Raw genomic sequence first — 57,671 nt, 5'->3', positions numbered from 1 at the left:
ACTTTTACACAAAAAAAGAACAACCAGCTCAAAGAACCGATGTTTCTTGGTCAACCTGTAAACGTGGCACGTTATGACCAACAAAAATATGAGATCTTCGAAAAATTAATCGAGAAACAGCTCTCTTTCTTCTGGCGTCCCGAAGAAGTCGATGTCTCGACAGATCGAATCAACTACAACAATCTGCCCGAGCATGAAAAGCATATTTTCATCTCTAATCTGAAATACCAGACGCTGCTCGATTCTATTCAGGGGCGCAGTCCAAACGTGGCACTGCTTCCTTTAGTGTCACTGCCTGAATTGGAGACATGGATTGAGACCTGGTCTTTCTCTGAAACCATTCACTCTCGGTCATACACACATATTATTCGTAATATCGTCAATGATCCTGCTACCGTTTTCGATGATATTGTTGAAAATGAACACATTATTAAACGGGCCGGTGATATTGCCCATTATTATGATGAATTGATCAAACTGACCAACGACTATCACCGTTATGGTGAAGGCAAGCATGAGATCAACCATCAGACTGTTGTTGTCAGCCTCCATGAGTTAAAGAAAAAGCTCTATTTGTGTCTGATGTCAGTCAACGCACTTGAAGCGATTCGTTTTTACGTCAGCTTTGCCTGCTCTTTTGCCTTTGCTGAGCGAGAGCTCATGGAAGGGAATGCCAAAATTATTAAGCTGATTGCTCGTGATGAAGCGCTGCACCTGACCGGCACACAACATATGTTGAATCTCCTGCGCAATGGTCAGGATGACTTTTCGTTCATTCAGATTGCAGAAGAGTGTAAGCAAGAATGTTTCGACTTGTTTAAGACTGCCGCTGAGCAAGAGAAAGAATGGGCGGAATATCTGTTCAAAGATGGCTCAATGATTGGTCTGAACAAAGATATCCTCTGTCAATATGTCGAGTATATAACCAATATTCGTATGCAAGCTGTCGGGCTGGACGTGGCTTATCCGGAAGCTGTCAATAACCCGATCCCTTGGATTAATGCTTGGTTATCTTCAGACAATGTTCAGGTTGCCCCTCAGGAAGCCGAAATCAGCTCATATCTGGTCGGCCAGATTGATAACCAAGTGAACCTTGATGACTTTGAAGGCTTTGAGCTGTAATAATGTCAACCATCAAAATCAATCAGACCCTTACCATTGAATCCAATGGCTCCGAGACATTACTCGAGGCCATGGAGAATGCAGGGCTGAATATTGAATATAATTGTAGAGACGGGCACTGTGGTGCCTGTCGATGTAAGCTATCTGCCGGGGAAGTTGAATATGTAGGGTTTGCGCTCGCATATACTCAGTCTGACGAGATCTTACCTTGTATTTGCCGGGCAAGTAGTCAATCGGTAGAACTTCAGGATGTTCATTACGAGCATAAAGTGAAGAGAGCCTAGCCGATTACCATCATTCATCTGATGTTTATCACACGGCTATGGCTAATTTTTAGTCGCTATAGCCGTGCCTCAGTCTTCCCTGCGTCAGCGAGCCGTTGTGCTTTTCCCAATAGCTGATCAGCAGTCAACATTGAAATTGCTTTATCAGCAATCTTACGTCCATCATCACCAAACAGTGAGATATAATAGCCCAAATCACCCATCAAATCGCTTTCTGTCGGTGTATCTAACCAAAGCGAAACCAGTCTGTCACTCATATCCTGATATGCTTCCCCCAAAACAACTTGTTGACTTGCAACTTTATACCAAACAAGAATCTTTGAATGACTTTGCATGATCAGCCTCCTGCCGTCTCCGTTTTACGAGATTTCAGTTTAGCGTGGATAGGACACTCTTGGGTATAACCATTTTTGAGGGAATAAGGAAACACTTAAGAAATCATCGGATTAAACATTAGACAATTTACGCATAAAGAATAATCAGATTTTCTTTGAAATTATAAGGTGGCAATTCAAAGTATTACCCCCTATCAAATGTGATGACTAATATGATTAGAGGGGGTATACACACCGGAGAAAAATGACACGCTTCAACCTAATGATTTGATTTATAAGGATGTTGCCGGAATATAAATCTGTTTTTCTGATAACGTTGATGAATACTTGCCAAAGACTGGTTTTGAAGATAAGTAACGCAATAACATATCTGCGGCAATCGTGCCGATCAAAATTTTTCGCTCATCGGCGCGATAATCTCGTTTGAATTTTAGCTGCTGTGCCCACTCCCCTTCAGAGGCCGATAACGCCAGTGTAAAACCATCCTCGCGAAACTCTCCTGTCACAAGCGCAATTTCCGTCTCACTTTTCTCTTTGGTCGCACTGGCGAGTGCCAATACGGCAGAAACCTGATCTTGAGCAGACATCTTCTCAGAGACTTGCGGACTCAACACCCAACTACTCCCACATTGTTCAAAGATCGTATCATCACTAAACAGCCAATCCACCAACCAGCCGCGTGTTGACTGTTCAGCAATCGCCAGCGTTTTCCCGCTGTCGTACATCACTTGTGAAAGCTGGGCAAGCATCGGCTGATCAATGCTGACGGTCCACTCGGACACATGGGTAAAAATTTCTTCCATTAAACGGTACATTTCATTGTCCTGCCCCGAAGGCCCGAACAATTTGACTTCAATAAAAGGAAGGTAAGCACGAAATCCCAGTAGATATTCATCTGGCAATTCAACCTGATGGAGTAAGTCTTCTAAAACAGACTCGGATGAACCCAGTGTGTATAAACGATGACAAACGAGATCAGAGGAATCAGAAAACTGTTGCTTTAAATCAGGCAACACTTGCTCACTGATCATTTTTTGAAACTCTGACGGGACACCCGGAGTGAAATAACAAAGGCAACCATGAATTTCCACTTTAAATCCACAAGCGGTGCCAATGGGGTTATCCAAAATCGTTGCATGTTCCGGCAACATCGCTTGCTTAATATTACTGTCAGACATGACCAAATTACGCTGAGCGAAACGAGCTTTCATTACGTCAAGCCAGTCTGGAAATAACACTAACTGCTGCTCAGCGGCTTCTGCTGCAACTTCAGCAGACAAATCGTCGCTGGTTGGTCCTAAACCACCATTGACGATCAAAATGTCTGAATTTAAAGCCAACATCAGTATTTCATCACGCAACATCTGACGGTTATCGCCAGCGGTTGAACGCTTCGTCAGTGGATAGCCTTGTTCAAAAAAGAGGCTGGACAACCATGTTGCATTCGTATCCTGAATATCACCATGGAGTACTTCTTCACCGGTACTAAGCATCGCAACTTTTAGCATAACTAAAACCTTTTATTCCATCCAAATCCCCTAGGTACGAAAGAGGTGCTTCCCTTATTCCCTAGCCCACAAACTTACTTCTTTACATCATACAATACACAATAGGAAAAAACTTTTTATTCTCTGCCCCATTTGCTTTGATTTCAAACTGATAGCCGTTCAACCACTCATTCTATCTCCCTCGCGCGAAAGATCCGATCTAATTAACAAAATTGTAAAACTTTCAGCTAACCACGTCGCCTCAGCCTAAGATAATAGTATCAGCCCGTAAACTTGGTAAGGAGAAACCGGATGAATCACCTATTTATTGTCAGCTTCATCGGTGATGCTGCACCAGCGGATATCCATCATCTCGCTGCAATTACCCATGAAAATGGAGGGCAATGGATAACAAGTAAAATCAACTACTTAGAAAACCGCGTCGCCGCATTGATCAAAATATCCGCTCCAGAAGAGACTGCTATGTATATCAAAGACGCTTTTCTGTCACAACCAAACTTGTCGACGATGATTACCGATTGCGAGCCGCACGATACTGAACGAAAAAAAGAATATAATTTGCGTATAGACGCGAATGATAGAGCAGGCATTGTGAATGAAATCACTCACCTACTTGATAGTCAGCGAATCAGAGTATTAGACATGAACTGCCAGCGTATATTTATTTCTGACAGTTGCGGTGTCAACTCCAGTTTATTTACGGCACATATCTCCCTTCGTTTACCCGAGACATTACTCATCGATGATGTTATTAGTGAGCTGGAATCACTGAGTGAAGATACCCAAGTTCTGATTGATAGTTCCTCAGTGCATTAATGTGTTGTAACGCTATAAACATATGAAAACACTTATCATTGTATTCCCAAAACAAAACCTAAGTCGCAAAAAACAATATTGTCAATTACATATTTCTATGATCTAATCAGCAAATTAACCGCTTATTATTGCGGACATAGTTGTATGGACCATTATAAAATATAATAGTGGGTAAGATTGTTGGAATAATAATACAAAAGTATCTATTGTGGGTGCTTCGAGGTAAACGTCATGTCAATGCTAAGAAATATGAAAGTCAGCCGAAAACTAGCCTGCCTGGTTTTAGTCGCTATTGTCGGTTTTGTTATATTACTCGTGATTGCCAATCAAACATTAGAAAGGAACTTACTCAATGAAAAAAAACAACGCCTTTCTGCTGTCATTGAGTCCGTCATTTCTCAAATAGCTTATCTTGATAAAACCCTTCCTAAAGAAGAAGCACAAAAACAAGCAAAAACATTACTGAACGCAACTCGCTTTGACGGGGATAATTATTTATTCACGTTAAATAAATCACGCTATATCATCTCCCACCCGATAAAACCAGAGTTGGATGGTAAGCAGATGGGACAAGCCAATAACCCAGAAGATAAACGCTGGTTCGACTTTGTCGAAGCGGGTCAGAAAAAAGGCGGTGATATGGTTCTTTACCGTTTTGAAGATCTCAATGGCAAGTTAACCGATAAGCTTTCCTATCTCAATAGTTATGAGCCTTGGGGTTGGATTATCGGCTCGGGAATGCTCGTTTCTGATATTGATCATGAAATGAATTCATTACTGATCAAAATGGGATTATCAACACTCCTTATTGTTGCTGGTATGGTTTTACTCGGTATCGTGATTTCTCGGGCCATTATCGTTCCGTTAGAGACAATTAAAAATACGATGTATCATATTGTTAATGGTGATATGACCGTTGAGATTCCCATCATTGGCAAAGATGAAATCGGTATTCTTGCCCAACGTATTAATGAGACCATCAGTTCGATTCGGACTGCCTTATATGAATCAGTCAAGTCAGCCAAACAGCTATCTGAAGCAGCGAATCGAATTGCCTCATCCGCTGAAGATACCAGTCAAGCCGTTAGCTCCCAGAAAGATCAATTGACCCAAATCGCAACAGCAATGAACGAGATGAGTGCAACCGTCGCAGATGTTGCCAACCACGCCGAATCAACCGCCAAGGACACCGCAGAAGCAAGTCAAGAAGCTGGAATGGGTGATCAGGACGTCTCATCGAGTGTTGAAAGTATCAAGTCCCTCTCTCAAGAACTGGAGGTGGCTTCTGATCGGGTCAATAAACTCAAAGAAGGCGTTATGGAAATCAGCGAAGTGACTTCTGTGATTAGCGGTATTTCCGAGCAAACGAACCTACTGGCATTGAATGCCGCGATAGAAGCAGCCCGAGCGGGAGAACAAGGACGTGGATTCGCAGTCGTTGCTGATGAAGTCCGTAATCTGGCCAGTCGTACCAATCAGTCTACAGAAGAAATTCAAAGCACCATTAATCGGCTGCAACAATTGGCGGTCAGTACTGCTGATGCCATGCAGAAGAGTCAAGAGCTGGCTTACAATAGTGTTCAGCGTGCAGAAGGTTCCGGTAGTGACTTAAAATTGATTGTCACGCATATTCAGCACATCAGTGATAAGTCAGCACAAATTGCAACGGCTGCTGAAGAACAAAGTGCTGTTGCAGAAGAGATGAACCGCAACATTTCTGGTATCAATGATTCGGCTCAGGAAATGTCAGAATCAGCAACAACGCTTGCCAAAGAAAGTGAGCGATTAGCCAATATGTCTCAGCAATTAGATGACAAACTGATGATGTTCAAACTGTAACCCCTTGCGATATGCCACAACAGGCAATCAAACCCAAAATCCCCCAATGATTGATATGCAACCATTGGGGGATTTTTTATGCCATCGAATATTTTATTCTTCTGGTTTATTTATTGCACTGACCACTGAGATAGTGAACGTTTAAAATCAGCGTAGTCAAATTCATTGAGTTTTTGAACTTCCCCATTGAGGCGTTCACAATAGACTGAAGGCATCCGCAACCCATTAAACCAGTTGAGCTTCACCATGGTATACCCGGCACTATCCATTAAATGGAGTTTCTGGCCAATCTCAAGCGGTTGATCGAATTTCGCGATACAAAATTGGTCGCCAGCCAAACATGAGCAAGACCCGATCACATATTCATGGTCGCCATTCGGGTTGCTCTCGTACACTGACGCAGGTTCATTGTAGATCAAGGTATCCAAGCGATGCGCTTCTGTTGCAGAGTCGACAATCGCTGTTTTAATCTCATTTTCAACAATATCTACCACGGACACGACCAGATCGGTTGTACGCGTGATAATCGCTTCTCCCGGCTCAAGATATAACTGGACACTGTGTTTCTCAGCAAATGCTTTTAAAGCCATTCCGAGTTTTTCAACATCATAGCCCGGCCAGGTAAAAAATACGCCGCCACCAAGGCTAACCCAATCGAGTTGATCCAGATGAGCACCGAACTGTGTTGAAATCGCATCTAAAAGACGGATGAATGCATCAACATCTTTATTCTCACAGTTCATGTGGAACATCACACCATCAATAGATTCAAACACGCTCGGATCAAGATGATCGGCCTGAACGCCTAACCGAGAGAACTGCCGAGCCGGATTCGCTAAATCCTGACCGGCATAACTCACACCGGGATTCAAACGCAGTCCTAACGATGCTTTTCCTTCAACCAGATGACGATACGCTGCTAATTGAGACTGCGAATTAAAAATCATTTTGTCGCAGATATCTGCGACTGCTTTGACATCATCTTCACTATAACCAACGCTATAAGCATGCGTCTCACCACCAAATGTTTCATGACCCAGCCTGACTTCATAAGGACCTGAGCTTGTCGTACCATCCAGATACGGTTTGATAATATCAAACACACCCCATGTGGAAAAACACTTGAGAGCAAGCACTAATTTCACACCGGAAATATCTTTAAGTTGTTTGGCAATTTCAAGATTGTGAATCAATTTAGATTCGTCAATCATAAAATAAGGTGTTTTTAATTCACTTTTTTGCATGACTCATTTACCGATTGATCATGTTTACCCTGCACATCTGTGGACGTTTATCTCTTATCATGGCTTCGTGGCATCAATAACACCACACAGCATTTCATTGAGACCCCATCCTGTGCGGGATAGGTTAAAAAACAGCCATAGCATCCCATGCTACGGCTGTTTCATATGTGTCATTATCGTCAGTTCGACGAACGACATATCAATTATTTCAGAATTTGGATGTCTGGCTGAGCAACATCGAGTTCCTGCATATCCCAATCCAAACCGATGCTTGGCATGGTTTCGAGGAACGGATCCGGATCCAACTGTTCCATATTGAAAACACCGGGCTCAGCCCATTGCTTACGGAAGAACTGAATCGCTGCTGTAATGGCAGGCACACCTGTCGTATAAGAAATCGCCTGATGCTCAACATCATGATAAGCGACTTCATGGTCCGCGATGTTATATAAGAAAACACTGCGCGCTTTCCCGTCTTTTTGCCCTTGAACCCAAGTCCCGATACAGGTTTTCCCGGTATACCCCGGAGCCAAAGAAGTCGGATCCGGTAATAATGCTTTGAGGACATGCAGAGGCTGAACTTCGCGGCCGTCAGGTAAAGTCACCGGATCAGGGCTTAATAAACCGATATCACGCATCACATTAAAGTAATTCAGATAACGATCACCAAATCCCATCCAAAATTCGATACGTTTTGCCGGAATGAATTCTTTCATGGAACGCACTTCATCGTGAGCCATTGAGTAAACTTTATGTTTACCGACTACCGGAAAATCGAACTCATGCATTCGCGTATGGCAACCGACCTGCTTCCACTCATTGTCATCCCAGTAAAATGAATCACCCTGAATTTCTAACATATTGGTTTCAGGATCAAAATTCGTCGCAAATTTCTTGCCGTGATCGCCTGCATTAACATCCATGACGTCAATACTATCAATGTCATCGAAAAGATGTTTCACGGCATAGGCTGCAAATATACTGACCACACCAGGGTCAAAACCAGCACCGAGAATACCGGTGATACCAGCTTCTTTGAACTTGTCACGGTATCCCCATTGCCAATCGTAGGCTTCTGGCACCTGCTGACCTTCAGAGCAGAGATCAACAGCAACCGACGTATCCAAATAGGACACTTTCGCCCGATAACAGGCTTCCATGATATGGATATTGACCCATGGAGGGCCAACATTGATCACTAAATCAGGCTGAACCTCATGAATCAACGCAACTAACGCGTCAATGTCGTCTGCGTTCACTTCACGAGCTTCTAACTTCTTTTGCGCGTTTTTCAGGTTTCCTTTACGACGTACCGACTCAATAATCTTTTCGCACTTTGCGATGGTCCGAGATGCAATCGTAATATCACCTAAAATATCGTTGTTCTGAGCTGCCTTATGCGCAACAACCCAACCAACACCTCCTGCTCCAATTTGTAAAATTGACATTGTCCTATTACCTTAATTATCCGACTAATTCATGAGTTAACTGTGTGATCTTCTCCATTAACGATTCGAAATCGTTGATGTCTAAACACGGGTTCAAAATGGTCAGTTTCAAAGCGGTTTGACCGTCCACTACCGTTTCACCAAGTACAGCGACACCGCGAGTTAACGCTTCAAGACGCACCTGCTGATTCAATGCATTGAGATCAGTGGCCGCAGGATGCACCGCACGGAATAAAACCGTAGATAATGATGGCTGAGATAGCAATTCACATCCCGGAGCATCATCAATCAATTGCGCGACTTGCTGTGTCTGCTGGATTAAATGGTCGTACATTTCTCCCAGCGCAACCGGTCCGACACTTTGCATAGTCATGTAGACTTTTAACGCATCAAAACGTCGAGTCGTTGACAATGATTTATCAACCAAATTCGGCAATGTGTCATGTTCTCTGTTCAGATAATCAGCATGGTGCAACAGATATTTAAAATCTGATTTATTATTGACTAAAAATGCACCACAACTAATTGTTTGATAAAATAATTTATGAAAATCAACCGTAATCGAACGGGCACGTTCAATACCATTTAAACGATCGGCATGACGACTCAGGATCAACGCACCGCCATAGGCACTATCAACGTGCATCCATAAGTCATGTTGCTCAGCGACATCTGCAATCATGCTTAAATCGTCAATGGCACCGTGATCCGTCGTTCCGGCCGTTCCAACCACTGCAAACGGAATCAAACCATCAGCCTTCGCTTGCTCAATTACACCCGCAAGTTTAGCAGCATCCATTGTCCCGTTTGGCAGAGAGTCAACCGTCAATACCGCTTTCTCACCCAATCCCATCCAAGAGGCTGCCTTTTGCACAGTGAAGTGCGCATTCGCAGAACAGACAATCCGTAATTTATCGGCATAATCAGGCAAACCCAGTTTCTGAATCGAGTGTCCGCTTAGCTTGTCCGCAATCCAATCACGTGCCAGTTGCAAGCCCATTTGATTACTTTGCGTACCACCACTGGTAAAGACACCGTCAGATGAATCGCCTAACCGGAACTTGGTACACAACCAATCTGTCACACACTGTTCAACATAAGTTGCCGCCGATGACTGATCCCAAGAGTCCATAGACTGATTCAATGCACCGATCATCGACTCTGCTGCAACAGAAGCTAACAACGGTGGTGTATGCAAATGTGCAATACAGTTCGGATGCTGAACAATGATTGAGTTAGCACCAACTCGTTTTGCTGTATCAGAAATCACATCCGTCAGCAGCGCATTTTTATGATCTAAGTCGACGGCATAAATCGCTTGCTCCAATTGAGCAGGATCCACACCAGAATAAGGTGCCTGAACCGCTTCAAAAATCGATTTCATTGCCGCTGTGGTATGATTCATGACCTTGGCAAATTGCTCACTTCCCTGAGCCCCAGTCTGAATAAAATGCTTTTTCCATTCAACCTGACTGGATGCTTCAGGTGACTTCTCACCACCACCGGCAACTAAGATCGCTTCTTCTAATACACGCAGTGCAAAATCAATTTGTTCGTAAGAAATAATAATCGGTGGCAAGAAACGGATCACCGCGCCTTCACGGCCGCCTTTTTCAACCATCAGGCCTCTTTCTAAAGCCGCACGTTGAATTCTGAGTGTCAGCTCACCATCGGCTTGTGGTTCACCGAATTTATTCAGGCCGCCTTGCGGATCCTTGATTTCGACGCCCAGCATCAATCCTTTACCACGAACATCTGCAATACAGTTCACACGGCTTTGAATTTTCTCCAGCCCCATCCGTAGATATTGGCCGGCAATATTGGCATGTTCGACTAAGTTATCTCGCTGAATAATTTCAAGCGCTTTCGCGCCGGAGACCATTGCCAACTGGTTACCACGGAATGTCCCGGTATGCTCACCGGCACGCCATGTGTCGACTTCTTTTTTAAAGACGAGCAGCGACATTGGCAAGCCACCGCCAATCGCTTTGGACAAACAGAGAATATCAGGAATAATACCGGCTTCTTCAAATGCAAAGTTGTAGCCGGTTTTACCGACACCACACTGCACTTCATCAAAAATCAGTAGGATACCGTGCTCATCACAAATACGACGAAGTTCACGAAGCCAGAATGCAGGCGCAGGAACGACACCCCCTTCCCCTTGAACGGGTTCGACAATGATTCCCGCCGGCTTCATGATGCCAGCTTCATCATCACCCAATAGACGCTCAATGTAACGAATACCGGCACGCGCACCCTCTTCGCCACCAAGACCAAACGGACAGCGGATGTGATAAGGAAACGGCATGAAATGGACATCAGACATCAAACCAGTCCGACGGGCTTTGGTATTCAAATTACCCATCATCCCCATCGTCCCGTTGGTCATACCATGGTACGCACCACGGAACGCAAACATGGTATTACGGCCTGTCGTTTGTTTGGCGAGCTTAATCGCAGCTTCTACGGCATCGGCACCGGAAGGGCCACAGAACTGAATCGCACAGTTTGCGCCAAGCTCTTCAGGGAGAAATGCCCGAACCTGCTTAATGAAATGATCTTTCGCTGGTGTGGTCATATCCAGCGTTTGATAAGGCAATCCGGTATCTAACTGCTCTTTTAATGCCTGATTGATTTCCGGATGATTATATCCAAGCACCAAAGTTCCGGCACCGGCAAGACAGTCGAGAAAAACCTGACCGCGCGTATCTTCAACCAGAAGACCATAAGCTTGTTTGATCGCAATGGGCAAACGCCGGGGATAGGAACGAACTTCAGATTCGTACTTCTCTTGATCTAAGAGGACCTGATCCGGTGTTAAATCATAAACGCCTTTTACGTCAGGTACTTGTGATGAAAAAATAGGTGAAATATTTTGATTGACTTCAAAGGCAGTACTCATCTGCGCCTCCTCAGGAAAAACGCCCATCGTTAAGGAATAAAAATATCAATAATAAGGATGGGTAATAGCAACCGGCCTCCTACATCATCTGGACAATTGGATATATACGACAGACGTGTTTAGAGACACAATAAATAAAGTGGAAAATCAGCGATTGCTGGGTATCAAGGTTCAGTAATGCTACTGTCCTGCTGGACAGGGCACTGAGGAAGAACAAAGCTGATTAATGAAGATAATATATATGGTTTCAATGTTGGGTTTCCCATTTTGATGCCGCTCCCACGACTAGAGTATCCCGTCTATCAACAAAAGGACTTGCTGATACCTACCCTACGTAATGACACAATCAGCCTGAATGTTCACTACGCGTATCCCCCAGAAAGTGCTATTCACTCCGAGATTGTCGCGAAATCTAACATAAATCGGACACGACTTGCAATTATTTTCTCTGAACAACTTCCCCAAAAAATACGAGGGCAAAGCCCTCGTATTTCATGATGATTCTTCACTTAATGTTCATCCGAAACGATGACTTTTTCAGTGTTCTTCTCTGGCAAGGCAAGCCGCAATAAAATATATCCGAGGATTGCAGCAACCGTTGACCCGAGTAAGATCCCTAACCTTGCATAAGTATCTAGTGATTCTGCAATTTCACCGAATGCCAGCGAAGAGATGAAGATCGACATGGTAAAACCGATACCACACAGCACAGACACTGCAAATATCTGTTTGAGTTGCACCCCGCGCGGCAGTTTGGCAACCCCCAATTTCAGCGCGCCATAACAGAAGCTAAACACGCCGAGCGGTTTACCGAGCAAGAGCCCTAGCGCAACGCCAACAGGCACAGGATTAGTCAATACTTCTTTGGAAATCGCATCCATCGGAATCCCTGCATTGGCAAACGCAAAGATAGGTAAAATAATGAAGGACACATATGGATGTAGCCAGTGCTCCAGTTGCTTTAACGGAGAGGAATGCGCATCTTTTCCTTTGAGCGGGATCGAGAAACCAAGCACAACACCAGCCAAAGTCGCATGAACACCTGACTTCAACACCGCAACCCAGAGAATTGCCCCGATGATCAGATAAGGAGCCAGATGGGTCACACGTTTATAGCTCATCAGAATCAGAATAGCCGTCATTGCCAAACCAACAGACAGTGCCAGCGCTGAAAGATCACTATTATAAAACAGTGCAATAATCACAATGACGCCTAAATCATCAATGATTGCCAGCGCTAACAGAAACACTTTTAAGCTGGCTGGTACCCGGTTGCCCAATAACGCCATAATACCCAAAGCAAATGCAATATCCGTCGCGGCGGGAATCGCCCAACCTTGAATCGCCAAGGCATCACCTTGGTTGAAAAATGCGTAAATTAAGGCAGGCGCAAGCATTCCGCCCACAGCACCAATCGCAGGAAACATCGCTGTTTCTTTTTTCTTCAATGCGCCGACAAACAGTTCGCGTTTAACTTCCAGTCCAATTAGCAGGAAAAACACCGCCATGAGTCCATCATTTATCCAGTGACGCAGTGATAGACCAACTAACTTAATATGTAAAACTTCCTCGTATAATCCTTGTAGCGACGAATTAGCAACCCACATTGCTAAGATAGAGGCGAATATCAGCATCACCCCACTGCTTGATTCCATGCTGAAGAATTTCCGGATCATTTGCGTCATTCGAAGGCTCCTGATTCAAACCATTTTTTGAAACATACATATAACGATTTTAACAATCAATTTGAATATATAAAAATCGATTCTAATGATAGTTTACTTCGGAAAAACCGAATAAAAACCGAAAAGAAGAAGATGATTACTTAAAGATTATAGAGAATCTCTGAAAGATTGAATCGGAGAACGCAAAGTTAATTTGACCACGGGGATAGCCCCGGCCATAACCAGTGCTGCAATCGACCACAGTGCCGTGGATAAATAACCGGAATACGTGAAATAGAGTTGTACAGACCAACCAAACGTCTGCCGAATGACCATATCCATCACCAACACGGACAAACTAATACCGAGTGGAATGGCAATCAACAGGGAAATAATGCCGAAAGTCGACAGTTGTAAACTCCCAATCATTATCAGCTCTTTACCGGAGACACCAAGATAACGCATCAATGTCAGATGCTTTCTTCTCGCCAGCTCACCGGAGAACGTGGCGAAGAAAATGCCGATCACAGCAATCAGCAAGGTAATTTTACTGAGCTTATCGGCAATGGAGAAAGTTCGGTCAAACGTACGCATGACGGCCTGATGAACGGTTCGATGATTAAAGACCCGCTCACTATCCAGATAAAACGTGTTCAGCAGTCGCTGCTTAAGACGATTCTCAGCATCAAGATCCGACGTTTTCGTCAAGACATTGAGGATAATATCCCCATGTGCGGCAAAGATTTTCTGCCAGGCAAATTCAGAAATAAGAACCTGATAGAAAGGATTACCATAGTCATAATAGATCCCTGCGACATACCAGCCTTTTCCCATTGGGGGCGGCAGTGATACTTGATCTCCGGGTTGAATATTCAGTTTCAACGCCATCGACTCACTAATCAATACACTCTTGCTTCGGTGCAAATACTCCCAGAAATCCGGTACCGCAACTTTCATCGTCGTGGCTCCCAGCTCAATATCCGTTACACCAGTACTCACCACTTGAATGAGACCTTGTTCTGACGGAATATCACGTTCCCAGCGTTTCCAGACAAAGTCCACCTCATCCTGCTGTCGTAACCAGCGCGTCATATCATCCTGAGACGATGGCGACGCGTAAATATACAAATCAGCAGCCAATTTTTCATTCAGCCAGTGTTCCATCGTGCCCCGGAAACTCCCGACTAAAGTTTCAATCCCGATATTGGCAGTTAACGCAATTAAGAATGCCATCGTCGCAATACCGCGATATCCCATGCTTGCGGCCGCATCAGCAAAAAACCAACGTCGTTTGACATCTTTGAGACGATAAGAAAGCCAGTCACACACTTTCCAGAACAGAAATGGCGTCATTAAGCCGACACTCATTAAAATCAATGCCGGTACCACAAACCCAACCCACGGCTGTTGTACAAACAGATAGAGCAGTATTGCGGTGCCAAATAATAAAACGGCAGCAATGGCCTGACAGGCAAACTCGATGCCGGCAAAACGCACCAGGGAGACTTTTGCTGTTAAACGGATGGAAGGCGATTTCAATAGCCGAATCAATGGCCATAAGCATGCCGACAAAGCGCCAAGCGTTGCCATAACGAAACTATATAAACCCCAATGCCAGTTCCAGTCGATGAAGAAACTTTCCGGTTCGCTCATCACGGTTGAATAGACGGATGGAATCAAACGATCTGCCAGCACTAATCCCAGAAAGTTACCAGAAACCCATGAGATCAGAATCAACAGACTGAGTTCGATCATTAATGCTTTCGTCAGTTCGAGCCCCGAGACACCAGCCTGACGCATCATACCCACCAGCGGTTGACGCTGAATAAAAGAAAGCGATATCGCCTGATAGAAAATAAAAAGTCCGACTAAAAATGCCAGCCCGCCAATGACATCCAAGTTCAGCAAAAAGGCTTTGGTCAGCGAGCCAATATCAGAACGGTACTGCCGATTAATCGACAACGTCGGTGGCAGCACCTGCTTTAATCGCTGTAACGTCTCATTCGGCATTTCCCGGCAGGCAATCACCGATAGAAAATTGGTCCCCGTCAAAGCACGGACCAATGACAGGTTGGTCATCACACGACGTCCATAAACCCAATCATGTTGATCGACAATCACCGGGCCGATATGACCTCCGGACGACAATGTAATCCAGTCGCCATTTTTAAGCCGTTCATGCTTGGCAAACTGACGACTGATGATCACCGAATGTGGTGCAATCAATAATGGCAGAAGCGGTTGTTGCCAGAGCGACTGCTTTGAGGAGACAACATTCGCCATACTGACGGGGTCGATCCCAATCACAGTCATTGTTTCGCCGTGCTGTGTTTCAGCTTTAAACCGGCTGAAAGGGACGCACTGGTGAAAACCGGCCTGCTGTAGGTGTTGATAAACTTGATATGGAATCTGATTTTCGAGGGAACGAGGACGAATGTGATACGGCAGTGGATTCGCAAACAGCTTTTCACCATGCGCATAACTTTTACGGGCATGTTCTGTAATCGCGGTCACACCGATCAGAATAGAGACGCCTAATGTCAGGCCCAACCAAACCAGTAAAATCTGTAATGGTGACCGACGATAGTGACCCAGCAGTGCTTTAACTACGGGACACAACATGCAACTGCCCTCCCTGTAGACGAACACACCGCTCCATATGACTCGCCACCTTTTCACTGTGGGTGACAAGCAACAATGTATATTCAAGTCTACGGGATAAAGATGTCAGTAACCGAAGGACCGCTTCTGCATTCTTTTCATCCAGACTTCCGGTGGGTTCATCAGCCAGCAACAGTTTCGGTTCCATATATAGCGCTCTGGCAATCGCAGCACGTTGCTGCTGACCACCGGACACTTCTTCCGGATAACGCCCGAGCAAAGGCATTAAATCAAGGGCGGATAAAATCTGACGCCACAGGCCTTGATCTTCGGGTAGCCGGCGCAATTGACGACAAAAACGAATATTATCGGCAATATTCAGTGTCGGAAGTAAATTAAACTGTTGGAAAACGTGACCGATATGATGGCGTCGATAAGCCGCACGATGGTGTTCCGAAGCGCTATGCATAGGGAAATTAGGAAACCAAATGTCTCCAGAGTCCACTTTGTCAATTCCTGCGATCAGGTTCAAAAGTGTACTCTTACCAGAGCCGCTTTCTCCCATCAATGCGACCTGCTCACCCGATGTCAGTTTCAGCTCTGCGCCTTGTAAAATAGGGTGAAATTCCTCCCCATCTAAATAGCCTTTACACAGGTCTGTCAGTTCTAACATCTTTGGATCCACCCTCACACATCTCGGTGTGTGAATCTACACTAAAAACCATAATGGAGAAAGTAGTTTGCGGTGTTAATTACACATCTGTTTCTATTAGGTTTCTCATCCATTTCTTACTCCGTATCCGTGGAATCGAGCCAATCCACTTAACACATTCCTCCGTCAGGAACGCGAAATAGACCCACTCCGGAGGCGCATGAAACACAACCGCCACGATGGCTGTCACCGGAATGCCAATCACCCACTGAGCACATACATCCTGATACAAACAGAATTTCACATCGCCACCAGCACGCAATACACCAACAATCGCAGACATCGGAAAAGAACGTAACACAATACCAATACTCAGAATTGTGATGAACTTTTCAGCCAACGCACGCGTTTCGGGCGTTAAAGCAGAAAAGGCATTAAGCACAGGCGTTTGCAGAAAATACAACAAGATAGCGATAACAATACTGGCAAAGACACACAGCATCGTCAATGCAATGGCCTGATCATAGGTTTTTTCATATTCTTTGGCACCCAATTGATTGCCGACCAGCACCGCTGCAGCACTGGAAATGCCGATCATAAAACTGAGCGAAATTGATTCAACCGGTGTCATCACCGATAGCGCAGCCAAGCCTTGCACCCCACTCATCCCCATGATGGCATGATAAGCAAACAAGCCGCCAGACCAGATCAAGAAGTTAAATGTCGTCGGCAATGAGAGCTGTAAAAAGCGCTTCACCTTCGGCACATTCATTGTTGCCACCAAATCAGGCCAGCGGAACGCCAATAAATGTTGTTTTCGATACAGATACCCATACAAGGTCACAATCTCGATCACACCACTGAGCACTGTTGCAATGGCAGCGCCTGCGATCCCCATCGCGGGTAACCCGAAATGACCGAAAATCAAAACCCAGTTCAACACCACATTCGAGCCAATCCCGATCGCACTAAAAAAGGTGCTCACCGCGGGCTTATGCATCGCACGCAAGCCGACCGCCATACTGCTGACCAGCGCCACCGCATACATACTGACCGACGTAATCTGGAGATATTCACTCCCCAAACGAATCACATCGGGCGAATCTGTCGCCAACGACATCACCGATTCGGAACAAAACATAAACAGTAATACGGTGAGAGTGGCAAAAAACATCGACACTAAACAGGTCAATGCGGTGCTTTCCCGGACACCCTGCCGATTCGCGGCCCCCCAATATTGAGCGGTAAGCAACGCCCCGCCGGTTGTCACACCCACCAGCATAATGGTCGAAACAAATGTCGCTCTGGCAGCAACGCCCACTGCGGCAATTTCCGCCTCACCGAGCTGCCCCAGCATGATGACATCGACCAGCCCCCGACTAGAGAACAAAATATTCTGCACCGCAATCGGGATAGCAATCGCAATCAACTGACGTACAAAACTGCCCCTGATCGAGGAAAAAATCGTGATAATCTTAGACAAAAACTTATAACTCCGGTGACAGGAACGAACCATCTGAGCCCGTCATGACTCAGGAAAATATAGATACTGAAAATATAGGAACCAAAAGACTGAAAAACCGCGTGAGTATAACACGGGCCAGTGACACCCTAAAAGGTATTCTGTATGCTAATCGCTATTCATATCAGTAGACTGAATCACTGTATTGGCATCACCCACGACTTATGGATTATTTATGAAAAATGTACTCGTCCTCGGCGCATCCGGTTACATCGGTTCACAACTTGTCCCCCAACTGCTGGCACAAGGTTACACCGTCACAGCTGCAACGCGTCATGTTGAGTCATTAAAAGCTCGTCTGGCGCCTCACCCTAACCTTGAGCTCGCGTACCTTGATTTAGCCGATGCCGCTGCGACACAAGCATTGATTCCTCATTTTGAACTGGTCTACTTCCTCGTGCATGGCATGGCTTACGGCGGTGACTTTTTTGACTACGAGTTACAGTTGGCAGAAAATTTCCGACAGGCAGCAGAACACAGTCACATTCAGCACATTATTTATCTCAGTGCCATTCAGCCGGATTCCGGCCACTCTGAGCACCTCAAAGCCAGAAAAATGACCGGAGAATGTCTGCGTCAGCTTTCAATCCCGATCACTGAACTTCGGGCAGGCGTGGTGATTGGTCCGGGATCCGCTGCTTTTGAAATTATGCGTGATTTTGTCTACAACTTACCGATCCTGATTACGCCCAAATGGGTTGATTCAAAAGCCAACCCTATCGCACTGGAAAATCTCAATTATTACTTATTACGCTTTGCAGAATCCTCCCCTACCGGACATCAGCTATTTGAGATCGGTGGCCCCGAGGTGCTCAGTTATCGCGAGCAGTTCAAAACAATTTGCCAGATGGCCAACCAGCCTTTCCGTCTCTGGTCAACACGTTTATTGACACCCCAAATTGCTTCCTACTGGCTCGGAATGATTACCTCGGTGCCGAGTAGTATCGGCAAAGCGTTGCTGGCAGGCCTGACTCATGACTATGTGGCTGATAATCGGGCAATCACCCAGCTTTACCCACAAAAGTTACTCAACTACAGTGACGCAGTACAACAGACCATTGCCCGCGAAGGACGGTTTGTCCGGAGCCAGGTCTGGGGATTCGACCCACACGCACTCAATCGCTGGCAACCCGGTTATGGCTATTATCCCAAACAGGCTGGCGCAACGTTTCAGACCACCGCGACAACCGAACAACTCTGGGCGGTGATTGAGCGGATTGGTCAACGACCAGAGGGATATTTTTTCGCCAACAGCTTATGGCGTACACGGGAATGGTTAGACTTCTTTTTCGGCGGCGGCAAACCCGTCAGAAGAAAACCGCAAGGCGACCATCTCAAGGTCGGTGATTATATCGATTCATGGAAAGTGATTCGCTGCGAGCCGGGCAAGTTTCTCTCCCTGCTATTTGGCATGAAAGCACCGGGACTGGGCCGGCTGGAATGCTCCATCACCGATGACGGCACCCACCGCACCTTAGACATCCGTGCGTGGTGGCATCCACAAGGATTTTATGGCCTGCTCTATTGGTTCGTGATGATGCCGGCGCACTTATTTATTTTTAAAGGCATGGTAAAACGAATTTGCCGAAAGGCGGAGCAAAAAACCATACCGAACGACTCATAATCGATTGGTCATGTGTTCAAGTCACATAGGGGCCACCAAATTCCGATAAGGCGTATGAAGAAATTCATGCGCCTTTATCTTTTCTAGTCCGGTCTATATCCGGTCCCTTTTCTCTAAACAATCACTACTTCCGGTAAGCGTCCATTAGCACCACTGAAACTCTCCACGTAGTCACCACAGAGTCACACTTCCCCTGTCAGAGTGATATCTACCATCAGAACCTTCTCTCGTCTGTACAACACGAATCAGAGCAGATACATACCACTCAACACCAGAACCGAACCCCAGAAAAACTTCGCGCTGGAACCAACAAAAATATAACCAACATTCTGTCCCATTAGGTCCAGTTATTAATATAAATATAATTTAGATACCTGAATGGGGTTCTAGCTGAGATTACGCAGGAGACTCAGCACCGAAGATTAGGACAAGATGAATGTTGAATCATGATGACCGATTACCCTCAGTGGTAATCGGTCTGTCTTTCTCTAATGTAATTTCGGGTAGTAATCAGCAACACTCAACCACGGCCCCAGAAACAGCGGCTAATCACAGGACTGGTATTCATACTCAGAACGGAATTACCAACGGCACACGGGATTACAGCGCGAATCTGGTATGAGTTAGGGCTAAGAGTTGGGTTAGTGGAATCAGATGGAACTACCGTCGACGACGACGGCAAACTGGACGGAAAACCTAAATAGGAAATTTACATTAGGGTTCGTGTCCAGCTCGGTATCTAGCCAAAATTACAGCTAAAGACCGGATAGAGACCGGACCGACGACGCCGTCGCCAAAGTTACTGGAACTACATCATGCTGGAAGTCAGGCAGAGTAAGACTTAGAGCGAGATTACAGGGCCAGTCTGGTGTGACCGACCCAGCGATCTAGGATTTTAGATTGGTAGGTTAATTACCCGTTACGCTTGAAATTCTTGTGCATATATCACTACTCGCTCAGTCGAAGCTTCCATTAGCGCACCAGAATATAGTTCATGAAGCTCATCTTGGGTCATGTAATCTGAACCAATCTTTCCTTTATTGAACAGAAATTCAAAGGCTTCATTGGAAAGTGCAACATCACGCATATTTTTATACTCAAGCAACTTTCCTCCTCTAGGCCCTGTACTGGAACATTCTTCAATTTTGCATATTGGAATATGCTCTCCCTTAGATAAAAATTTTTGGTCCGCTCTCTGAAGTTTATCTGTCGGCCTTAAAAATGCTGAGCAGCAAGGAAATCTATAGTTATTGGCGTTTGATTTAGATTCACAGACTTTTTTGCTACACATGAAGTTTTTCATTTTTTCAATTTGATCGAGCATTCTCTGATCGGAAAGGTATATTTTCTTGTCTTCCCATATTTTGTACTGAACAGCGACAATACTTACTTTGTCTTCTAATGGGGCATGTCTTTCATATATGATATCAGACCCAGTAATGTGCTCAGGGTTATCAGGATGTAATACACGAACACGAAGAATATTTGAATTAGGAAGTTCGAAATCTCTATAGCCTTGCCCTGACTCTAATGATTTTAATTCCCGCTGAACATTATATGCATCTCTGAAAATTAGTTGATTTTCGGAGTGAGATTTAGGCTCAAGCTCTTTTCTAGCTTTGTTTAACATTGCCAATCGTCGTTGCAGTTGATCTACTTTCTGTTTTTTATCTTTTTCCTGTTTGGCTATTTCTAGCAATTCCTCATGCTCTTCAATATCAGCTATAACTAGTTCAAGAGGCGTGACTGGTGAATGAGCTTTGATAGACTTTAGCCTAGCTTTTTGTCTGTACTCTTTAGTGATATCACTCTCACGCTCACTTTTCAGCAAACTTACTTCAGGACCTAACAATTCTGGATATAGTTCGCCACCTAAATCTAGCGCTGCATCATATGTGGATTTTTCCATATCACCATGTGATGCAATCTTAGTCATTCCCCTAAAAGCGTTGAGCGCGAGCCATTCGGCATCTAATTTTTTACTATCATCCATATGTCGACTCATTCTTCCAATTTCTAATACATGCTCAAGAATAATAATTTTATCCAACTTTACCACCTATGTTGCATAAAAATGGTGAGTAAAGACAAACATTCGACTAAGTTATTTTGAAATAAAGGTGTATTTCACGAACGTTTTTCAAAATATTATCTGTTTAGAACGCTAAAAAACATCCGAATCATCCATGAAATCAAAAACATATTAACTCTATGATACTGATAATCTTGGAGTTCAATATGATTAAGCTAACTAATCTTCAACAAATCTCAACCCTGCCAATCACCACCACCTTACAAGAACAAGTCAAGGCCATACTCACCGAACCATTTCACGATGAAGCAGAAACCCAGCAGACATGGGATGAACTGCAATGTGAGCTCTGGTTCCTAACCTCAATTTCTGAACTCTCTGCCGTCGTCGTCGACGATATCGAAATGCTAAAACGAGCACTGACCTACACCGAATTCGAAGACGAGCTGGACTATGGAGCAGTGCTGACCCTGAGCATTGTCGAGGACTCTGGTAAGGGTATCTACATACTGCTACCTAAGACGCTACTCACTGAATTACGCCAATACTTCTCCATAGAGAATGACTAAGGAGGCAGTGATGCAATCCCGAAAATTCAAATTCAATAAACGCCAACTAGACTCACTACCACCGACGCTGAATACAAGCAAAAGTAAGGAAACAGAATACACAGACGAACTCTGTTCTGGCCTCAAGATGATCGTTAACCGCCAAGGTCGGAAGCGTTTCTTGTTCAGGTACACACTCCACGGAACCAAGAAATCTATCCAGCTAGGTGAGTATCCTGCACTAGATATCGCAACTGCTCGCCAGATTGCCAATGATCATAAACGGGAAATTGCTCTCGGTAATGACCCTAAGGCCATTCGAGATGAGAAGCGCAATGTCCTTAGTTCTCTGAGCTGCACTACTTACCGTATGCAATGATGAACAAGCTCACCGCCAAAAGTGATGCGGGTAGTCTCAAGCTCCACTTCTATCCGAAATGGGGAAAGAAACCTCTTACTGATATCGGTCAGCAGGACATTCAGAAATTGTTGGACGGGTTACTAGAAGGTAGGAAGCCTGCAACGGTTAACCGTCTACGCTCCTTAATTCTTCGCATGTTCAGACTCGCAATGGAATGGGGTTATGTCGATTCTAATCCCGGCCAGTACATCAGGAAGCTTAAGGAAAACAACGTCCGTCAACGTTTCCTGTCACGGGCTGAGGTTTCAGCCTTCATCAAGGCGTGTAACGAAGAGCCGAATCGCACTCAATCTAACGCATTAAAGTTCGCCCTGCTTACTGGGATGCGCATAGGTGAAATTACCAGTTCGAAATGGGAATGCCTTACCGTCGACGACGACGGCAATTGGAGCCTATTTCTACCCCACACAAAGTCCGACCTTTCGAGGAAAAGGTCCTACTCAACCATTTAGCTAAGGAAGTCATCCATGATCAACTGTAAACCTCCCCTAATTAGTTACACCCATAATTAGAGCTTTCAGCCTGTTCATGCTTCATTAAATATTCCCATGGTGTCAGATCGTTCAGTGCTCCATGAGGACGTTCTTCGTTGTATTCCCTGAGCCAGTCTTCCGTTAATTCTCGAACTTCCGTCAGTGTTTTGAAGACGTACATATCCAAGATTTCAGTGCGGTATGTGCGATTAAATCGTTCAATGTACGAGTTCTGAGTGGGTTTTCCTGGTTGGATAAATTCCAATTGAACATCGTGTTCTTCTGCCCATGTTGCTAATGTTGTGGAGATAAACTCAGGGCCATTATCCATTCGAAGTTTCTCAGGGTAGCCTCGCCATGCAATGACTCGTTCAAGTACTCGAACCACTCGCTGAGCGGGTAGGCTGAGATCGACTTCGATAGTTAATGCTTCTCGGTTAAAATCATCCACAATATTGAAGGTTCGGAACCGACGTCCGCATTGCAGGCTATCGCTCATAAAATCAATAGACCAACACTGATTCTCTGACAACGGTACACTCAGCGGCTCTGGGTTACGATTTGGCAGACGCTTTTTCCCTTTACGACGTTTATTGAGTTTTAGCTCGCAGTAAATCCGATATATCCGCTTATGATTCCACGTCTTACCCCAGCGACGAAGGATCTTGAGTAACATACCAAAGCCGTATGCCGGATAGCGCTCAACGGCCTTCTGCAATTCACAGATCACCTCTTGGTCATCGTTCGCTTTAGGCTGATATCGATAAACAGAGTCGCTAATGCCAACTGCGCGACAAGCAAGACGTAAACTGACGTTATGCACCTGTCGAGCATAATCAACGAGTTCACGTTTAGTCGCTGGCTTTACAGCTTTTTTTCCACGATATCTTTGAGAATTCGGTGCTCTAAGCTCAATTCTGCAAACATCGATTTAAGACGACGATTTTCGTCTTCCAGCTCTTTTAAACGTTTAACGTCCGATGCTTCCATACCACCATATTTAGATTTCCAGTTGTAATAAGTTGCGTCAGATATGCCGTATTCTCGGCAGACTTCCTTGATAAGGCGGCCACCTTCTACTTCTTTCAAAATCTTCACGATCTGTGTTTCGGTATAGCGTGATTTTTTCATAGCGAGTTCTCCCTGATTAGCTCAGTTTATGCTGAAGAACTCCAAAATGGTATGCCACTATTTTAGGGGGTGATTACAAAGGCATTTGCTCGGATCAAGAAAGCTGCCGAGATTACAGACAACTTCCGAATTCATGATTTGAGGCATAGCTTCGCATCGATCCTGATTAACAGCGGAAATGCCACGCTTTATGATGTTCAGCATTTGTTGGGCCACCAGTCACCGCAGACCAGTACCAGATATGCTCATTTGGCTAGTTCAAGGCTGAGGGAGGTAAGTGCCAATGTGGCTGAGTTGGTGGGCGGTGTAACACAAAACATTTAGCATTATGAATAAACTAATAAAAACAGCATTTATTAGTTTATTCTATCAGACAGAAGATGAAGCTAAATCCGATTAGTATGAACAAGCCTCCAATAATGAGCTCCCAATACTGTCAATTTACAAGACTTGGAATTCATCGCAGCATAGTACATATGCTCTTCACCAACGGGAACAACCAAGTTTATGCGATTATATTTTTGTAAAATAGCGAATTTTTCAGTGTTGTCTTCAACAGGGGATTCTGAGTCAGGTTCAAAGCTAGGGTCTAGCTGAAACTCAACACTTGGCTCATTAAATAGCTCGGTGATTTTTTTTAAATCAGATAAAGCTATTGGAGGCTGAACTTTTCTTAATGAAGTGAAACTTTTAACATTTGTCTTGAAAATCGGCCTCTGCTCCCAAGAGCCTAGTGATTGATCTATATGGGCATATATACTCCCTGGAGTTACATCTCCGACTAGATTTGATGCACCTCCACTTAGTGCGTCAACAAACAATCTCGTAAACACACCTGAGCCGTCACTTTCTTGAGCATATTGTGTTGAGCTAGAAGCTGTCAATATAGTCATACCTTCAGCCAGCAAAGAGTTGCCATCCAGAACTGTGGGTGAGCCAGCTATACCAGAATGGCAACTATCAAGGACTATAATTTTATTTTTTGCTGGAGAAGAGTTAGCAATTTTTAGAAGTTCATCTAAAGGAAAACCATCATCACCATCTTCACATTCGGAAGACAGTAGGTATCCTCCAGTGCTATCGATATATCCATGCCCAGCAAAATAGAATAGAGCAATTTCATTGTTATCTTTGAACAGCTCCTGTACTTGGTTTTTAAGCTCTTTTCTGGATATTTGGGAACCTTCACCTGTTGATGTCTTTATATTAACATCAAAATTTAGCGAACCATCCGCGTGTCTTTCTAAGATACTTTTGACTGAATAGGCATCATTTACACATCCATGTAAGTTGGATACGTTGCTATAGTAATCGATGCCAATAACTAGAGCTTTTTTCATCCACACAGTTCCTTGATTGCGTCAGCAACTGATTTTCCCTGCCACTTTACAATAACATCAGCAGCATCTTTTACAGTTTTAGATGTTCTTTCTGAATCCCAAGGTTCGATTGCAATTATTTTTTTCCCCAAACTTTGGGCTATCTCAATTTCCTTTTGGATCCACTTACTATAAGTTGAATAGACGCCTGCAAGTATAAGTACACAGCTAGTACCCTTCATTTTGGCTTCAATTGCTTCTTTTAGTTGCTTATCTGTACCGTTTGTCTGGATAGGGTCATCCTTAGGTACTGAGTGATTAGAATAAGTAATGTCCTGTTTCTCGATGAGTTTGATTAATGAATCATAGGCATCGCTATAATTCCATGAGTGGCTAATAAACAATTTGTATGTCTTACTCATATTTTCTTCCTCATTAATGAAAATTACGCATTATTGCTCTCTATCGATTATGACGAGCTTCTTTCTTGTTTTGGGGGAACAACTTTTGGCATTGGAGGTGGATTTTTAGCAGGCTGTAACCCCCTTTCTGTATTTGGAGTTGGCCTCGGAGCCGGTGGGGTTGGACTTCTTTCTTGAGACATAGTAGTTATCCTTCGTAAAAAGTAGCAAAATATTGATTGGCCAGTTCTTCAGCTCTATTGTGCCGCTTTAGATCTGTGGGAATCGTAGTTTGTATATGCTTTGTCAGAGCTTTTTGTTTCAGCGACCTAATCTCAAACCTTGCTTTGTTGATTTCGGTGGGCGTCAGCTCTCCTTGAGAAATTGCATGCCACTGAAACTCACTCCGCACCATTAATTCTTCAAGCTCATTTATGAGCGATGAATAGGCTTTCAACCTACTTTTATATGGTAGAAATGGGGTTATAGCTCCTATGACTTGTGAGGCTGCTATTATTCCTGCCCAAACTGCTGAGTAATCTTTCCATAAGGCCCAAGCTCCGATGCTTGAGCTAGATGCTACAGCTAGTATTATTTTCACTAGTCTCTCGTATGACTCGGATTGTTCTAACTTCAACTCTAAGAATGTAATATGGACTCTTAGTTGGTATAGTTCTTTCCAATATTGCTCTTGTGTCAAATCAGTTACCATTAATTGGGTAAATATATATGCTGTGTTTTATAGCCAATTAGTCTAGATAGACACTACTCAAATGTGGCTATTTTTTTATGCTACTCCTAGCTATTAAGTATGTATACCATTTCATACGAAGAACCCTTCGCCCCTCCCAATCTAAAATCCTAGATCGCTGGGTCGGTCACACCAGACTGGCCCTGTAATCTTCCACTAAGGCTTATACCGCCTGACTTCCTGCATGATGTAGTTTCTGTAATTATCGCGGCGTCGTCGGTCTGGTCCCTATCCGGTCTTTAGCTGTAATTTTGGCTAGATACCGAGCTGGACACAAACCCTAATGTAAATTTCCTATTTAGGTTTTCCGTCCAGTTTGCCGACAGCGGCAGTAGATACATTTTTCCTGTTCTCCTGATGTAAACATCTGTAAAAATTAAACTAGGGGCATACTGTTCCGATGATGCTTCCTTACTCATTACGTTTAGCAATGACGTTGAAGAACAAGTTCACATCTTCTCTGCCGAGTGGTTAATCCCCCAACCTAATGAACCAGCTCTGATTGATGCAGAAGTTGGTAAAAAGTATTCTGTCTCCGTTTCGTGCCTGAAACATTTGCGCCTTTATGTATCAACATTAATTCACCGCCATATTTACCCAGTCGTGATTTGGTCAAATCATTACAGCTCTGTTTATGATATAGTTTTTCAACAGCCCCTAGATTTAACGACCAGAGGCCCCTTCTCTGGATAATGAGTAAGAATTAATCTATGCAAGAAAAGAAATTTGAACGTTATGACGCAGATGAACGGAAGAGTTCACTAATTAAAAGTACTTTAAATTGTTTAAAGCTAGATGGTTATGCTGGATTATCTGTACGTAAAATTACACGAGAAGCGAATGTGTCACAGGGAATGATCAATCATCACTTTGGCTCTATCGATTCACTTGTCATTCATGCCTACGATGCTATTTCGAAGGAATTTTTTGAGCAAACTAACGCCCTCATTGACTCTCATAAAGGTAGCGCATCAGAAAAGCTGATTATTTTCTTTCGCTCTTATATCTCTGAAGACAACCTTGACCCTGATTTGATGAAAACATGGTTAGTCTTTTGGAGTCTGATTAGAAATTCTCAGGATATGGCCGAAACATATGAATATATCAATGATAAAATTGAGACTTTACTCATTAACTTATTACTTGATATTAACAAGGAAGAAGGTCTTGATATGACGGACATATCTTTAGCCGCTCAAAGTTTAATCGCATTGTTAGATGGTGCTTGGGTTAGAACTTGTTTATCGCAAAAATGTTTACCACCAGAAAATACAATGAAAATTTTCATGAAGTGGTTAGAGGCATATAAATTGGGTGTATTCTCATAAAATAAAAGCCATCCACGCTATATCGGATGGCTTTTTTATGAATATCTTTCAACTTACGCTGTCACAAGTTCCCTTTCATTCAACTGATTTTTCTTAACAAGAATAGTAGCGAGTATGAGACCTAACAAAGACATCCCCCCCAAGAAGCTAAATATCATGCTGTATCCACTATTACCGTATATATCGAGCCAATAACCGAACATCGAAGAAAGGAATAAGTCAGGCGTATAGCCAATAATAGAAGCAATACCAATCGCTGTCCCAGCAACTCTCATCGAAATTCCGGCCTCACGTACAATAGAGAAAACTAAACCGTAAAGCATAAGGCCAAAAGCACCAGGAAGTAGCGTATAAATACTAATCAAGGTTGCACTCATTGTTGATGGTAAGAACATCACACCAATAAATGTGCCCGCTAGCAACGTAAATAAAACAATAAATAGCTTAGATGTTGACTTAAATACTTTGTCTGCCAAGTAACCACCAAAAGGAGCAATTAAGTAAAATAAATAGCTTCTAATGATAGAGAACATTCCCGAGTCTTCTACTGATATCCCAACAACATTCGTTAGGTACGGATTAAAGTAAGTCGTACTACTGAAAATCGAGTAGCCAGTGAATACGATGATAGAAAAACACCACAGCATTGGGTCTTTGAACAGTTCTTTTACATGAGAAAAATTAATTTTATCATCACTTGATGTTGGGTTAGTCTCGTCAGATTTGTCTTTGAGCACAACAAACACCAGCACACCTGCCAATAGAATACATCCCGCCATGACAATGACTGCATAAAAGAGACTTTGTTTTGGATCTAGGCCAAATGATGCTGCTTTTAAGGCTAATCCATTAATTACCGCCCCAGCTAAACCATTACCGGCATAATAGATACCATATAACCGAGCTTGCTCACTGCTATCACCGACCATGCTTATTGCTTTCAATAGCGATGTCCAAAAGACAAACGCGGTAGTAATCGCAAATAAGAACCAGAGAACCAAAGCCATACCGTATGACATCGTGTAGGCGTAAATCACACCTAGAATGGCCGTTCCAAACAAGGAGTAACTAATCGCTTTTCTCGGTGAAATTCTGTCTGTAAGAATGCCTCCGGGAATATAAGTTAACATACCGCCCAAAGCATACATTGTAATGAGAAAGCCTGATTGCATATTACTAATATTCATCACCTCTAACTGTGTATCGTAAAATACATACTTGAGGTACGGAAGCGTATAAATTGCTCCTCCGGCAAGGGATAATACTAAAATCGTAAAGTATTTATACAGCGTTTTATTCATCATTATTCTCAACTATCCTTATTAAGAAATATTGAAAGTCTAATTCAAAGAGTGTTAGACGTGATTAATTCAACTGACGACAGGAATATCAGGGAAAGTTGATGGTTCGGGCTTGAATAGCTCTTTGGCAACTTCTCTAGTTGTTTTTCCACTAGCCAAAGCCTCTTCAAATACTTTACGTGTCTGACGTCTAATGATGTTCATTGTATCTTCAGCAATTGCTGTCGGCTCTGGTTTCACCAAACCGAAGACAACCACTTCATAAATGCGTATGCCGCCCATATTAGTAATGAAATCAACGCATATATCGACGCCTTTTTCAGCAAGAATCTTATCTGCTTCTGGTGTTACAGGGATATTTGCCGCCTCAACAACCAACGATGCTTTGACCTTGTGTGCATTATCTTTATTGATCACGTCTTCCAAAGCTGCAGGGACTAAAATATCGCAGTCGATATCGAGCCATTCAACGTTATCGTGAATACGATATGAAGGTTCGAAGCTATCTAGATTAAGTTCTCCTTTAGGTTTACGAGTTTTGATGAGCTCTTTAACATTCAGCCCATCTTCACATGTAACCAAGCAATTCGCATCAGCAATACCAACGACTTTGTAGCCCCAATTGTCCAGACAATTTGCCATGCTAGCGCCGGCACAACCGAAACCTTGCAAAACAACCCGAGTACCTTCTGGTAAATTGCCTTTTAATTTCCATGCTTCGTCTAACGCCGCCGCACTACCATAGCCAGTGATCATGTCGTACATCAAGAAATCATCGTATTTCATCGAACAAACATCATCATGGTCTTTGATTCGTTGCTGTTGTAATGGATCATTACGCATGGCTTGTGTTTGCGGAAGTCCAATACCAATTTCATCTAGAATTTCTAACACATCGTTATAATCGACGCCTAGATCCCCACCAATAGACACGCCACTGTTAATATACGGACTCATTGCCTTGAGATAGCGTCTTAGGACATCCTTTGCATCAGGCGCTTTATAGTCATACGCGATGCCGCCTTTGCACCCACCCGTAGTAACGGATTCACAGGCCTTGTATTTGTAACCCATAGCGGTAGCTAATCGCACGACTTCTTCTGCAGTAACCGTTGGGTGCATACGTGTACCGCCACCACAATAATTATTAACGAAGTTATATGCGCAAAGCCATCCTTTGGCATCCGTTTCTGTGTCATTCCACTCTACTAAAATATACGGCTTAGTCATTTTAATATGTCCTTATTTTATAAAAAACCACGAGTTCGCAATTGAGACTACAGCACAATCATACGATCGTTCAATAGAGATTTTTATTTTATTTCAATAACATTTATAATTTAATTATTTTGGTGCATTGAACCATTTTTGGTCACCTAAATGGGGCATTGTTTCTGACGGAAAACATATTGATATTTTAATCATACGATCGTATAGTTAAATATATTGCGTACATTTTATTTTAAATAAAACGAATAAGGGATAATTTTGAAAATTGTTATATCAGATTATAAATCATCATTAAATTTTGATATTAATTATGCTATTTCTTACTTAAGAGACACTTTAGGAACTGATACTGAAATTATTGTTTATGAATATAATGGGAATAATAAAGAATTCATTGATGTATTAAGTGATGCTGATGCATTAATAACAGGTTATTTAGAGATCGACAAAGAAATAATGCAAAATCTGAATAATCTAAAAATAATTTCTATAATGGCTACAGGTTTTAATTTCATCGATATTCAGCAGGCAAGTCGTTCGCATATCGGCGTTGCCGTCAATCAAGAATATTGTACTCAAGAAGTATCGGAACATGTTATGTCATTATTGCTTGCGCTAAATAGAAAGTTAAAACATTATACCAATGATGTCGACGCAAAAGGTATATTTAATTATGGCACAACTAACAATCTGATCCGACTTGATGGTTCCACCTTAGGTATTTTTGGTCTTGGAAAAATTGGACGCTCGGTGGCGAAAAAAGCGCAATCTTTTGGAATTAAAGTGATTGCATATGATCCCTTTATTTCCGAAAAAGTTGCGAATGAATGTAACGTAAAATTACTGCCAATTGATGAAGTATTATCCGCATCCGATAACATTAGTATTAATATGTTGCTAACGAATGAGAATGTCGGATTTTTTAATATGGAAAAATTTAAAAAGATGTCTAAGAGACCGTATATCATTAATGTATCTAGAGGTGCATTAATTAACGAAGATGATTTGGTTGATGCGCTAGATAAAGAGTTAATAAAAGGAGCAGGCCTTGACGTATTAGTTTCTGAATCACCGAATTTAGATAATCACCCACTGGTTAAGCGTGATAATGTAATCATAACGCCACATAGTGCATTTTATTCTGAAACATCTATTCTTGAATGCCAGAGAATAGCTTGTGATAATGTTATCCATTATTTAAATGGTAATTATGATAAAATGTTCAGACTGATTAACCCTGAGATATTAAAGTGAATTTTACTGTCTACCCGACAACCAGATTCCATTCTTGCGTGGATAATGAGCGAAAAAATGCATTGCCTCTTTGTTTCCAGTCATGAAAAAAAGTAGGCCAGTCGATGATTGAGCAGGACCGTTCTCGACCGAAAAATGTGCTAGAACCCCGGTAGACGTTGCATGAAAAACCGGCATAACAACAATCTCAGGTATAGAAAAGCTGGACACCACTCTAATGGCCTTTATTTTTCTATCGCCTTCGATGATACTCTTGCACATTCGTGTTTAGTTGGAAAAACGTCATGCCTCAAGCCAATTCCGTTGTCATACTCGACTTTGAAACCACGGGGCTCTCTCCTAACCTTGGTGACCGCGCAATTGAAATCGGCGCGGTGAAATTAGTCGATGGTGAGGTTGTCGATAGTTTTCAACAATTAATGAATCCGGGCTTCAGAGTAAGCCCATTCATTGAAAATTATACCGGCATCACCAATAACATGTTACGTAAAGCGCCAAGCTGCGATGAGGTGATGGTATCGTTTAGTGAATTCATTGCCGGTGAGAACCTTATTGCTCACAACGCTTCGTTCGATAAACGATTTCTGGACGCAGAGCTTGAAAGGATCAGCCGTGGTTATGCTGGAACGTTCGCTTGCTCCTTACTGGTGGCAAGAAGACTGATTCAAGATGCACCGTCATACAAACTAGGTGAACTTGTTCGCTACAAAAACATCGATAACGACGGTGTTTTTCACCGAGCATTAGCCGATGCACAAATGACAGCCAAACTTTGGCTTCATATGATCGAAGATTTAGAGCTGTCAGGAATCGCCAATCCAAGCTTTCACTTTATGCAAACCGTTAGTAAAACAGCAAAAGGGAAAGTAAACCGTCTACTGGCGAAAAGCCGTGTTTAACTCATTCTTGGACAAAACTGTTTCAGACATGATGCTAATTGACATGTCTTGTGAAGGAAAGACAGGGTTCCTAATCCCGACACCGGATTTTGCCAGTGCATTCACAGGCTATCAGTTTTTAGATCGACAAAAGTATGAAATAGGAATCAGTCAATTTTAAAAAGGAATTGGACAGAATATACCTGCCCAAAAATCATCAGTTAGGGTTTCTTTTGTTAGCCAGTAGGTATCACGTACGGATAGAGTCGAGGGAAAACATCTTTAAAATCGGGCCCAAAGGTTGATAAACCGATGGGCCAACAGGCCTATACAGGATTAGGCCCCCACTTCTTGAGTTTTATACTTCCTTAATCTCTTAGTACCGACTCTTCTTCTTTGAATTAATCCAACAGCAAATACAATGAACAAGCATGGAATATAGACGAACAGACGCGAAGGCTGAGGCCTGGCCTGATCGACGCCAGTAATGACCTGAAATGGTTTAAAGCCTGCCTCGTAAGCACTGCTCCCAATTTCAACACTGTCAACTTCTACAGTATGCTCATCCTGATAAATATTCAGGCCAGCATTTTTCAATATCTCATGAACACTTCCTGATTTATAAGGGATGATCATCAAAACAGATTCCTTCGGTTTGCCTGACTGATCTTCATCGTCAACATGAACCCGTATTGGTGTGCCCACATTTATCTCTTTATTTTGTTTCAAATATTGTGCGATTTGAACGTATTGATACGGCTCTTCAAATTTATCGATCCAGAAGCCAGGTCTGAACAAGCTAAAGGCGACCAATAACAAAATTGCACTTTCCCACCACTTAGAACGGCATAAGAAGTACCCCTGAGTTGCGGAAGTGAAAAGAAGCATTGCTAATGTTGAAATGATGAAGATAAACACGGCATGGACAAAGCCAACATCAATCAACAGTAGATCAGAGTTAAAGATAAATAAGAAAGGCAGCATCGCAGTTCTTAGCGCATATTGAAACGCAATAATACCAGTACCAATCGGCTTACCACCTGAGACAGCAGCCGCGGCAAACGAAGCAAGACCTACGGGGGGTGTGACATCGGCCATAAGTCCAAAGTAGAAAACGAACAAATGGACAGCGATAAGCGGAACAACTAAACCATTAGAAGCACCAACTTCTACAATGACGTTAGCCATCAAAGAAGAGACAACGATATAGTTCGCCGTGGTTGGTAAACCCATACCAAGAATGATACACAGGAAAGCCACCAGCAAAAGCATCAGCGTGATATTGCCAAATGACAGCACTTCTACAAGATCGGCCAATACTGAACCGACACTCGTCTGTGAAACGACACCCACGATGACACCTGCTGTCGCTGTTGCAATCGAGATGCTGGCCATATTACGGGCACCGCTGACCATGCCATCAAACAGATCTTTTATCCCTTTCAGATAAGGGATAGACGCACGACGTCTGAAGTAAGCTTCTAGTGCTGGTTTACTCAGAATAATCACGATGGTCAGAACGGATGCCCAGAATGCACTTAAACCAGGACTTAACCTTTCGATCATAAGACACCAGACTAAAACCACCACAGGTAAGAAATAATACATCCCTGAAAAGAGAATTTGTCTCGGAGGAGGCAATTGAGCCATATCATCTTCTTGATCACTTTCAATATCCGGATATTTACAACTGATAAACAGTAATCCGACATAAGCAGCAAGGGTCAGTAATGAGACCGCATAGAAGGACGACTCTCCAGTTACTGTTTTAACCCAGCCCAACCCATAATAGACGAAAAGTGCGACTAAACTGACGACAAGAAAACCAAACAGGAACCCGGTTATTTTACGTAAAACACCAGTATTCGGTGTTGTTCTCGGAAGCCCTTCCATACCGCTCTTTAGCGCTTCTAAGTGAACGATATACACAAGGCCTATATATGAAATCAGTGCAGGAAGAAAAGCATGTTTTATAACATCTAAATAGCTAATACCTACATATTCCACCATCAGAAAGGCCGCAGCCCCCATCACTGGCGGCATAATTTGTCCGTTCACAGATGCAGCGACTTCAACGGCACCCGCCTTTTCTGAAGAGAATCCAACTTTCTTCATCATTGGAATTGTAAAAGTACCCGTAGTCACAACGTTAGCAATAGAAGAACCTGAGATTAACCCCGTTAATCCTGACGCCACGACCGCAGCTTTAGCAGGCCCACCCCTGTAGTGGCCTATGCACGAGAAAGCAAGCTTAATGAAAAAGCTACCGGCGCCAGCTTTATCTAATAAACACCCAAACAGTACAAATAAGAATACGAAATCGGTTGAAACACCTAACGCAATACCAAATACACCTTCAGTCGTAATCCATTGATGGTTTACTATTTCACTCAATGTGAAACCTTTATGAGCGATGATTTCTGGCATATGGTTGCCAAAGGCATTGTAGAGTAGGAAAACAGTGGCAATTAAAGGTAATGTCATCCCCAAGCTACGTCTCGCCGCTTCAAACAGAAGAGGAATACCAATACATGCAATCACAATATCCTGCATGATGGGCGCCCCGACGCGAGTTGCAATAGCATCGTATTCGATAAAGTAGTAACTCGCACATATAGCCGCTAAAACAGCCAAAATCCAGTCTATGACAGGGATTCGGTTTCTGGGGGAATGTTTACCTGCAGGAAAACTTAAAAAAACAAGAAAGATAGCAAACGCTAAATGTATTGAACGTGCCTGGTTACTATTCCACCGAAACAGGCTGGTATCGATCATATAAGGTAACGATGATGATATCCAAAGCTGGAAAACAGCCCAAACAAATGCAACCGAAACCAGTACTTTAAGCTGCATATTTTGAGGATGTCGTCCCCCGACATCATTTGTGGTCACCAATTCATCCAGTTCGGCACTATTCGACTGACTTTTCACAACGTCCATGTAAACCCCAATTACAAATTACTTACATCAATATCCGCCAAAATAATTTGGCGGATAGATAAATTAAAACTTACTTCATCCAGCCTCGTTCTTTGTAATATTGAATTGCGCCAGGGTGTAATGGTGCTGATAGTCCTTTGGTGATCATATCTTCAGGTTCTAAGCTTGAGAACGCTGGATGTAACCGTTTAAAACGAGCAAAGTTTTCAAACACTGCTTTAACTAAGTTATAGACCACCTTATCTGACGTATCCGTAGAGGTGACTAGCGTCGCTTTCAAACCAAATGTTTTTACATCATCAGGGGTACCTTCGTACATTCCACCAGGAATAGTCGCCGCACTATAGTAAGGATACTTTTTAACCAAATCGTCGATATGCGGGCCATCAACATTGATGATGTGCGTTGCACAAGTACTTGTTGCTTCTTTTACATTAGCAACCGGATGACCTGCTACCATTACGAAAGCATCAATCTTGTTATCACACAAAGCTTGAGATTGTTCCGAAGATTTAAGCTCACCAGCCAGTTTGAAATCATCGGTTGTCATCCCGAACTCTTTCATCACATTCATCATCGTTGCTCTCTGACCTGAACCTGGGTTACCAATGTTCACCCTTTTGCCTTTCAACTCTTCAAATGAATGGATATTAGCGTCATCTCTAACAACTAAAGTAAAGATGTCAGAATGAAGTGAAAATACAGATCTTAATTTTGTAAACGGACCTACTTTTTTAAAGTCCGAAGTCCCGTTATAAGCATGATACTGCCAGTCAGACTGGACGATACCAAAGTTAAGGCCGTTAGAACGAATTGAATTCAGGTTTGCAATTGAACCACCTGTTGAGGGAGCAGAACAACGTAAATGATGAGTATCACTATCTCTGTTGACCATTTTACAGATAGACTCACCCACAACGTAGTAAACCCCTGTCTGGCCAGCCGTTCCTATAGAAAAGTGTTCTACCTCTTCGGCAAAAGTAGTGTGCGACATGACTGCCATCGAACCTATCGCTGCGGTAACAATATGTTTCCTAATAAAATGCTTCATGATTTATCTTCCCTGTTCAATACGTATAAAGATCTTTTACCGATTAAGATTTTTCGTTACTGACTGCTTAACTCCATTGAAATTTCTATACTGCGCTGACAAGCAGCTTCGCAGCAGGCTTTTATTTGCTCAGTGATAAGACCACCGTGAGCTAATCGCTCTAATCCGGCTTGTGTTGTACCGTTAGGACTCGTCACATTTTGACGTAACTCTGAGACCGATGATTCTTGTTGCTCAATCATTTCTGCCGCCCCAATAAAGGTGTCTTTTGCGATTTGTTGTGCTAGATCTTCAGGCAACCCCATTTTGGTTGCTGTATCCATAAAACACTCACAAAAGTAAAAAATATAAGCAGGGCCACTTCCAGAAACCGCTGTCGCCGCATGCATCTGATCTTCATGATCTAACCAGTAAAAATTGCCTAAAGGTTCAAACAAAGCCGCGGTTTTATCTCTAATCTCCAAACCCGCATCTGTGTAAGCCACCACGACACCTTTACCAACAAGCACAGGTGTATTCGGCATGATACGGACAATACTTGCAGCGCTGGTAAAAACAGACCGTAATTGTTCAATGCTGACACCAGCCGCAATGGACATAAGGCAGGTATCAGAACCAACAAGCTGACGATAATCTGGTGCAAAAGCACCAATCATCTGTGGCTTTAGTGCGAGTAAAACATCGCTGAAGTTAACTGCGCGCAACTGTTCAATTTCATCAGGCTTATATGTATTAATGCCGAGTTGTTTAAATTGGCTTAATACACTTTCGTTCATATCCACCAGATAAATGTGTGATGCATCGAGTCCTGTTTTCAACCAGCCCTGTATGATGGCCCCACCCATTTTGCCTCCACCAATAACCAGCATTGTCATTTTTTGTGGCTGAGTCATAATTCAATTCCCTTTCATCATCAGAACAAGCTACTTCAAATTTGACGCCAATTGCTTATAGAGTTGGCGAATCTTCATGACTCCCTCTCCGGGGACACCATCCCCAATAACTCTGCCATCGATATTTATGACAGGGATCGGCCCACCAAACGTACCCGTAGTAAATGCTTCATCGGCACCATAAACCTCGAATAATGAGAAGTCTTTTTCATAAACAGGAATATTATTTGCGTGACATACGTCAATGACTTTCTGACGAGTGATTCCGTTCATACAGTACTTACCAGAAGATGTCCAAACTGCACCTTTTCTGATAATAAAGAAGTTTGTTGAGTTGCAGGTACTTACGAAACCGTGAGGGTCAAGCATTAACGCTTCATCGGCACCGGCTTTCTGAGCCTGAATAAGAGCCGTTATGCAATTAAGTTTGCTGTGGGAATTGAGCTTAGGATCCTGGCTGTTTGGCTGTCCCCTGACGACATGAACCGTAAACAGAGACATACCTTTATCGACAACTTCCTGACTTGGTTTACTGTGCTCAGCAATGATAACTATTGTCGGCTTGGTTATGGTCAGTTTAGGATCCTGAAAAGGCTTACGCTTTTTACCTCGGCTAACCATCAGTCTTAGATGCGCATCATCAACCATGTTATTAGCTTCTAACGTTCCATATAACGCTTTTACCAAATCCGCTCTTGGCATATCTAGCGGGATATCGAGAACTTTTGCCGATTCATACAGACGATCAAGGTGGTCTTCAAGAAAAGCAATTTGACCATTGTACACTCTGAGACCTTCCCAGATACCGTCACCCAACATGAATCCACTGTCATAAACAGAAACCATTGCCTCTTCTTTCGGCACCAACTTTCCATTGACATAAATGAATATCGAGTCGTTTCTAATATCTTCCTCTGACGCGTGGGCACTAAACGAATGTGATGACATACTTCTTCCTTGAATGTGTATGGAATGTTAACGTTTTGTTTCATGCTATGACCAAAAAACAAACATGTCAACAGTAGGATTGTTGACAATCCTACAAATCACTGTTTACTAAATAACCCAAATAGGTTAAGTTTTGATAGTAAAATCGTTTAATAACTACCGTTCCATTGAGCATTAGTGAAACTATGAGTATTACAAATCTAAAGCCTATAACTAAAGACAGAACCCTACGCTCTAATGTTGCAGAACAGTTGAGAGAAGCCATTATTCGAGGGGATTTAACTCCGGGAACCAAATTAACAGAATCCCTGTTGTCCTCTCAGTTAGGCGTTAGCAGAGGACCGTTAAGAGAAGCCATCAGACAACTGGTTGATCAAGGACTGGTTGAGACAATCCCCTATACAGGGACCTACGTCGCCAATATTTCTGTCCAATCAATTCAGGAGCTGTACACGTTCAGAACAGAGATCGAACAGTTTGCTTTTAGACTGGTCTGGGACCAACGTACTCCTGAGTTTTATGCTGAAATGAAGCAACAACTCGATAAATTGACCAAGGCTATAAAAGAAGAAGACAGAGACGCCACAATTATAGAGGAACTGGAATTACATAATATTGTATATAAATATTGTGGGCATACTCTTCTACAGGATACATGGAAAAGATTGAGAGGACGGTTACACCTCTATTTTACGTTACATCAGAAAGCTCATAATCGTTCAGGTCCTCGCGTAGATGCTCATGATACTTACGTTGCACTTGCCTGTGGCGATTCACTGGATTTAATGCTTAATCACGTAAAAGACCACATGCAACAAGGTTATAGTAAAGTGGAAATGTTAGTCGGATTTATTCAGGAATCCATTGATTCCAGTAACGCGAAGGCTATCTAAATTTGTTCCCCTTAAACCCTATGGGAGTAATGGGTCTGAACCAATCATCCCAATGGGGATACTAAACCAAAAATCGCGATGTTAACCATTCACGCCTATTTAAATAAAAATCGAGCCGTTCGTTAGTACTTCTGTTTGGGGCTTTTGAATGGTTGACGATCTAACCAACTGAATGGCCAACCCGTAGCTTGTGAAACTGTCTGTTGTTGAAAAGTGCACAAACAGACCGAACGCTCTACTAAATCACTTCTGGACAGAACCTTGTTATCGAACCGAGGTTCCTCGCAACTATCTTTACTTTTCAGGACGACGACACATACCCGCCGCTCTAAGAGCTTTTATAGACTTTATGAAAGCGTGAAATGGTTAATGACAGTCACAATCGGAGTCACACATAAATCATTCTTGGGTTTGCTTAACCAAATCCAAGAATGAGTGATTTAATAATCTCCCGCTAGGCTTGCAATGCATCACCCCGTAGACCCGAGATGAGAGTTTTAGCGCAGCTAATCGCCTGAGCACCTAAAATTAGCCAACTTTGTACAATTCCCTCATGGATCAGTAGCAAAGGTTCTCTCATCGCCAAAAGATTTGTACTTTCGGCTAATTTATCCGCCACTTCTTTCTTATGCCGTTCGAATAGCCTGCGTATAGGCTCACTATTAGGATGAGAAACCACAGCATTGTGAAACAAGCATCCTTCCGAATTGTTGTCTCTCATCCATCGATCAACCCTAGCAAAAATCTCGTCCAACACGAGTTGATTTTGTGTCGGTAAATCGTCAAATAGATATGCAAGATATCGTGCATGTCTATGCTCAAGCGCCATGATAATCATATCCACTTTTGATGGACAATATTTATAGAGCGTACGCAAACTCACCTGAGCAGCGTCTCGCAACCCATCCACCCCGAGCTCAGTAAATCCGTATTCAGCAAATGCTTGCTCAAGGCCTGCCGCGATTTTTTCTTGTGTCTTATTCATGTTTGACAATGTAAAACGATCTCTCTACCATTTCAAGTAGAACGATTACTTTACCCTTTCTTACTAACGGTGATCCGTTCGCTCAAACTCACCAAACGGATAACGACAATAACCATCCGTTTAAGCACAATCATCCGTTTTTAAAACGGTTACTATAGAGATAACAACATGAATATACTTACGGTTTATTCCCATCCTTTTCGACACAAATACCCAGGCGCGGTCATGGACGCCTTCCATGAACCGATCCTCAATGCGGGCCACTCCATCGATATCCTTGATTTGCATGCCGAAGGCTTTGATCCTCGATTTACCGAAGCAGATCATGCGTGTTTTTGGGGGGGCGAACTTCCAGACGAGATAAAAGCAATGCATCAAAGGGTTGCAAAGGCAGATCAACTGGCTTTCGTTTTTCCGGTCTATTGGTGGAGTATGCCTGCACTGATGAAAGGATGGATTGAAAGGGTATTTACTCAAGGCTGGGCCTATCAATATGGCAACAGCGTAGAAGACCGAGGTAAAGCGCCACTTGATGGTCTTCTCACCAATCTACCAACCACTTTAATCGGTATTGGTGGCTCAAAAAAAGCGACCTACGATAAATATCAGTATGACGAGGCGATGCGTACGCAAATTGATCTTGGAATCTTCTCATACTGTGGCGTTACTGATGTAGCAAGTCACTTAATCTATGATGTGGAAGGGGATATTAACGCGCCCAATAGAGAACAAGGATTAAAATTTGCTAAAACAATCGGTGAAGATTTTATCGCTCCAACTCGGGTACAAAAAAACGTCAAACAAGCGTTTTTAAACGACATGATGGCAAAGTAATCCTTACAAGATTATACGCGATTATCAGTCGAGTGCTGAATATTCACTTTAGGAAGCCGAGAACAAGCAGGACAATGTTAGTCGTTTTTCGTATTACCAAAAATAATTCAATTGATGATTGAATCGTGTCCTGAAACATTGTGTAGCACACAATGGGGCAGAAACAAGTTACCACCGTTTTAATCATCAAAATTTCTCGCAAATAATACGCCTACGATACTCAGCATGTGATTCACTCCCGCGAGCAGGGCCGGTTCTTAGAACTTGATCAAAACGAGCCGCAATTGCGGCTCGAAAATTAAATAAACCAATCAACCATCATGCCAAATCTGATTCATCCGGCTCCTCATGATAGCGCACGTAATGAGTGGTAATCAGGTTATTCAGATACAGCAGCACGTTGCGCAGCTCTTGACTGTTGTGCTGCTGTTCGGCTTCAAACATTTCTTCTAACTGGCGCAGGTATTCGCGGGCTTTTTGGGCGAATTGATGATCGTAAGGGATGGTTTCGTACATAGGTTGTCACCTCTTCTTGTGATGAATGGTACGTCACCACACAAAGGTCTCAAACTTTGAGTGGCGAACCGGACAGGTTTGAGACAGCCGCTCACAAGAAACGGTGCGCCAAAGCGCCCCTATCCAGTCCACCATAATTCAGGTGTGCTGAAGTTACATGGAAATATCAGCAGAGCTGGCATTTTACATGTCTTGTGAAGAAAATACAGGGGTCTCAATCCCGACACTGGATTTTGCCAGTGCATTCACAGGCTATCAGTTTTTAGATCGACAAAAGTATTAAAAAAGTATGAGATTTTGGGTGTGGGTTCTCAAAATAATCAGCCGATGAGCGTTTCAGTGAATTTTGGGACCGTCAGTTTTAAAAAGAAATTGGACAAAAACGTTTTAGTGTCACTGCTTTAATGTGTTTCTATCAGATTAGGAAAAGTATTTTGAAAATTTACCCATGAGTTAACAAAATAACGCCATAATAACTGTCGGGTGATTTTATTTATCAGCATTTTTTTCCAATTCTGCTAATTTTTTCTTACCTATTTCTTCTTGTTTATTTAAAAATTCAAAGAAGCCCTTACTATCGATGAAATAGTTCTTTTTACTGTCATTTATACCCAGTGCTCTTTCTTCGAATAAATGATTCTTGTGAGGATGATTGGCTAAATTTACACTCACTTTTGGTTCCTGTAAGGCTATGGTTCTTATCCTTTCCATGCTTTTTATGAACTCGCCAACGAGTTTAATATCTGTCTTTGATGGGCTATGCCCTCCAACCATAAAAGCTCGATACGGGATGCCAGCATTTTTAACCATAAAATCAATAGATACACATCCTTTAGTATGGCCTGGTGTAATATAAAAAGTAAATTTCGTATCCCCAATGACCAAATGGTCACCATCTTTTACGAATACATCTACGTGCGGTGCTTCGAAATGTCCTTTCCCTTTACTTTTTGTCGACTGCTCCTTCGCCAATTGGAGTTCTTCTTTTGACATCACCACCTTACTACCATAATGCCTTTGTATATACTCCGCATTACCAACATGATCTGAATGGCCATGTGTAACAAGTATGTATTTGATATCTGAAGGGTTGAACCCCAATTTTTCTACGTTACTAGGTATCCATCGGCCATAAGGACTTTCCAGTGTTTCGATAAGTACCAGTCCGTCTGTTGTCCGGACAAGATATGATGAAGCCCACTTATCACCCACATAAAACAGATCGTCAAACATTTGAAAAGGCTCTACATAACCGTTCTTATCAGTTTTTTCAGGAATAAACTCTTTCGCATAAGATTGAGAAACGTTAAATAAACAGATTAAAAACGAGATGAGAATGTATTTCATATATTATCCATATCATACTAAAACGTTTGGGGGGCAGAAATTTGTTAGCCAGAGACTTTTTGAAACACCTCTGGACAAAAGCTTCTTAGCTCAAATCATTCAGTGGCATCATTTCAGATAAGAAAAAATATCTTGAAACCTTAAACGTTTGCTAGTTTATGCTTGATTTCGCTTAAAGGCAGACATTACTAGCCCTAAGCCAGCTAACGCGAACATACCAGACACGACCCTATCAACCCAATGGCCAATTTTTTGGTAAGTCTTCATAACACCATTAATTGAAAACAGTATTGAATAAATGGCGTTAACGAAAAAGCCAACCAGCATGCATGTAATCACTGCCGAAACTAAAAAGGTAATATCATTGTTTGCACCCATACCGACAGATAACGCTGCCATCCATGCAATGACAGTTTTGGGATTGGATGAATTCAGAACAAAGCCTCGTATGAACCATTTGCTATACCCTATTTCATTGGTTTGATTTTGGGATATTGTCGATGCCGAGTTAAAAGACGACTTAAACGAGAGATAAGCCAACCATAGAAGGTATATCCCGCCAATGATTTTTAGAAACATCAACAAATAGACCGACCCTTGTAGAATCACTCCCAATCCACTCGCCGCAACGATACCCCACAACAAAAGACCCATCGAAAGACCCGCACCATAAACAAGGCTTATTTTTCTACCTTTACTCATAGCTATTGTTGCATTAGAAATATTCGCCGGCCCTGGCGAAACCGCCACAATAAAGAACGCAAATCCTATTGAAATTAACGATAAAACATCAATCATAGTTTTCCTCTGTACTTAAGCAACGAACAATTATTAGGCAGCATATTATTTTCTATAGTTTCTGTCTATGGTCTATTTTCTGTAGCCTTCATTTAAATTAACCTATTGAATGAAATATGAAAAATCAATAAATTCCCATAAAATGCAGACAATATTACCGCACTTTACTATCTATGGCTCAATGAGAGTATGAGTACAATGGTTCTTTTATTTTTCATTAGATAAATTAGGTCAAAATACGACAAAATCTATTGTAAAGTAAAAATAGCCTAGCCAACTATGGGGCAGAATTGAGCTACAAAGATCGTAGGTATGAGATCTAGTGTAGTTATAGAATTTTTCCCACAGATTCAATCCACGTTGGTACGTTGGCTCTGTACCAATTCATGTAGATCGATGCATCTAGTTTATTTCGACTAGTTAAGATGTTTGTAACTTCAATAAGAATCCATGTTTTAGCTATAACCAAGTGTTTCTCTAGCAATTTGGAGGAGAATTTGGAGTTAAAGCTAACGTACTTCTCGGCAATTGACTGATAGTCTTGAGAATCTCCCAGACCTTGAACTAATGGAGCTAAGTCAATAGCAGGGCTACCGAAACCAAATCTCTCCCAATCGAACAGTACAAGCTCGCCATTATTTCTTGTTCCCCAATTTCCATCATTACTATCACCAGAAATCAACCCTGAATGTTTAAACAACTCTGCTGATCGCGATTGAATACTTAAAATGAAGTCTTGAACCACTTTAGGAAACTTTAACGTCTCTAATGCCAATTCTGTAGCGTCTAAAGACCATGAATGCTCTTTAACTGTAAACGATGGTCTATAGTGTGATTTGTGAATAAGAGCTAATTGCTCTAGTGTCCCAATATTGTTATTTAGTTCATCCAAGGTAATTTTGTTGGGGATGTATTCAATGAACAAATTACTACCATCTATTTTGAATAACTTGGGTGTATTTACGCCTACAAGTTGCTCCGCTGCAAATTGATAAAATCCCATTTCTACGGGAGAGACATTTTGCTTTTTAATGCACTGCACTCCCTCGTATTCTTCTAGTGATACGAGAGCAGATCCCATCCTTGATAATTCTTGAGATTTCATTAATTCCCTTTACGTATAACTGTTTATTGAAACACTCTTACCGATTAACTTGTCTGGTATATATTGTGAACACATTGTTCTCAACACAAGTGGTATTTTTAAAATATCAGTGGATTCACTGAAAGCTCTCGCATAATCTCGGGTATGGAAAAGGTCAAGGAGGAACGGTTGAATGCTACTAACCTCAAAATAATAATGGGGCAATTTCGTGTTACAAACTGAAACAACAAGAAATCAGCTCGGATGAAAAATTGTATGGAAAACCTCTATCCCCGTAGCCAATTCTAATGAACCACTACAAACATAATCTTCAAGGCTCATACCATCAACAAGTTGTGGGTGATTCTTTCGGCCAAGCAGTCATAGACTTCATCATACCAATGTCTGGTACGTAAAGCGGGAGGTGCCGCTTCCGGTGTCAAACGCTGAACTTAACAGGATAACCTTGATAAGTTCAGCGAGTTTAAGAGGACTAAGGACGAGACGCGGTGCCATCTGGCGTTCTGGCGTTCGTCCATGACGGTATACCGCCTTCAATTGGGTATTTCTTGGCTAAATCTTCATTGATGTCGATCCCCAAACCGGGTTTATCATTGACGTACGCATAGCCTTGATCGATCTCAGGACATCCGGGGAAGACTTCGCGAAGTGCGTCATTCATTGGGGTGTATTCTTGAATGCCCATATTCGGACTATTCAGGCTAAGATGCATATTGGCTGCAACGCCTACCGGAGAAATATCACCCGGTCCGTGCCAAGCAGTGCGTACACCACACAGTTCACTCATTACCGCCAGTTTCTTCGCTGGGGTTAACCCACCGATCATACTGATATGGCAGCGAATAAAGTCAATTTCTTTATTAATAATCAACTGTTTATAATCATTCGGTGAGGTAAACAGTTCGCCCATCGCAATTGGTGTTGACGTTTGTTGACGGAAGGTTTTCAACCAGTCCACATTTTCCGGAGCAACCGGGTCTTCGAGATAAAAGAGTTGATACTCTTCGACATTCTTTGCCAGTTGTAATGCATTAATCGGCGTGATCCGCTCATGCACATCATGAATAAATTCAATGCCAAACCCGAGCTTATTGCGTAAGTGATCGAACAGTTTCGGCACCGCTTTCGCGTAAGCCTCCGGATCAAAATAAATGCCATGGGTTCTATTTCGCGGAGACCGTTTCGGCTGAATGTTTTTTGCGCGATCCAATTTGTTGGCAATCAGCTTCAGATCTTCAGTACCTGCGCCACCATACATCCCCATCTGACAACGCACATATTGATAACCTTCTTCCATCGCGGCACGAATACTGTCTTCAACCGCCACCTCATCTTCACCATCGGTATGACGATAAAGTGGAACGCCATCACGGCATCGCCCGCCCATTAAGTCATACACCGGCATTCCGGCGACCTTACCTTTCAGATCCCACAATGCCATATCAACACCCGACAATGCATTATTGGCAATCGGGCCATTGCGCCAGTAGCCACTGACCATTGCAGACTGCCAGATATCTTCAATACGCGCCGGATCTTTGCCAATCAGAAACGGTTTCAGGTAATCATCGATGGCCGTTTTCACAGCGACAATCCTTTGCGTGAATGTGGCGCATCCCAATCCATAAATTTCTGGTTCATTGGTCTCAATTTTAACGACAGCTAGGTCAATCCCACCTGGCGCGGTAAGAATCGTTTTTACATTTGTAATCTTCAATGTATTCATGAACTGGCCTCCAACTTGTCAGTTGTCCTACATTTATATCGATAAAAAATGTCCTCAAGGACATTTTATGTGGATTACTCCCCGAACTTCTCTAAAGCATCCACGTTATCACCCATCGCTTCATCGAGTATCTGAATTGCTTTTTCGGCATTCCGTTCAGCAATTGCCAAATAAACTTCTCGATGAGCATCAATACTTTTTCTAGAAATACCAAACACACGATTAATCTCTTCCAGATAGTATAAATACATATCCTTCATCAAGGTCATCGCCAATATAAACATACTGTTATGTGATGCTTTCACGATTGCCAAATGAAAGTCGTAATCCGCTAATGAATATTTCTTATATTCGTGCGTGAAAAGCCACATCTGACTTAATGCTTTTTCCATGGCTTCCAAATCACTTTCTGTCGCATATTTGACAGCAAGTTGAATGCACTTAAATTCAACTGTTTTTCTGAATGTCAGCATATCGAAAAAGTCACTTTCACTTAAGTGCATGACTGGTTTAACGAAGTCTTGATTAAACATTTCTTGATCAAATTCTTCGGAAACGAATGTCCCCTTCCCTTGATAAGTCACAACAATGCCATAATCCCGCAGCTTTTGAACAGCACTACGAATACTGACTCGACTCACTTCAAACAGATCAGCAAGCTTTGGCTCTGATGGTATTTTTGTACCCGGCGGCCAAATATTGTTACAAATGTTTGCCTTAATCTGATCGTAAACAACATCTACGACATTATGTTTTTTAATTGCTTTGAGGCTCATATCAAAATTAAATCGGTCCAGTAACTTGTAGGACATTATCATCGAACACTAATAGTGAGTAAACCACTTTCGTTGTCAGCCAATACTATCCTGTCATCTAATACTACCCTGCAATAATATGACATGAGCCTGTCCGCTTAACCTCGTAGCTTAACCTCGTAACATTGATGGTAGCCATGTCGATAGCGCTGGCATGTAAGTAAATAGTAAACCACACAACCACTCGACCGCGATAAATGGCAAAATCGCTTTGCTCACCGTACTGACGGGTTGCTTACTGATCCCACATGCAACAAACATGGTCGTTCCGAATGGCGGTGTCGCCTGCCCCAAAGCCAACAGGAACACAAAAATCAGCCCAAAATGCACCGGATCCACACCGAAAGAGATAGCAATCGGCGCAAGAATAGGCGCCAAGATGAGATTGGTTGCCCCAACCTCCATAAACATACCAAATAGCAAAAGAAGAATATTCACCAAGAACAAGAAAATATATTTGTTATCAGCAATGTATAAAAATGCTTCTGTGACGATAACCGGTATTTCATAGTAGGTGATCAACCAACCAAACATCTGGGCGGTAATGACCAGCATCATTAAGTTAGCGGTACTGACAGCGGTGCTATGAATAATTTCCCAAGAGGATTTTAATGTCACTTCCTTGTAAATAACGAGGCAGACGATCAACCCATACGCCACGGCAACAACGGCGGATTCTGTTGGCGTGAAAACACCGGCATAGATCCCACCAAGAATAACGAGTGGCATGACCAGCGCCCACGATGCGGAGCGGAAAGACAGCAAAAACTTTTTGAAGCTAAAATTATCTTCCTTCGGATAATTTTCTTTTCTCGCCTTAAAGTAAGCGTATAAACATAAGGCGAAACCACAAATAATACCGGGAATCACGCCCGCCATCAGTAATTCAGAAACAGATGTTCCGGTGATATTGCCATAGATGACAAAGACAATACTTGGCGGAATAATAATCCCTAATGTCCCGCCCACGGCCTGTAGTGCTGCCGCATAATTTTCTGGATACCCGCGTTTTGTCATCTCTGGATACATCAAACCGCCAATTGCCGCAGTCGTCGCAACCGACGAACCAGAAATGGCCGCGAAGAATGTACAAGCAAGCAAAGAAACCAAGGATATACCACCAGAAATCCACCCGACACATGAGTCAGCAAAGGCGACTAACCGCTTTGATAACCCACCTTCTGACATGATATTTCCGGCTAAAATAAATGCAGGGATAGCCAGCATTGAAAAATTATCTGCCCCGGTAAAAATTCGCTGTGCAATCACGAGAAATTGTAATTTATCATCCAGAAGTATGGAGACAATACATGAAAACCCTAAAGACCAAGTAATCGGCAGACCGATAATTAATGTAACGACCAGACTAACCAATAAAAATATTGCAGGATAATCCATAATCTTACTCTCCACCTATATTTTTCACTTTAAACATTGTCTCGTATCCATTGATGATTACTGCAAAGAAAGAGAGTAAAAAACCAACAAACATAATAAAGTAAATAATAGCCAAAGGAATCTGCATTGCCGGGCTCAACTGATAGACACCCAGTTGAATAAATTTATAGGCGCAGTAAGAAAATATAAAAATGACGTTCATAGATATAATCAGTTTTATATAGTCAATTATCTTTTTCATTCGACCATGGATATAATTGTCTATCACGCTGATTCTTATCATATCGCCATTATAAATAGCGACATTAAACCCGGAAACAATCATGATAACAAAAAGGTATCTCGATGCTTCTTCTGACCATGGCAAGCTATAGAAAATAACAAATCTCGTAAAAGTTTGCAGTAAAACCACAAACACCATCAATATCAAACTAACAGCAGATACAAACGAAGATATGGATTTTATCTTATTATACAATTCCATATTGAATATCCTCTTTAACCATGCTTAATTCTATCTAACATAGAACCATATTCTTCACGATAACTGTCTCTGAAGCCTTTAGAGTTTTCGATAAACTCTTGCTTATCTGGATGCGTGACCACAACACCTTGCTGTTTCAGATTTTCAAGTGATTTAATTTCCAGACTTCTGTTTAATTGACGTTCATAAATATTCATCTCACTCATGGTGTCGGTAAATATTTTCTTGTCTTCATCACTTAAAACATGCCACAGCGCAGGATTCATGATCACAAAGACCGTTGAATAGGCATGTTCTGTAATCGCTAAATATTTATTGACCTGACCAACGTTATTGGTATCAATCACTAAGATTGGATTTTCCTGCCCGTCAATCGCGCCTTGCTGCATTGCGGTATAAGCTTCCGACCAAGCCATTGGCACCGGATCTGCGTCGATATAGCGCCAAAATTTTTGGTGGGTCTGGTTTTCCATGGTCCGAATTCTAAGCTTTTTCACATCGCTCAACTGGTTAATCGGACGCACACTATTGGTCAAATTCCTAAATCCCGACTCCCAAATGCCAATCGCTTTTAAACCGACATGATCGAGTTGTGACATAAAATGCTGACCCACATCACCGAGGAATATCCGGTCTGCATGTTCATAACCGGAAAATAAATAAGGGATATCTAATACTGAAAACTCTTTTACAAAATTTGCGAGTACCGCTTGGTTCACAACGGTTAAGTCCAGTGTACCCATTTGGATATTTTCAATCGCGTCTCGTTCTCCACCAAGTTGTCCATTATGAAAAAGATTTATTTTGTATCTTCCGTGTGTCCGCTCTGATATTAATTGGGAGAATTTTTCCATCGTTTTGCCAATGGCTCCCATTTCAGAGGACACTTGACTCATTCTTAAGTTTATTACGCCATGTTTAGATGCAGAATAAACTTCTGAGTCTTTGCTTATCATAAGAAATGATAATAGGAAGACGAGGGCAAGAGATATAATTATGTTTTTCATTTTAGGCCTTCGCTATTATTAACTTATTGAATTTTTAAAATCACTTTGGTTGATTTAGCTTTATCAGCAGCAGCAATGATGGCAGATTCTGCATCATCCAAACTAAAGACACCTGAAATCAGTGGCGTTGGATCAACTCTTTTGGTTTCAAGCCAATTCACAGCAACTGCAAATTCTGTATTAAATCTAAAGGACCCCGTCCACTCGATTTCTTTGACCAGAAACTGGCTAATCGGATATTCAATACTGCTGTTTCCCATTCCCAGTTGGATACATTTTCCATTCGGCTTGGTAAAATCAACGGTTGTTTGAATGGCTGAAGGAACCCCTGTTGCTTCAAACGTCACATCGAAGTAACCGTTATCCTGCTGATACTTGGTGACTTCTTCATGATCGAGCGGACTAAAGCTGTGATCGGCCCCCATGTCGATTGCAACCTTACAGCTACGTTCACTGACATCACAACCCAATACAACCTGAGCGCCCGCGGCTTTGGCAGCAGCAATCACTAAACCGCCAATCGTCCCTGAGCCAATAACCAGTACCTTTTTGCCAATCAAGCTACCTGCCTTATTCACGGCATGAATCGCAACACTTAATGGCTCAGAGAATGCCATGATTTCAGATGCAATTGACGCATCATAAGGAAAGCACTGGTTGGTATTCACCGAAACGTACTGTGTGAAGCCACCTTGCGTGTGTGGGAAGTGTTGGGCACTGCCCATAAATCTCATGGACTGGCAATGATTAAGCTGACCATTGCGGCATCGCTCACACTGATAACAAGGCTGCGAAGGGTTTATCGCGACTTTCTGCCCCACTTTTAAAGCGGAACCCACTGGTGCTGTTTTCACAATACCCACAAACTCATGACCAATAATCATCGGCTCTTGAATCACCGACGCACCAGCCCGTCCATGCTGATAGTAGTGAATATCTGAGCCACAGATCCCCCCTGCTTCAACTTGAACTAATACTTTGTCTTCCTCGTGATTCAGAATTCGATTCTCGATGATTAAGTCTTGTTCTGAGCGAATAATGCAAGATTTTGATTGTACTTCTGTCATCACTTACTCCTCACAATACGGATAGCCAGCCGCCATCGACATAGATAATCTGGCCGTTAATATAGTTCGATGCACTCGATGACAAATACACAGCCGTGCCAATCAGCTCATCAGGATGACCCCAACGCTGAGTCGGATTACTGGCTTTAACCCAGTCATCAAAGTCTTTATTCTCAATCAGTGCGGCATTCATATCGGTAAGGATGTAGCCCGGGCCAATCGCATTCGCCTGAATGTTATATTGTGCCCATTCAGCCGCCATCGCCTTCGTCAGCATTTTTACCCCACCTTTCGCTGCGGTATACGGCGATACCGTTGCTCTCGCGGCTTCGCTGGTCAAAGAACCAATGTTGATGATTTTCCCGCCGGTTCCTTTTTCAATCATGCGTTTTGCTGCCTGACGAGAGACGATAAAGACACTATTCAGATTGACATCAATCACCTTTTTCCAGGATTCCAGCTCTAAATCCACCATGGGTTTTCGATATTGGATACCCGCATTATTAATCACGATATCAACATGAATCCCATCCCGGTCAAATTCTTCAAATACCTTTGATACTTGCGCCTCAGAAGAGACATCGAATCTTTTCCCCAGAACTTGGAATCCTTCGCTTTTCAATTGAGCAACAGCAGCAGAGAGGGTGTCCTCATTCTGCCCATTCAAGATCACTCGAGCACCGGCATTCGCTAGCCCTTTGGCATAAGAAAATCCCAATCCTCTGCCAGAACCCGTTACCAGTGCGGTTTTGCCATGCAAATCAAACATATTATTCATTTTAACTCCGCGTTAACACATTAGTTGTCTAACAAGTTAAATGAGAATATCACTTGAAAATTACAAAACAATCACTGAATTGATAGCATGAGTTATGGATCACGTTCCAATAAAACTTGTAGGACAGGTATGAATGAGGATTTTTTGTTGAAAATATGGGTGAGACTGAACCATCTTTTATCACAAGAATGAGCACTGAACACCGGTGATTCAGTCTGCGAAAGACCGCCAGATAAAATAAAGTCTGAGCACGTTCTCACGTCTCAGACCTTTTCATCGTATTGGTTGAAGCCACATTCGTTGAAGCCACATTGCTTGATAGCAATGTATCACCAATCAATATTGATCGAATCCGGCTCAATCAATCCCAAATCCGAGGGGAATTTCTGCCAGTTGTTCTCCCCGATTCCCCGGATAGATCAAATACTCGCCGTGGTATTTTACATTGGATTTATAATTGGTCTGTTTATGGACCATCAGACCGGCTTGCCAGGCTTGATCAACGAACTGAGTATGGTTACCCCGTACGAATAAGCTCATCGGCTGCGTCAGGATTGCGCCATCGAAACAAGATTCACACTGCTGTGCACAAAGCGCTAATGAGTCGGGGCTTTCCGTGAATAACTGCACTTTACCGCAGCCGACCAGCGGTTCTGAAGTGGAGACCTCCCACCCTGCTTCTGTCATGGTATCCAGAAACTGCTCAATCTGTTGATCCGTGATCTGTTGCTCTGCTGATGCGTCAGTGGTGAAGAACAAATGATAATAAGCCGAGATCCGCTGAAATACACGTTCCAGTGCAGCATGATTCCCCTGAGAGCGTCCGGCTTTCTGCCATCCCGTCAGGTCATCACCGACACAACGATGAAAACGTTGCTGTTTTAAAGCGTTCGTGACCCAGCGAATCAGGAAATGATTATTGGCAACCGGTGCATTCACCAGTTGCCCTCGTTGATGCGCTTGCGCTAATTCCGTCAACGCGGTATCCACTACCCGCTGAATTTCATCATGATAGGTCATCATGCGCTCCTTAAACTCTTTTCAGACACCCAGTAACTCACCCCCGATAAGACGGAACAGGTTGCCATACTGAATACCATCGGCCAGACGGCATCGCCGGGCATTGCCGCAACAATCACCCCGACAATGGAACCGACACCAAAACGAAACGTCCCCGCCAATGATGAAACGGTTCCGGCGATGTGCGGATAGCCACTCATGAGCAGCCCCATCGCATTACTCCCGATGGTTGAAATCATCCCGATAAAGAGCACCACAAACGGCACGGTTCCCCATAATCCCCAGTCAAAGAACCAACCGATTAATAATCCGAGACCCGCCACAAACTGAATCAATAACCCAAAACGGAGCATGATGATCGAGCCGACTTTTTTGACAAAGCGACTATTCACACTGGTCATCAACATAATACCCAAGATATTCAGACCAAACAGATAGCCGAATTTATCCGGACTCACGCCATAAATATCAACGTAGACAAACGAGCCAGCCGTTAAGAAAGAAAACATCCCGGCAAAAGAAAACCCACCACAAAGCATCAGACCGAATGAACGCTTTGACTGACACAATTGCCAGTAGTTTTTCAGGGTCCGTTTCAGATCTAATGGCTGACGATTTTCTTCTTTTAAGGTTTCAGGAATCTTCCACAGCACCATCAAAATAACGAGCAATGCAAACCCCGTCAGCACCCAGAAAATTGAGCGCCAGCCGAATAAGACCGCCAAATGTCCCCCTAACATAGGGGCAACCAAGGGTGCCAGCGTGATAACCAGCGTAATAAAGGACATCGCCTTGGCAAAATTTTCCTGATTAAACATGTCTCGCACGACTGCCTGAATCACAACCGCAGCGGCTGCACCGGCAAATCCCTGTGCGGCACGAATATAGGTTAACGCGTCAATATCGTTGACACTGGCACATACGACCGAGCAAAGGCCGAACAAAACGATCCCCAGTAACATGACCGGACGACGACCATAGCTATCCGAAAACGGGCCTTGAACAAGCTGTCCCACTGTAAAACCGGCCGTATAGGCTGTTAAGGTCATCTGCACCGACCCGGCACTCACCCCTAAATCACGGGCAATCACAGGCATGGCCGGAAGATACATATCAATCGCTAGCGGTGTGATCGCACCAATCGCACCTAGAATAATGAAAAGTAATAAGTCCATCCGAGGAGAACTGTCATCTTTTAATGCGTGCCCGGTACTCATAAATCTCCTATTTAAGTTATCGCCATTGGTCAGATGAATAGATAATATTCATCAACATGCGCAAGAGGCTAATCATCCGTAGACTGGGATTCCCAGACTGACTGCACTTCAGCTTCGGTCAGATACCGATACTCACCCGGAGCCAGCGTCTCATCGAGACGGATTTGTCCGACTTGCTCCCGGTGTAACCCGACAACTTTGTTGCCAGTGGCAGCAAACATGCGTTTCACCTGATGATATTTGCCTTCATAAATTTTCAGGCGAGCTTCCTTTTCATCCAGAATGTCAAGCTGAGCCGGTAAAGTCAGTTCCCGTTCATTACGTAACTGAATCCCCTGTTGAAATTGGGCAACCGCATCTTCGGCAATCGGATCAGCCAGCCATACATGATAAACCTTGGCACATTGATGCTTGGGAGACGTCACCCGGTGAGACCACTGACCATCATCGGTAATCAATACAAGTCCAGTCGTATCCACGTCCAACCGCCCTGCAAAATGCAAATGTTTCAGGTGAGGCTCATCGAGCAACATAAAAGCGGTTTCATTAAAGCCATCTTCGTGGGAGCACACATAACCTTCGGGCTTGTACAACATGATATATTTAGGCCCGTGCAACTGTATGGGTTGATCCTGCCACGTGACTTCATCTGCTGCTGTCAGTTTCAGCGCGCCACTTTTTTGGACCTGTTCATTGACACAAACCTCACCCTGTTTGATGACCTTTGTTGCTTCTTTACGTGTGATGCCTAAAGCATCACATAAAAATTTATCCAGACGCATGCGTACCTCATGATATTGAAGTGCGCTATTATAGCCACCTATCAGCCATTAGTTGAGCAGTTTCACACTTTTCTTAAATAATTGAACCTATGTATACACTTCGTCCTTATCAAAGTGATGCTGTGAAAGCAGTCATCCATTATTTTCGTCATCACCATACTCCGGCAGTCATTGTTTTACCGACAGGTGCGGGTAAAAGCCTTGTCATTGCAGAGCTGGCCAGACTGGCAAAAGGACGGGTTCTTGTACTGGCTCATGTGAAAGAGTTGGTTGAACAAAATCATGAGAAATATGAAGGGTACGGCCTGAACGGTGCCATTTTTTCGGCCGGTCTTGGCAGAAAAGAGACCGATCAACAAGTGGTCTTTGCATCGGTTCAGTCTGTTGCGCGCCACTTGTCGGCATTTAGTCATCAGTTTTCATTACTCGTCATTGATGAATGCCATCGGGTACCGGACAATCAAGACAGCAGCTACCAGAAAGTCATTTCGCACCTTCAGGCCAATAATCCCGGCATCAAAATTCTTGGCTTAACAGCAACGCCCTATCGGCTCGGGATGGGGTGGATTTATCAATACCATACCCGCGGTCAGGTTCGCAGCGAACAACCCCGTTTCTTCCGGGATTGTATTTTCGAGCTGCCGATTCATTATCTGTTAGATGAAGCGTTTTTGACGCCAGCCAGATTGATTGATGCGCCGGTACTCAGTTACGACTTTTCTCAGGTTAAACCAATGGCAACCGGTGTTTATAAAACCTCTGAGCTGGACAAAGTCATTTCGCAGGCAAAACGTGCCACGCCACAGATCATTGCTCAGGTCATCCAACAAGCTCAAGACCGACATGGCGTGATGATCTTTGCCGCAACCGTTCATCATGCCCGGGAAATTTATGCCCTGCTCCCCGAATCAGAAACAGCAATTATCACCGGAGAAACACCAACCCAAGAGCGAGATCACCTGATTCGACAATTTAAACAGCGTCAGCTGAAATATATGGTCAACGTCTCTGTATTAACCACTGGTTTTGATGCCCCTCATGTGGATCTCATCGCGATTCTGCGCCCGACCGAGTCCGTCAGTCTCTATCAGCAAATTATCGGCCGGGGGTTACGCCTTGCTCCCGGTAAACAAGATTGCCTGATCCTCGATTATGCCGGTAATCAATACGATCTCGAACAACCTGAAATTGGCGAACCCAAACCCGACAGCCAGAGTGAGATTGTCACCGTCCCTTGCCCGGCATGTGGCTTTAACAATAATTTTTGGGGCAAATTAGATGCCGGCGGATTTTTGATTGAACATTACGGACGACGTTGTCAGGGCTACTTTACCGATGAAGACACGCAAGAACGGCATCATTGTGGCTATCGTTTCCGGGCGAAATATTGTCATGAGTGTGGTGCCGACAATGATATTGCCGCTCGCTTCTGTCATGAGTGCCAGACCCTACTGGTCGATCCGGATAAGAAACTGAAAGAAGCACTCAATCTCAAAGATGCGTTAGTGTTTGAATGTCTGAATATGGAGCTCAATCTACATAAAGATAATCACGGCAAGAACCAGCTGAAAATCACTTACCACGGAGAGAATCAGGCTCAGGTCCATGAATTCTGGCCTTTGACAACCCAAAAACAGAAACGACTGTTTCATCAACGCTTCGTCAGGCCACATCTGGCAGATAAACACCGGCCATTTCACGAATCATCACCAAGCCGAGTCATCGCCCATCAACATCGGTTTCGGCTGCCACAATTTGTGATTGCGCGTAAATCGGGCCGTTTCTGGAAGCTCAGAGATAAGATATTTGCTGATGAATTAAGCCAAAAACATTAGATCACAAGATACTTATTGCCCGTAAATGCAGAGAATGATAGTATCCGCGCTCGTTTCATCATCTGTGTGAAACGGACTTCGTCTGGCAAGGTCGCATTGCCAGACTTAACCAAACCATTTACTAATTTTGAGAGTAAATAATATGAAATTTGAAGCAGTCTTACGTACTGAACTAGGTAAAGGTGCGAGCCGCCGCCTACGTCATGCTGGCCTATTCCCAGCTATCGTTTACGGTGGTGATGCAGCCCCTGTATCTATCGCACTGACTCATGATGATGTCATCAACCAAATGGACAAGCCTGAATTCTACGAAGCAATCACGCTTGTGATTGACGGTGCAGAAGTTAAGGTGAAACCACAAGATGTTCAGCGTCATGTGTTCAAGCCAAAAGTAACACACATGGACTTCATCCGTATCTAATTCTTTTTAGAATTAGCCGGAGTAATCCAGCACCTTTTGCATAAAGATAATCGGCCTTACCAACCGTGATATCTACAGTTCAGAAACCCCGATGACTACCAAACATCGGGGTTTCGCTATTTTATGCACCTTCCCACGCTAAACGATGATAATAGAGAAGCAACTCCGTTATGAAACGTT

Annotated in this window: 49 protein-coding genes and 2 pseudogenes (1 of these 51 only partly in view); 16 read left to right on the top strand and 35 right to left on the bottom strand. The window is 43.0% G+C overall.

From position 1 onward, the window contains the following. Positions 1–1,122: the 3' portion of a class Ia ribonucleoside-diphosphate reductase subunit beta gene (gene nrdB / locus BSQ33_RS00530; RefSeq protein ID WP_021020379.1), read on the top strand. 12 nt of this gene lie to the left of the window's left edge; 1,122 of the gene's 1,134 nt are visible here — the last part of the coding sequence; its start codon lies off the left edge, out of view; the stop codon is at positions 1,120–1,122. A 2-nt stretch (positions 1,123–1,124) separates the two neighbouring features. Continuing rightward, positions 1,125–1,406 carry a class I ribonucleotide reductase maintenance protein YfaE gene (gene yfaE / locus BSQ33_RS00525; RefSeq protein ID WP_088132888.1) on the top strand — a complete coding sequence of 94 codons (282 nt, stop codon included), beginning with the start codon at positions 1,125–1,127 and terminating at the stop codon, positions 1,404–1,406. A 56-nt stretch (positions 1,407–1,462) separates the two neighbouring features. Here yfaE and BSQ33_RS00520 read toward each other — a convergent pair whose 3' ends face one another. Both BSQ33_RS00520 and BSQ33_RS00515 read right to left on the bottom strand, forming a co-directional pair. Continuing rightward, entirely contained in the window at positions 1,463–1,741 is a 279-nt protein-coding gene (locus BSQ33_RS00520; RefSeq protein WP_021020381.1) for a hypothetical protein, read from the bottom strand. Between the two features lie 272 nt (positions 1,742–2,013). Beyond that, the gene (locus tag BSQ33_RS00515) at positions 2,014–3,249 is read right to left on the bottom strand and encodes a CinA family nicotinamide mononucleotide deamidase-related protein (protein WP_088132887.1); all 1,236 of its coding nucleotides are present in this window, start codon (positions 3,247–3,249) and stop codon (positions 2,014–2,016) included. A 291-nt stretch (positions 3,250–3,540) separates the two neighbouring features. Between BSQ33_RS00515 and BSQ33_RS00510 the strand changes: the two genes are divergently transcribed. Continuing rightward, positions 3,541–4,065: a glycine cleavage system protein R gene (locus tag BSQ33_RS00510; RefSeq protein ID WP_021020383.1), complete on the top strand. Its 525-nt coding sequence runs from the start codon at positions 3,541–3,543 to the stop codon at positions 4,063–4,065. 231 nt (positions 4,066–4,296) lie between these two features. Beyond that, complete coding sequence (locus BSQ33_RS00505; RefSeq protein WP_021020384.1) at positions 4,297–5,904, top strand: methyl-accepting chemotaxis protein; 1,608 nt, start codon at positions 4,297–4,299, stop codon at positions 5,902–5,904. A gap of 110 nt (positions 5,905–6,014) precedes the next feature. Here BSQ33_RS00505 and nspC read toward each other — a convergent pair whose 3' ends face one another. The 7 genes from nspC to BSQ33_RS00465 form a co-directional block, all read right to left on the bottom strand. Further along, a complete protein-coding gene (gene nspC, locus BSQ33_RS00500; protein ID WP_088132885.1) occupies positions 6,015–7,148 on the bottom strand; it encodes a carboxynorspermidine decarboxylase in 1,134 nt (377 codons plus the stop codon). Between the two features lie 203 nt (positions 7,149–7,351). After that, positions 7,352–8,596, bottom strand: a complete 1,245-nt coding sequence (locus tag BSQ33_RS00495) for a carboxynorspermidine synthase (protein WP_088132883.1) — start codon at positions 8,594–8,596, stop codon at positions 7,352–7,354. 16 nt (positions 8,597–8,612) lie between these two features. Next, positions 8,613–11,501 (bottom strand): pyridoxal phosphate-dependent class III aminotransferase, encoded by a 2,889-nt coding sequence (locus tag BSQ33_RS00490; protein ID WP_088132882.1) that lies wholly within the window; start codon positions 11,499–11,501, stop codon positions 8,613–8,615. Positions 11,502–12,010: 509 nt separating this feature from the next. Further along, positions 12,011–13,186, bottom strand: coding sequence for a Na+/H+ antiporter NhaA (gene nhaA / locus BSQ33_RS00480; RefSeq protein ID WP_021020388.1), 1,176 nt, complete (start codon positions 13,184–13,186; stop codon positions 12,011–12,013). Between the two features lie 147 nt (positions 13,187–13,333). Then, on the bottom strand, positions 13,334–15,787 hold the full coding sequence (locus BSQ33_RS00475; RefSeq protein ID WP_088132880.1) for an ABC transporter permease: 2,454 nt from the start codon (positions 15,785–15,787) through the stop codon (positions 13,334–13,336). Next, the gene (locus tag BSQ33_RS00470) at positions 15,768–16,439 is read right to left on the bottom strand and encodes an ABC transporter ATP-binding protein (protein WP_021020390.1); all 672 of its coding nucleotides are present in this window, start codon (positions 16,437–16,439) and stop codon (positions 15,768–15,770) included. Before BSQ33_RS00470 ends, BSQ33_RS00475 begins: the two co-directional genes overlap by 20 nt. 79 nt (positions 16,440–16,518) lie before the next feature. Beyond that, on the bottom strand, positions 16,519–17,871 hold the full coding sequence (locus tag BSQ33_RS00465) for an MATE family efflux transporter (RefSeq protein WP_420070638.1): 1,353 nt from the start codon (positions 17,869–17,871) through the stop codon (positions 16,519–16,521). 244 nt (positions 17,872–18,115) lie between these two features. Between BSQ33_RS00465 and BSQ33_RS00460 the strand changes: the two genes are divergently transcribed. Next, a complete protein-coding gene (locus BSQ33_RS00460) occupies positions 18,116–19,564 on the top strand; it encodes a DUF2867 domain-containing protein (protein WP_088132879.1) in 1,449 nt (482 codons plus the stop codon). 919 nt (positions 19,565–20,483) lie between these two features. Here BSQ33_RS00460 and BSQ33_RS00455 read toward each other — a convergent pair. Further along, positions 20,484–21,614, bottom strand: a complete 1,131-nt coding sequence (locus BSQ33_RS00455; RefSeq protein ID WP_198298122.1) for a hypothetical protein — start codon at positions 21,612–21,614, stop codon at positions 20,484–20,486. Between the two features lie 188 nt (positions 21,615–21,802). Between BSQ33_RS00455 and BSQ33_RS00450 the strand changes: the two genes are divergently transcribed. Both BSQ33_RS00450 and BSQ33_RS00445 read left to right on the top strand, forming a co-directional pair. Beyond that, on the top strand, positions 21,803–22,165 hold the full coding sequence (locus BSQ33_RS00450; protein ID WP_198298121.1) for a hypothetical protein: 363 nt from the start codon (positions 21,803–21,805) through the stop codon (positions 22,163–22,165). Positions 22,166–22,175: 10 nt separating this feature from the next. Then, positions 22,176–23,040 (top strand): annotated as a pseudogene (locus tag BSQ33_RS00445) (tyrosine-type recombinase/integrase); the annotation flags it as partial. Between the two features lie 17 nt (positions 23,041–23,057). Here BSQ33_RS00445 and BSQ33_RS00440 read toward each other — a convergent pair. Next, positions 23,058–24,169, bottom strand: a protein-coding gene (locus BSQ33_RS00440; protein ID WP_420070614.1) for an IS3 family transposase whose coding sequence is annotated in 2 segments (ribosomal slippage) — positions 23,058–23,908 and positions 23,908–24,169 — 1,113 coding nt in all. Because the reading frame shifts where the segments join, the coding sequence is not laid out codon by codon here. 78 nt (positions 24,170–24,247) lie between these two features. Between BSQ33_RS00440 and BSQ33_RS00435 the strand changes: the two are divergent. Continuing rightward, positions 24,248–24,493, top strand: a pseudogene (locus tag BSQ33_RS00435) (tyrosine-type recombinase/integrase); the annotation flags it as partial. 62 nt (positions 24,494–24,555) lie between these two features. On the opposite strand, the gene BSQ33_RS00430 reads toward BSQ33_RS00435, so the two are convergent. The 3 genes from BSQ33_RS00430 to BSQ33_RS00420 form a co-directional block, all read right to left on the bottom strand. After that, positions 24,556–25,509, bottom strand: a complete 954-nt coding sequence (locus tag BSQ33_RS00430) for a caspase family protein (RefSeq protein WP_031420285.1) — start codon at positions 25,507–25,509, stop codon at positions 24,556–24,558. Further along, a complete protein-coding gene (locus tag BSQ33_RS00425) occupies positions 25,506–25,910 on the bottom strand; it encodes a TIR domain-containing protein (RefSeq protein ID WP_088132874.1) in 405 nt (134 codons plus the stop codon). The genes BSQ33_RS00430 and BSQ33_RS00425 overlap by 4 nt, the downstream gene beginning before the upstream one ends. A 187-nt stretch (positions 25,911–26,097) precedes the next feature. Beyond that, complete coding sequence (locus tag BSQ33_RS00420) at positions 26,098–26,490, bottom strand: hypothetical protein (RefSeq protein ID WP_232471934.1); 393 nt, start codon at positions 26,488–26,490, stop codon at positions 26,098–26,100. A gap of 860 nt (positions 26,491–27,350) precedes the next feature. Here BSQ33_RS00420 and BSQ33_RS00415 point away from each other — a divergent pair. After that, positions 27,351–27,968, top strand: a complete 618-nt coding sequence (locus tag BSQ33_RS00415; protein WP_021020396.1) for a TetR/AcrR family transcriptional regulator — start codon at positions 27,351–27,353, stop codon at positions 27,966–27,968. 53 nt (positions 27,969–28,021) lie between these two features. Here the strand turns inward: BSQ33_RS00415 and BSQ33_RS00410 are convergent, their stop codons facing one another. Both BSQ33_RS00410 and BSQ33_RS00405 read right to left on the bottom strand, forming a co-directional pair. Further along, positions 28,022–29,272: an MFS transporter gene (locus BSQ33_RS00410; RefSeq protein WP_051116205.1), complete on the bottom strand. Its 1,251-nt coding sequence runs from the start codon at positions 29,270–29,272 to the stop codon at positions 28,022–28,024. Positions 29,273–29,338: 66 nt separating this feature from the next. Beyond that, the gene (locus tag BSQ33_RS00405) at positions 29,339–30,499 is read right to left on the bottom strand and encodes a Glu/Leu/Phe/Val family dehydrogenase (protein ID WP_088132871.1); all 1,161 of its coding nucleotides are present in this window, start codon (positions 30,497–30,499) and stop codon (positions 29,339–29,341) included. 258 nt (positions 30,500–30,757) lie between these two features. On the opposite strand from BSQ33_RS00405, the gene BSQ33_RS00400 reads away from it, so the two are divergent. Beyond that, on the top strand, positions 30,758–31,753 hold the full coding sequence (locus tag BSQ33_RS00400; protein ID WP_088132869.1) for a C-terminal binding protein: 996 nt from the start codon (positions 30,758–30,760) through the stop codon (positions 31,751–31,753). 284 nt (positions 31,754–32,037) lie between these two features. Further along, positions 32,038–32,652 (top strand): PolC-type DNA polymerase III, encoded by a 615-nt coding sequence (locus BSQ33_RS00390; RefSeq protein WP_021020400.1) that lies wholly within the window; start codon positions 32,038–32,040, stop codon positions 32,650–32,652. A gap of 315 nt (positions 32,653–32,967) precedes the next feature. Here the strand turns inward: BSQ33_RS00390 and BSQ33_RS00385 are convergent, their stop codons facing one another. From BSQ33_RS00385 to BSQ33_RS00370, 4 genes are all read right to left on the bottom strand, one after another. After that, positions 32,968–35,571, bottom strand: a complete 2,604-nt coding sequence (locus tag BSQ33_RS00385) for a TRAP transporter permease (RefSeq protein WP_088132866.1) — start codon at positions 35,569–35,571, stop codon at positions 32,968–32,970. A gap of 70 nt (positions 35,572–35,641) precedes the next feature. Continuing rightward, complete coding sequence (locus BSQ33_RS00380) at positions 35,642–36,622, bottom strand: TAXI family TRAP transporter solute-binding subunit (protein ID WP_021020403.1); 981 nt, start codon at positions 36,620–36,622, stop codon at positions 35,642–35,644. A gap of 56 nt (positions 36,623–36,678) precedes the next feature. Continuing rightward, positions 36,679–37,515 (bottom strand): pyrroline-5-carboxylate reductase, encoded by an 837-nt coding sequence (gene proC, locus BSQ33_RS00375; RefSeq protein WP_088132864.1) that lies wholly within the window; start codon positions 37,513–37,515, stop codon positions 36,679–36,681. A gap of 30 nt (positions 37,516–37,545) precedes the next feature. Then, positions 37,546–38,463, bottom strand: a complete 918-nt coding sequence (locus BSQ33_RS00370; protein WP_021020405.1) for an aminotransferase class IV — start codon at positions 38,461–38,463, stop codon at positions 37,546–37,548. A 185-nt stretch (positions 38,464–38,648) separates the two neighbouring features. Between BSQ33_RS00370 and BSQ33_RS00365 the strand changes: the two genes are divergently transcribed. After that, positions 38,649–39,356, top strand: coding sequence for a GntR family transcriptional regulator (locus BSQ33_RS00365; protein WP_088132862.1), 708 nt, complete (start codon positions 38,649–38,651; stop codon positions 39,354–39,356). A 454-nt stretch (positions 39,357–39,810) separates the two neighbouring features. On the opposite strand, the gene BSQ33_RS00360 is transcribed toward BSQ33_RS00365, so the two are convergent. Continuing rightward, on the bottom strand, positions 39,811–40,341 hold the full coding sequence (locus BSQ33_RS00360) for a TetR/AcrR family transcriptional regulator (RefSeq protein WP_088132861.1): 531 nt from the start codon (positions 40,339–40,341) through the stop codon (positions 39,811–39,813). A 168-nt stretch (positions 40,342–40,509) separates the two neighbouring features. Here BSQ33_RS00360 and BSQ33_RS00355 point away from each other — a divergent pair, with 168 nt between their 5' ends. Next, positions 40,510–41,175, top strand: a complete 666-nt coding sequence (locus BSQ33_RS00355; RefSeq protein ID WP_088132860.1) for an NAD(P)H-dependent oxidoreductase — start codon at positions 40,510–40,512, stop codon at positions 41,173–41,175. 318 nt (positions 41,176–41,493) lie between these two features. Here the strand turns inward: BSQ33_RS00355 and BSQ33_RS00350 are convergent, their stop codons facing one another. After that, positions 41,494–41,691 carry a hypothetical protein gene (locus BSQ33_RS00350; protein ID WP_088132859.1) on the bottom strand — a complete coding sequence of 66 codons (198 nt, stop codon included), beginning with the start codon at positions 41,689–41,691 and terminating at the stop codon, positions 41,494–41,496. Positions 41,692–41,848: 157 nt separating this feature from the next. Between BSQ33_RS00350 and BSQ33_RS22100 the strand changes: the two genes are divergently transcribed. Then, positions 41,849–41,974, top strand: a complete 126-nt coding sequence (locus BSQ33_RS22100) for a hypothetical protein (protein WP_021020410.1) — start codon at positions 41,849–41,851, stop codon at positions 41,972–41,974. A 206-nt stretch (positions 41,975–42,180) separates the two neighbouring features. Here the strand turns inward: BSQ33_RS22100 and BSQ33_RS00345 are convergent, their stop codons facing one another. The 13 genes from BSQ33_RS00345 to rsuA all read right to left on the bottom strand — a co-directional run bounded on the left by BSQ33_RS00345 (position 42,181) and on the right by rsuA (position 55,235). Then, on the bottom strand, positions 42,181–43,038 hold the full coding sequence (locus BSQ33_RS00345; protein WP_088132858.1) for an MBL fold metallo-hydrolase: 858 nt from the start codon (positions 43,036–43,038) through the stop codon (positions 42,181–42,183). Between the two features lie 156 nt (positions 43,039–43,194). After that, a complete protein-coding gene (locus tag BSQ33_RS00340; RefSeq protein WP_088132857.1) occupies positions 43,195–43,836 on the bottom strand; it encodes a LysE family translocator in 642 nt (213 codons plus the stop codon). A 328-nt stretch (positions 43,837–44,164) separates the two neighbouring features. After that, the gene (locus BSQ33_RS00335) at positions 44,165–44,941 is read right to left on the bottom strand and encodes a phosphotransferase family protein (RefSeq protein ID WP_088132856.1); all 777 of its coding nucleotides are present in this window, start codon (positions 44,939–44,941) and stop codon (positions 44,165–44,167) included. A 472-nt stretch (positions 44,942–45,413) separates the two neighbouring features. Continuing rightward, complete coding sequence (locus tag BSQ33_RS00330; RefSeq protein WP_021020414.1) at positions 45,414–46,667, bottom strand: enolase C-terminal domain-like protein; 1,254 nt, start codon at positions 46,665–46,667, stop codon at positions 45,414–45,416. Between the two features lie 74 nt (positions 46,668–46,741). Continuing rightward, positions 46,742–47,479, bottom strand: a complete 738-nt coding sequence (locus tag BSQ33_RS00325) for a FadR/GntR family transcriptional regulator (RefSeq protein WP_198298120.1) — start codon at positions 47,477–47,479, stop codon at positions 46,742–46,744. A 114-nt stretch (positions 47,480–47,593) separates the two neighbouring features. Then, a complete protein-coding gene (locus BSQ33_RS00320) occupies positions 47,594–48,880 on the bottom strand; it encodes a TRAP transporter large permease (protein ID WP_021020416.1) in 1,287 nt (428 codons plus the stop codon). Between the two features lie 4 nt (positions 48,881–48,884). Continuing rightward, positions 48,885–49,364 carry a TRAP transporter small permease gene (locus BSQ33_RS00315; RefSeq protein WP_088132855.1) on the bottom strand — a complete coding sequence of 160 codons (480 nt, stop codon included), beginning with the start codon at positions 49,362–49,364 and terminating at the stop codon, positions 48,885–48,887. Between the two features lie 14 nt (positions 49,365–49,378). Beyond that, positions 49,379–50,260 (bottom strand): TRAP transporter substrate-binding protein DctP, encoded by an 882-nt coding sequence (gene dctP, locus BSQ33_RS00310; RefSeq protein ID WP_198298119.1) that lies wholly within the window; start codon positions 50,258–50,260, stop codon positions 49,379–49,381. A 134-nt stretch (positions 50,261–50,394) separates the two neighbouring features. Then, positions 50,395–51,438 (bottom strand): L-idonate 5-dehydrogenase, encoded by a 1,044-nt coding sequence (gene idnD, locus BSQ33_RS00305; protein ID WP_088132853.1) that lies wholly within the window; start codon positions 51,436–51,438, stop codon positions 50,395–50,397. Positions 51,439–51,448: 10 nt separating this feature from the next. Beyond that, the gene (locus BSQ33_RS00300; protein WP_088132852.1) at positions 51,449–52,216 is read right to left on the bottom strand and encodes an SDR family oxidoreductase; all 768 of its coding nucleotides are present in this window, start codon (positions 52,214–52,216) and stop codon (positions 51,449–51,451) included. Between the two features lie 357 nt (positions 52,217–52,573). Continuing rightward, positions 52,574–53,239, bottom strand: coding sequence for a DUF2913 family protein (locus tag BSQ33_RS00295; RefSeq protein WP_088132851.1), 666 nt, complete (start codon positions 53,237–53,239; stop codon positions 52,574–52,576). Continuing rightward, positions 53,236–54,453 carry a Bcr/CflA family multidrug efflux MFS transporter gene (locus BSQ33_RS00290; protein ID WP_088132850.1) on the bottom strand — a complete coding sequence of 406 codons (1,218 nt, stop codon included), beginning with the start codon at positions 54,451–54,453 and terminating at the stop codon, positions 53,236–53,238. Before BSQ33_RS00290 ends, BSQ33_RS00295 begins: the two co-directional genes overlap by 4 nt. Before the next feature lie 68 nt (positions 54,454–54,521). Then, positions 54,522–55,235: a 16S rRNA pseudouridine(516) synthase RsuA gene (gene rsuA, locus BSQ33_RS00285; protein ID WP_021020423.1), complete on the bottom strand. Its 714-nt coding sequence runs from the start codon at positions 55,233–55,235 to the stop codon at positions 54,522–54,524. Between the two features lie 89 nt (positions 55,236–55,324). On the opposite strand from rsuA, the gene BSQ33_RS00280 reads away from it, so the two are divergent. Beyond that, complete coding sequence (locus BSQ33_RS00280) at positions 55,325–57,070, top strand: DEAD/DEAH box helicase (protein WP_088132849.1); 1,746 nt, start codon at positions 55,325–55,327, stop codon at positions 57,068–57,070. A 142-nt stretch (positions 57,071–57,212) separates the two neighbouring features. Further along, positions 57,213–57,491, top strand: coding sequence for a 50S ribosomal protein L25 (gene rplY, locus BSQ33_RS00275; RefSeq protein ID WP_021020425.1), 279 nt, complete (start codon positions 57,213–57,215; stop codon positions 57,489–57,491). Positions 57,492–57,671 lie beyond the last annotated feature (180 nt).

The sequence above is a fragment of the Vibrio gazogenes genome (assembly GCF_002196515.1).
GTDB lineage: Bacteria > Pseudomonadota > Gammaproteobacteria > Enterobacterales > Vibrionaceae > Vibrio > Vibrio gazogenes_A.
The sequence above is the reverse complement of the archived record's forward strand: the minus strand, read 5'-3'. Positions and strand labels throughout refer to the sequence as shown.

What these genes read in the sequence shown, in the direction of transcription:
- BSQ33_RS00295 (WP_088132851.1), bottom strand. Translation starts at nt 53,239, where the DNA reads ATGATGACCTATCATGATGAAATTCAGCGGGTAGTGGATACCGCGTTG.
- BSQ33_RS00300 (WP_088132852.1), bottom strand. Translation starts at nt 52,216, where the DNA reads ATGAATAATATGTTTGATTTGCATGGCAAAACCGCACTGGTAACGGGT.
- BSQ33_RS00315 (WP_088132855.1), bottom strand. Translation starts at nt 49,364, where the DNA reads ATGGAATTGTATAATAAGATAAAATCCATATCTTCGTTTGTATCTGCT.
- BSQ33_RS00325 (WP_198298120.1), bottom strand. Translation starts at nt 47,479, where the DNA reads ATGTCCTACAAGTTACTGGACCGATTTAATTTTGATATGAGCCTCAAA.
- BSQ33_RS22100 (WP_021020410.1), top strand. Translation starts at nt 41,849, where the DNA reads ATGGAAATATCAGCAGAGCTGGCATTTTACATGTCTTGTGAAGAAAAT.
- BSQ33_RS00280 (WP_088132849.1), top strand. Translation starts at nt 55,325, where the DNA reads ATGTATACACTTCGTCCTTATCAAAGTGATGCTGTGAAAGCAGTCATC.
- yfaE (WP_088132888.1), top strand. Translation starts at nt 1,125, where the DNA reads ATGTCAACCATCAAAATCAATCAGACCCTTACCATTGAATCCAATGGC.
- BSQ33_RS00345 (WP_088132858.1), bottom strand. Translation starts at nt 43,038, where the DNA reads ATGAAATACATTCTCATCTCGTTTTTAATCTGTTTATTTAACGTTTCT.
- BSQ33_RS00290 (WP_088132850.1), bottom strand. Translation starts at nt 54,453, where the DNA reads ATGAGTACCGGGCACGCATTAAAAGATGACAGTTCTCCTCGGATGGAC.
- BSQ33_RS00360 (WP_088132861.1), bottom strand. Translation starts at nt 40,341, where the DNA reads ATGAATAAGACACAAGAAAAAATCGCGGCAGGCCTTGAGCAAGCATTT.
- nspC (WP_088132885.1), bottom strand. Translation starts at nt 7,148, where the DNA reads ATGCAAAAAAGTGAATTAAAAACACCTTATTTTATGATTGACGAATCT.
- BSQ33_RS00510 (WP_021020383.1), top strand. Translation starts at nt 3,541, where the DNA reads ATGAATCACCTATTTATTGTCAGCTTCATCGGTGATGCTGCACCAGCG.
- rplY (WP_021020425.1), top strand. Translation starts at nt 57,213, where the DNA reads ATGAAATTTGAAGCAGTCTTACGTACTGAACTAGGTAAAGGTGCGAGC.
- BSQ33_RS00410 (WP_051116205.1), bottom strand. Translation starts at nt 29,272, where the DNA reads ATGATGAATAAAACGCTGTATAAATACTTTACGATTTTAGTATTATCC.
- BSQ33_RS00475 (WP_088132880.1), bottom strand. Translation starts at nt 15,787, where the DNA reads ATGTTGTGTCCCGTAGTTAAAGCACTGCTGGGTCACTATCGTCGGTCA.
- idnD (WP_088132853.1), bottom strand. Translation starts at nt 51,438, where the DNA reads ATGACAGAAGTACAATCAAAATCTTGCATTATTCGCTCAGAACAAGAC.
- BSQ33_RS00415 (WP_021020396.1), top strand. Translation starts at nt 27,351, where the DNA reads ATGCAAGAAAAGAAATTTGAACGTTATGACGCAGATGAACGGAAGAGT.
- BSQ33_RS00425 (WP_088132874.1), bottom strand. Translation starts at nt 25,910, where the DNA reads ATGAGTAAGACATACAAATTGTTTATTAGCCACTCATGGAATTATAGC.
- proC (WP_088132864.1), bottom strand. Translation starts at nt 37,515, where the DNA reads ATGACTCAGCCACAAAAAATGACAATGCTGGTTATTGGTGGAGGCAAA.
- BSQ33_RS00490 (WP_088132882.1), bottom strand. Translation starts at nt 11,501, where the DNA reads ATGAGTACTGCCTTTGAAGTCAATCAAAATATTTCACCTATTTTTTCA.
- BSQ33_RS00365 (WP_088132862.1), top strand. Translation starts at nt 38,649, where the DNA reads ATGAGTATTACAAATCTAAAGCCTATAACTAAAGACAGAACCCTACGC.
- BSQ33_RS00430 (WP_031420285.1), bottom strand. Translation starts at nt 25,509, where the DNA reads ATGAAAAAAGCTCTAGTTATTGGCATCGATTACTATAGCAACGTATCC.
- BSQ33_RS00520 (WP_021020381.1), bottom strand. Translation starts at nt 1,741, where the DNA reads ATGCAAAGTCATTCAAAGATTCTTGTTTGGTATAAAGTTGCAAGTCAA.
- BSQ33_RS00505 (WP_021020384.1), top strand. Translation starts at nt 4,297, where the DNA reads ATGTCAATGCTAAGAAATATGAAAGTCAGCCGAAAACTAGCCTGCCTG.
- BSQ33_RS00320 (WP_021020416.1), bottom strand. Translation starts at nt 48,880, where the DNA reads ATGGATTATCCTGCAATATTTTTATTGGTTAGTCTGGTCGTTACATTA.
- BSQ33_RS00380 (WP_021020403.1), bottom strand. Translation starts at nt 36,622, where the DNA reads ATGAAGCATTTTATTAGGAAACATATTGTTACCGCAGCGATAGGTTCG.
- BSQ33_RS00390 (WP_021020400.1), top strand. Translation starts at nt 32,038, where the DNA reads ATGCCTCAAGCCAATTCCGTTGTCATACTCGACTTTGAAACCACGGGG.
- BSQ33_RS00355 (WP_088132860.1), top strand. Translation starts at nt 40,510, where the DNA reads ATGAATATACTTACGGTTTATTCCCATCCTTTTCGACACAAATACCCA.
- BSQ33_RS00330 (WP_021020414.1), bottom strand. Translation starts at nt 46,667, where the DNA reads ATGAATACATTGAAGATTACAAATGTAAAAACGATTCTTACCGCGCCA.
- BSQ33_RS00385 (WP_088132866.1), bottom strand. Translation starts at nt 35,571, where the DNA reads ATGGACGTTGTGAAAAGTCAGTCGAATAGTGCCGAACTGGATGAATTG.
- BSQ33_RS00450 (WP_198298121.1), top strand. Translation starts at nt 21,803, where the DNA reads ATGATTAAGCTAACTAATCTTCAACAAATCTCAACCCTGCCAATCACC.
- BSQ33_RS00515 (WP_088132887.1), bottom strand. Translation starts at nt 3,249, where the DNA reads ATGCTAAAAGTTGCGATGCTTAGTACCGGTGAAGAAGTACTCCATGGT.
- rsuA (WP_021020423.1), bottom strand. Translation starts at nt 55,235, where the DNA reads ATGCGTCTGGATAAATTTTTATGTGATGCTTTAGGCATCACACGTAAA.
- dctP (WP_198298119.1), bottom strand. Translation starts at nt 50,260, where the DNA reads ATGAGTCAAGTGTCCTCTGAAATGGGAGCCATTGGCAAAACGATGGAA.
- BSQ33_RS00460 (WP_088132879.1), top strand. Translation starts at nt 18,116, where the DNA reads ATGAAAAATGTACTCGTCCTCGGCGCATCCGGTTACATCGGTTCACAA.
- BSQ33_RS00370 (WP_021020405.1), bottom strand. Translation starts at nt 38,463, where the DNA reads ATGTCATCACATTCGTTTAGTGCCCACGCGTCAGAGGAAGATATTAGA.
- BSQ33_RS00335 (WP_088132856.1), bottom strand. Translation starts at nt 44,941, where the DNA reads ATGAAATCTCAAGAATTATCAAGGATGGGATCTGCTCTCGTATCACTA.
- BSQ33_RS00350 (WP_088132859.1), bottom strand. Translation starts at nt 41,691, where the DNA reads ATGTACGAAACCATCCCTTACGATCATCAATTCGCCCAAAAAGCCCGC.
- BSQ33_RS00495 (WP_088132883.1), bottom strand. Translation starts at nt 8,596, where the DNA reads ATGTCAATTTTACAAATTGGAGCAGGAGGTGTTGGTTGGGTTGTTGCG.
- BSQ33_RS00340 (WP_088132857.1), bottom strand. Translation starts at nt 43,836, where the DNA reads ATGATTGATGTTTTATCGTTAATTTCAATAGGATTTGCGTTCTTTATT.
- BSQ33_RS00470 (WP_021020390.1), bottom strand. Translation starts at nt 16,439, where the DNA reads ATGTTAGAACTGACAGACCTGTGTAAAGGCTATTTAGATGGGGAGGAA.
- BSQ33_RS00405 (WP_088132871.1), bottom strand. Translation starts at nt 30,499, where the DNA reads ATGACTAAGCCGTATATTTTAGTAGAGTGGAATGACACAGAAACGGAT.
- nhaA (WP_021020388.1), bottom strand. Translation starts at nt 13,186, where the DNA reads ATGACGCAAATGATCCGGAAATTCTTCAGCATGGAATCAAGCAGTGGG.